This is a genomic window from Lignipirellula cremea, from assembly GCF_056501455.1.
Map to the genome: position 1 here is coordinate 522672 of NZ_CM151415.1, position 57671 is coordinate 580342.

The following is a 57671-nucleotide window of genomic DNA, read 5'->3' on the forward strand; positions in this document are numbered from 1 at the left end:
GGAGGGCGGCTTCCTCGAAGACTGTCTCGACCGCGTCAGCAAGTTCATCGAACAGCAGGAAGACCTGAAGGGCCGCACGATCGGCGCCCTGGCCTATCCGGTCGTGATCATGTCGATCGGCATCGTGGTCGTGACCGGCCTGCTGATATTCATGGTGCCCAACTTCGCGACGATCTTCGAACGGATGCGGGAGCGGGGCGAACTGCCGATGGCGACCGATCTGTTGCTGTCGTTCAGCGACGTGCTCCGCGCCTGGTTTCCGCTGATCCTGCTCGCGATCGCGGGCGCCGTCGCCGCGTTCTGGTTCTGGGCCCGGACGCCGGGCGGCAAGCGGACGATCGACTGGGCCAAGATCAAGATCCCGGTCTTCGGGCCCATCTTTCTGAGCCTCGCGGTGGCCCGGTTCTGCCGGGTGCTGGGAACGCTCCTGAAGAACGGCGTGCCGATCCTGCGTTCGCTGGAAATCTCCCGCGCCGCCTCGGGCAACTCGATCCTGTCCGACGCTATCGCCGAGGCGAGCGAAAACGTCACCGCCGGCGCTTCGCTGGCGAAGCCATTGGGGGCGAGCGGTCACTTTCCGCCGATGGTGGTGGAAATGATTTCCGTCGCGGAAGAGTCCAACGCCCTGGAGACGGTGCTGGTCGAGATTTCCGACAACCTCGAGCTCCGCACGTTCCGCAAGTTGGAACTCGCGATTCGCATGCTGGAGCCGCTGATGCTGCTCGGCCTGGCCTGCGTGGTGCTGGTGGTCGTGGTCGCCCTGCTCCTCCCGATCATGAAAATGGGCGAAGGTCTGTAGACTCGCGACGTAGAATCAAGAAAAGCGAATCGGACGCGAATCCAGGGGCGCCGGAAGGCGGTACGGCCTCGTCCGCACCTCCGACGGCCCATCCAGTCGACAGATTCCGCAGAACTGATTGCGACTAAACGAACGCGACTTTTTCACGTATCCTAGGTTGAATCTATCGCGGAGCGCCGGTTAGCCCGTGCGATGCGATCCCGCCGTCGGTCGCCCGTCGTCGAAACCGGGGCGCCGAATCCCTGCCCGCCCGAACTTTCAGAAGCAGTCGGACTTGCGACCGAGGTCGCGGTCCCGCGTCAGGAGTCGATGCCGATTATGCGAACCCTCGCCCCATCCCATGTCGCCCCGGCCCGTATGAAAAACGCCTCCACCCGCCGGTCCCGCCGCGCTGCGCTTCGCCGTCGTCGCGGCTTCACGCTGATCGAAGTGCTGCTCGTGCTGGCGATCCTCGTGATCCTGGCCGGCCTGTCGGTCGTGGCGATCGCCAACGTGCAGGGCAACGCCAACAACCGTCTGGCGAAGGGTCAGGTTTCGAGCCTGCAGAACACGATGGACATCTACAAGCTCGACGTCGGGACCTATCCGTCGACGGCGGTCGGGCTGAACGCGCTCGTCGCGCCTCCGTCGGATCTGAAGAATCCGAACAAGTGGAAGGGGCCCTACATCACCAACGGCACCCTGCCGACCGATCCCTGGGGCAACCCGTACCAGTACGAACTGCTCGGCCCGCGGCAGTACAAGATCTTCTCCGTCGGCGAAGACGGCGAACCGAACACTGCGGACGACGTCTCGAACATGTCGGAAGTCTAAAGCGTTTCGCGAGTTCCTGAGCGGGGGACGACAGTCCCCCGAGACTTCGACGTGACGATTCGTCGTTAATCACGACCTCGGGGGACTGTCGTCCCCCGCTCAGAATCGAATTATCGTCGAGTCAACTTTCTCGACTCCCCGCGGAGGATGCCGCGCTTCGCTCGCACGCCGTAACGCCATGTTCGCCGATCTCGACCATCGCTATGCGCCGCTCAGCGCGCCGGTCGTCAGGCGGAGTCTTTCGCGTTTTCGCGGCGCGGCGGTCCGTTCGGGCGTGACGCTGATCGAACTGCTGGTCGTGCTCGCCATTCTGGTCGTGCTCGCGGCCATGGTCTCGGTTCCGATCGCGAACGTGATGGAGAGCCAGGCGCTCACGCAGGGCGCCGATATCCTTCGCGCTCGCCTGGCCCAGACCCGGGTCGAGGCGATGCGGACCGGCAAGATTCACCTGCTGGAGTACGCGCCCGACACGAACCAGTTCGGCGTCGCCGTCTGGGAGGGCGAAGTGCTGGAGGGCGAATCGATGAGCGCCGACGGCGTAGTCACGGGCACTCCCCGCAAGATCTACCTGGGCGGCGGATCGCTCGACGGCGGCGAGCCCTCGTTCGGCGCCGCGACCGAGTTCCTTCCAGACGGCGTGCTCTTCGTCGGCGGGCAGACGGCGGCGGACGAGCGGACGCTCGGAACGGCGGAGGCATCGGGCTCAGGTTCCGGCGCGTCAGGCGGCGCGGCGCCGGTCTACTTCTATCCTGACGGCACGACGAGCAAGTCCTCGATCGTGCTGGGCAATGCGGCAGGGGCCGGCCTCGTCGTCACCATGCGCGGCCTGACCGGCTTCGCCACCGTCTCCGAACCGCAGTCGCTGCAGGGAGCGGGACGATGAGCGTCGATCGAAAGCTTCGTTCGCTCAGCCTGGCGAACGCATGGGCGCCATGCCCACGTCGCGCCAGCAGCGTGGGCATGTTATGCGGACTCGGAATTCGCCGTTGGTTCGCACGATCCTCGGCTTCGATCTCATGTCGAAAGTCGCGTGAAGTCCTGCCCGTCGGATGCCGTGATCCGCATGTCCACGCTGCTTCGCGACGTGGACATGGCCCACGGAGAAATCCGTTGCCTGTCCGTCCCGGCATGACGCTGATCGAGGTGCTGCTCGCGCTGGCGGTTCTGGCGATCGTGATGGGCGCCGTGGCACAGCTCGTCAGCATCGGCACCCGCGCGGCCGAGGCGGCGGAAGATACGGCGATGGCGCAGCTCGTCGCCGAATCGAAGATGAACGAACTCGCCTCCGGCGCCGCGCCGATGTCGGCCACGGGTCTCACTGACTATGAAGGCCGCGAAGGCTGGCAGTACTCGGTCGAGGTGACCTCGATCGAAGAGCCGGCGGGACTGGTTTCGGTCAAGGTCCTCGTCCAGCAGGTCGTCGAAGGCGAAAACGGCGTCTCTTACGAGCTCTATCGCTGGATGCCTGCGGAAGGCTTCCTCGATATCGCTCTGGTCGAAGACGCCAGCGCCACCGATTCCGGCTCGACCACGGAATCCGGGCTCTCGCTGCCTGGCGGCTCCACTCCGGCGAGCGGCTCCGTATCAGGAGACCTGCGATGAGCGTCCGCCGTACGCCCTCCGCTCGATTGCGTCTTGCGTCGGGCAGAGTTCCGTGTGCCATGGCTGGCTTGTCCAGCCGTGTCCCCTTCGGTCTCCATTCCGTTCGCGCTGAGAAGCTTTTGTTTTACGTCGGCTCGACAGACTCGGCGTCTCCACGAGGCGTCCGTCCGCATTCACGGCTGGACAAGCCAGCCATGGCACACAGGTCGGTCCGAGACGCGATCCGCGGCAGCATGGCGGACCCGGGATCGGTACGCCGAACCAGCCCGCTCCGGTCCGCCTTCACGTTGCTCGAGGTCATTCTCGCGCTCGCGCTGTCGGTCATCATCCTGGGCATCGTCGTCGGCACGATCCAGGTGAACCTGATCATGCTCTCGGAACGCCGCGCCCGCGTGGAGGAGGTGCAACTCGCCCACGCCGTGCTCGGTCGCATCGCGGGCGACCTGAAAGCCTGTCTGTCGCGACAGAAGACCGATACCTCGGGGCTGGAATCGCTTGCTGCCGGGATGGGCGACCTCGGTTCGCTCGCCGATCTCGGATCTCTCGGCGGAGGCGATCTGGGCGGCCTCGGCGAAGGCGACGGTGACGACGGCGGCGGGGATGATTCCGGAGGCGGCGACTCGGGAGGAGCAAGCGGCGGCGCCGGCTTCTCGATGGGCGACGATACGGAGGAGACGGAAGAGTCGGCGGCCGCGCCGCAGGGTCCTCCGCCGGGCATCTACGGTTTCGCGAACGAACTGCAGGTCGACGTCAGCCGTCTCCCGCGGCTGGACGAGTATCAGGGTTCCTACGACGCCGAGTCCGGCATCTATCAGCGTCCCAGCGACGTCAAGACAGTCACCTACTTCCTGATCGAGCCGCCCGCCGACGCGCAGGAAGAAGTCGGCGTCGCGCCGCGGTATGGCCTGATGCGGCGGGAAATCGGACGCGCTGCCGCGTCGTACGCGAAAGAGATGGGCGACGTCGCGAGCGATTCGGACGACGCCGAGAGCCTCTGCCCCGAGATCGAGTACCTGGAGTTTCGATACTTCGACGGCACGACCTGGCTGAGCGAATGGGACACGGATCTGAATAAGGGGCTCTGCCGCGCGGTCGAAGTCACGATTCGCATGCGGGCGGAACTCGACGAATCGGGCGCCGTGGCGTCTGCCGAGGACGAACTCGATCGAACGTACAAGCTGGTCGTGCAGGTCCCGCTGGCGGCGAACAACTCCGCTTACGAAGACGAAGAAGAGGCTGCCGACGAGGCGGCTCCCGACGCCGTCGATGACACGGGCGACGATGCGGGCGGCGATGATTCAGGCGGAGGCGACGACGGGGGCGGCGCCGGCGGCGGAGGAGCGGGCGGCGGCGCAGGCGGCGGGGGCGGCGGTACGCCTCCTCCTCCTCCCGAAGTCGGACCTCCGGGCGGTGGACCTCCCGGCGGTGGTGGAGGCGGAGGCGGCGGACGTGGCGGCGGCGGTCCCGGTGGGGGCGGCGGCGGAGGAGGCGGACGACGATGAACCGTAAAGCTTCCCCGCGCCGCGTGTCCTGCGCGCGCCAATCGAAGCGCCCCCGCAAGGCGATGATCCTGGTCATCGTCCTCGTGGCCGTCGTGCTGATCTCGCTGGCCGGATACGCCTTCAGCGAGATGATGCTCGCGCACTATGACGGCGCGCAGCGCATGAGCCGCCGGGCGCAGTCCGATTCGCTCGCGCACTCGGGCATGGAGTACGTCCGGGCCTTCCTGGAGCAGGACTGGGAACTCCGCAGCAGCCAGGGGGGAACCTACGACAATCCCGAGTACTTTCAGGCGAAGATGGTCGTCCCCGGCCTTGCGCCCGAGGAGATCGGGGCCTTCTCGGTCGTCGCTCCTGCGCTCGATCCGGAGGGCTACTTCGCGGGCGTGCGGTACGGCATGGAGGACGAATCGGCGCGGGTGAACCTCAACGTGTTCGCCGAGGCGGGCAAATTCGGTTTCGACGATCAGCAGATCAACGATGCGCTCGTCGCGGCGCTTCCCGGCATGACGCCCGACATCGCCGACGCGATTCTGGACTACATCGACTCCGACGAGGACGTCCGCCCGTTCGGCGGCGAGTCCGATTACTACCTCGGCCTGTCGCCTCCCTACCGGGCGAAGAACGGCCCCTTGGAGACGGTCGAGGAACTGCTTCTCGTGAAGGGCGTCACGCCGCAGCTTCTGTTCGGGCAGGACGTCAACCGCAACTACCAGATCGATCCGTTCGAAGAGAACCTTCCGACCGGCGAGGGCGCCGATCCGGGCGATCCCTCTTCGGCGTTCGGCTGGCTCCCCTACCTGACCCTCGACTCAGCGGAGAAGAACGGCGACGCCGTCGGCGATCCCAAGGTCGATCTGAATCAGGACGACCTGGCTAAGCTGACCGAGGAACTGGCCGAGCATTTCAAGCCGGACGAGATCACGTTCATCGTCGCTTTCCGGCAAAGCGGCGCGGTCGACGACGACGAACTGGAACCGCCGCCGTCGGGACGGCTCGATCTCGATCTCGACGTCGAACCGGAGGGGAAGATCACGTCGGTGCTCGACCTGATCGAGGCCAAGACCAAGGCCATCACCAAGGACGGCGAAGAGTACCTGCTCGAAACGCCTGCCGATCCGCGGTTTCTCGATAAGCTGATGGAGCATGCGACCAGCGTCCCCGCGAAGACGATCCCGGGCCGCATCAACATCAACCTGGCCAGTCGCCGGGTCCTGGCGGCGATCCCGGGCATGCCTCCCGAGGCGGTCGACGAAATTCTCGCTCTACGCGCGGAGACCGACTTCAAAGAGTTCAACACGCTCCATCCGTACGAGACCTGGATCTACACCGAGGGCCTCGTTTCGCTGGACGAGATGAAGATGCTCATGCCGCTCACCTGCGCGGGCGGAGACGTCATGCGGGCCCAGGTCGTGGGGTACTTCCTCGACGGCACGGCCAGTTCCCGCTGCGAGATCCTCGTCGACGCCAGCGGAGAACGCCCCGTCGTCCGGTTTTGGCGCGATCTGAGTCACCTCGGCCGGGGTTATTCCCTGGAGACGCTCGGCATCCCGACGGACGGCGCTGAGGTCGACGCGGGTCCGGCGCCGTGATGACGGTTTCGTAACTCCCAGGCGAGCGGAGGGTGTAAGCCCTCCGTGTTTGTTCGGGGCGCGCGTCCGCCTTGGCGCCAGTTTCGAGATCCGATCGACCATCGCAGGAATGACACGGCGGGCTTGCACCCACCGCTCGCCTGAAAAACGCCTTTCTCCCCCGAGAATCGTTTCGACCGGAGAGACTGGTCTGACCCGAACATTTCCGCGTCGCGGCGCAAGTCGCGACGTAGAATCGTCGTAGAAATTGCGCTGCGCCCCCGCCGACGCCGGGGCGCCCGCTCGCACGCTCGGAGTCTGCATCGCATGTCGCATTGGGTCGCGGTCGAAGGAGACGGCAGAACGCTTCGCGTGCTGTGCGTTCGCCAGACGACCGGCAAGCTGATCATCGACCACCGCTTCGCGCTCCCTCTGCCTGAGGTCGAGGGCGAATCGCATTCGGCGGCGTCGTTGCCGGCGACGTTCTTTCCGCGTCTGGCGGCGACGCTCGGCCCTGCGCTGGCGGAGCGCGGGATTCGCCGCGGCGAGCTCCTCGTCGCGATGGGCCGGGCCGGCGTCGAACTCAGGACGATCGACGTTCCGCTCGTGCCGGAGGACGAACTGCCCGAGCTCGTTCGGATGCAGGCGACGCAGGTCTTCAGCCCGACCGCCTCCCCTTCGCAGGTCGACTTCGTCCCGATCGACTTCGGCGATCAGCAGATCACCGTTCTCGCCGCATCGCTCACCTCCGACGTCTATGACGGCCTCAAGGGGCTCGCCGAGTCGCTGCGGCTGAAGCTCGGCACGGTGACGCTCCGCACGGTCAGCGCCGCGCGGCTGCTCGCCTATTGCGGACGTCACCCGGGCGAGTCGCTCGTGATCTGCCGGGCGCAGGAGCAGGTCGACCTCGTCGCCATGCTCGAGGGGCGGCCCGTCTTCGTCCGCAACACTCGCATCCCGGGCGAATCGATCGATGCGGGCCTCGCGCTGGAAGTCCGCCGAACGCTGCTCGCGATCGCGAGCCGTCATTCGGACGAGGCCGTCGATCGCCTGGTGCTGTGGGGGACCCAGCGCGAATCCGGGGAGATCGCACGCCATCTGCGCGAAACTCTGTCGATGGAGGTCGAGGTTCTCGACCCGTTCGACGCGCAGGACGTCGAGGCGCCTGGTCTGCCGCCGGTCGACGACTCGGGGGCCTACGCCGGCCTGGTCGGCATGATCTGCGAGCATCGCGCGCAGATCCACGCGATCGACTTCCAGAATCCCAAGCGCCGCGTCGAGCCGCCGAAGTTCTCGCAAAGGACGCTCGTCTACGGCGGCATCGCCGCAGCCGTCGCGCTGCTCTTCGTCGGCGGGTTCCTGTGGCGACTGACGTCGCTCAATTCCGAGATCGCCGCGCTGCGGGCCGACATCAAGGATCTGACGCAGCTCGAAGAGAAGGCCCGGGAGGTCATCGCCCGGACTGACGAGATTCAGGCCTGGGCCGACGACGACTACGTCTGGCTCGACGAACTGCGCGTCGTGAGCGAACGGATGCCGCCCGCGGAGAAGGCCCTCGTGCGCGAGTGGGGCAGCACGGTCGACAACGAAGGTCGCGCCACGATCAATATGGAACTCGTCGTCGACCAGGCGGAAACGATCAGCATGGCGGAGTATCGCCTCCGCGACGAGCAGCGTGCCGTCGGCGCCGGCATCGCCGCGCCGGACGACAACCTTCCCGGCTACGCCTATCGCACGAGCGCGACGATCAGCCTCGCCGATCCGGTTCCTCCCGGTCAGGACGGCGTGCCGGACGCTGCCGCCGACGGATCGGAGCCGCCGCCGAGCGCTCGACCGGTCGTCATCGCGGAAGGCGAACCGACCGAGGGAGACCTGGAAGAAGTGACGCTCGACCCGGAGATCGGCGGCTCGCCGACCGAGTTGATCGAAGGGGATGCGAACGATCCGGTCGACGCCGTCGAAGAGATGCTCGGCGACGGAGAGGCCGGCGAATCGAACGGCGCCGCTCCTGCCGAGAGTTCCCCCTCCCCCGCAGACCCTGACGAAGATTCGCCGCCCGCGGCATCGCCGCCCGCGGCCGGATCCTTGAAAAACTCGAACGCCCCTGCTTCGACTCCCTCCAGTGCAGGAGCCTCGCGATGACGCAACGCGAACGAATGCTCGGAGGCGCCGTCGGCCTGCTGGTCGGCGGCTTCGTCCTGTACTTCGTCGGCGGGTGGTTCCTCGGGATCTTCACCTGGCGCGCCGAAGAGATCGAGAAACTGACCGACCAGAAGGAACAGCTCGCGCGCAGCGTTCGGATGGGAACTGCCGCGCGGGACGATCTGGCCGGTTTCGAACAGCGCTCGCTGCCGGGCGATCTGGAAGTGGCCAAGACCCGCTACAAGGACTGGCTGCTCGGCCTCGCCGACGAGAAGGGACTGCAACGGGTCGTCGTGAATCCGGGCGCCGATCCGCTGCTCAAGGGAATCGGCAACGGCGTGACGTACACGGTGGTCGCCTTCGGCCGACTGCCCCAGGTCGTCGACTTTATGCACGAGATCTACCGCGTCAACTTGCTCCAACGTGTGAAGATGTTGCGGCTGCAGCCGACGACCGATCTGCGGTACCTCAAGATCACGATGACCATCGAGGGACTCTGGATCGACACCAACGAAGGGACCAGGATTCCGACCGAGACCGGCGAGCGCCTGGCCTTCGCCGAAGTCGACGCCTATCAGAGGGCGATCTCCGATCGCAACATCTTCGGCTTCGCGAATAAGGAGCTGACGCTCGACGCGCCGTCGTCGACGCGGGTCTTCCTGGGCGATCGTCTGAATCTGGAGGTCAAAGCGACCGACTACGACTACATGGACGAGATCGGTTTCGCCCTCGCGGAGGGAGCGCCGGAGGGAGCCGAAATCGTCCCGGGCGACGTTAGGCGAAGCTCCGAAACGAATTCAGTCAGCCGCACCGCACGCATCGGCTGGTCGCCGAAGCAGGTCGGCACGTTCGAGATCGGGGTGACCGCGTCCGACGACGGGCTTCCGTCGAAGCGGACGTCGAAAACGATCTCCGTCTCCGTGGTCGAGCGTCCGGCGGAGATCGCCGCCGAACCGCCGCCGCCCAAGCCGGAATTCGACGTCGCCAAACATACGCAGTTCAACGCCATTCTGACCGTCGACGGCGTGCCGGAGATCTGGCTGTTCGATCGGACCGCCGGGAAGATGCACGTCCTGCGAATCGGGGACGAGTTCGAGATCGGGTCGGTGACCGCGACGATCGAGGAGATCGGCGCCCGGACCGCCGTCCTGCGCACCGAACAGGGCCGCCTGCAGATCTCGCAGGGCCAGTTCCTCACGGAAGCCGAAGAGGCGGTCTCCTCGACCGAGCCCGAGGCGTTCTAGTTCCTCGCAAGATCGCGACCCCGCAACCTTCACGGCCTGTGCGATCCGCACGGGCCGTTTCGCGTTCATGGCGCGGTCAGCAGCCTGCTCTCGATCCAGGAGCGGGGGCGACAGGCGTTCATTCGGGCGAGACTCTTCGAGCGTATCAGTCGTTCGTGCCGGCGTTTGCGCTGCGACCAGCAATTTCCCGAGGAGACGACGGCGCTCCGATTGCGATGCGATGAACCCCAGGTCGGCGACGCCGCAGCACGCCGAGTTTATGTTCGCAACGCAACTTGGGAGATGATTCATGTTGAAGAGAGCATTCACAGCAGCAGCGCCGTTCGCTGTGGCGCTCGGCGCTGTCGCCGCGCTGCCCGTCACGACGTTCGCCCAGCCGGCCGGGACCAACCCCCCCATTTCGGCGGATGCCAACTCGGAGAGCGGCGCCTCGTACCGGGCGTCCGATCTGCTGAACCAGCAGGTGAAGAACGAGAACGGCGACGTCATCGCCGACATCGAGGACTTCGTCCTGGATGCCCAGACCAACCAGGTGCAGTACGTCGTCCTTTCGTACGGCGGAGCGCCGGAAGGTCAGTTCGTGGTCGTGCCGTTCAGCGCGGTCCACGTCCATTACGAGAACGAAGCGATCCTCGTCAGGACGCCCCTGACGGTCGACGTCCTGAAGGCGGCCCCCACCTTCGCGGCTAACGAGTGGGTGACGGTCATCCGCCAGCCGAACTGGTACACCGGCGTCAATCAGTACTGGACCGACGCGGGCATCAACGTCAACGTGGGACCGGGCGCGATTCGCGGACGCGGTCCTGGCGATCGCGGACCGGGCCGTGGACCGGGCCGTGGATCGAACGCCGGTAACCTGAACCCGGATCGCCCGCGAGGCTCGAATCCTGATCGTCCGGACGCGACCGATACTCCGGATCGTCCCGATGCGAACCCGACTCCGGATCGTCCGAACGCGGGCTCGAACCCTGACCGTCCGGCCGCCGGTTCCAACCCGGATCGTCCGGGCGCGCGCGCTAACCCGGATCGTCCGGGCGCGGGCGCTAATCCGGATCGTCCGGGCGCGGGCGCTAACCCGGATCGTCCGGGCGCCGGCAGCGCTCCTCGCACGCCCGGCGGCCCCGGACCGCAGAACCCGGGCGCCGGAACCCCGGATGCTCCGGCTCCTCCGAGCGCTCCCGGCGCCGGAGCCAACGCTCCGGGCGCGGGCCGGTAACCAGACGTCGCTCACGACGTCCGACGTTTCTGAACGTCGAAAACTCCAGGGCGAGTCGCCATCGGCGTCTCGCCTCGTTCGGTACGCGGAAGTATCGCGAGAGCGGAGGTCCCTTCGTCGTCCATGCGGGAGCGAGAGGCGCCTGCCAATGAAAGCAGCCCGCAGAAAGATCCGCGGGCTGCTTCTGTTTGCGGAGAGCGGCGAGGAGCGAAGGCTCCGGCCGCTCTCGAACGGCTAAGCCGGCGCGAGCTTACGGGAGTTGCAGCGACTCGCCGCCGCCCCGGGTGCCGGCCGCACGGTAGGCGAGGACGTCGACCGTCTCGGCGACGAATCGGACGCTGCCGTCGCCCATCACGAACTGGCTTCCGCCCGGGTGCTTGCTGCCGAAGCAGGCGTCGGCGGGCAGCGGCTGGTCGCCGGCGCCGGCGGTCGGGTTCGTGATCGCCGAGTTGATCGGATAGAACCGGTCGACGAACCGGAAGGTTCCGGCGCCGCCGTTCATGCCGCTGCAACCGGCTCCGTTATTGCCCGACGCCCAGATCGGGAACTGCCCGCTGTTGACCTGATTGGCGCGGTTGACGTTACCGTTCGTGACCTCGCCGATCATGATCGTGTTGCTCGTGCCGTCGAACATGTCGGCCAGACGGGTCGCCCAGTTGGTGTTGTTGTCGTTGGAGTAAGTGAAGGCGCCCTGTTGCGACGAACCCTTCCACGAGGCGCAGTTGAAGATGTTCGTCAACTGCGTGCTGCTCGTCGTCGGCAGATCGTCCGACGGCCCGATGCTGGCGCAGTAGTTCGACTTGCCGTAGCGGTTGTCGTCGAAGCGGGGAAGTCCGTCCGAGGGGCAGATCCACATCGGAATCACCGTCTGTGCGGCGGTTCGGATCGGCCCGGCGGAACCGCCGTCGATGTCGTGGCAGACCGGCGGCGGTCCGGTCGTGTTGTAGGTGTCGATGTTCTGATTCGCGGCGAGCGGCGGGGGAGCGATGTTCGGGCCGCTGCCGTTGTTGGCCGGGACGTACATGCCGTTGGTGACGAACAGGTCGTAGGTCGGCCCCTGCTCGACGAACGGCATCATGAACGTCCGCCAGTTGAAGTTCCGTCCGTCGTCGTCGTACATGCCGAGCGGCAGGTACTTGTACGTGTCGTAATGGTTGTGGGCCCCGATGCCGAGCTGCTTGAGATTGTTCGAGCAGGACGACCGGTTGGCTGCTTCGCGGGCCGCCTGGACGGCGGGCAGCAGCAGCGCGACCAGCACGCCGATGATCGCGATGACCACCAGCAATTCCACGAGCGTGAACGCCGTTCGATGGCGCGTGAGAGAAATGCGCACGAGCGTGCCTCCTGAGGGAGCGAGAGGGGAGGAGAAAAGAAGATAAGGGGAGAGGCGAAACGACGACGACGGTCGCGAAGCCTCGTTCGGCGCTAGATAAGAGCGTCCAGGACGCTAATTGCGATCGTACAGGGCATTGGGATCAAATCCAACTTGTTCGACCGTTTTTCCCGCAACTTTTTCTCGGAACTTTCGCGAACTTGATTTCGGTCGCCGCGGGGACCGGATTGACCGAATCCTGCAAAATTCCGCAAGGTTCGACTGGGGGGAGTTTGACGGCTGGACGATAGGGGCTGACGAGCGGTTCGTTCCGTCGCAGGCGCCGTCGCGCCGACGCCGATTTTCCGGCGGCGAACAGGAACCGCGTCAGGTTTTTCCTCGCGTCAGGCCACGCCATGCGAACTTCGCCTTTGCGAGCGGCGATCGTCGGTCTTCTTTCGCTAGCGCTAGCAGGACCGTTCCTCGAAGGAACGACGGCCTGGGCGCAAAGCGGCTCCGGTCCGATCATCCGTCCCTACTCGGTGCGAAATAAGTCGCCCCAGGAGGCGGCCGAACTGCTCCGCAAGCGGGCGGCCGGGCTTCCCGAGACGGTCGAAGTTTCGGTCGATCCCGCGACGGGGACGCTGCTCGTTCGCGGAAGCGCCGCGGCCCAGACGTTCCTGGCCGAGACGCTGAAGCAGTTCGATCAGCCGCCGGCGGGAGCCGATGCCGCCGCGACCGCGGAGGGCTCGAACACTCCCCCCGCCGGAGCAGCGCCCCCCGCGGCGAAGATCATTCCCTACGCCCTTTCGCAGCAGGATCTGCCGCGAGCGGTGGAGCTGGTCGAATCGCTCGTCGCGGGTCGTCAGGACGTTCGCTTCACGGTCGACGCCCGCACGAGCCAGCTTCTCGTCAGCGCGCCCGCGGAATTCCACCAGATGCTTGCGCAGCGGATCGCGACGCTGGCGCCGCCGGCGGACGCCACGCCCCCCGGCATGGACTTTCCGCCTGCGTACAACGTTCCCGCCGCGCACACGGCGCCGGATCAGGGCGAGTTCGTTCCTGCCGGCGCGATGCCGCAGGCGAGCGCGAATCCTCCCGCCAACGCCGTCGCACAGAACGTCCCGGCAGGGAACGCGGCAGCTATGCGTCCTCCGGTCGCCGGCCCCGCCGCTCCTTCGGCGGTAGCGGCTCCCGGAACGCAGATGGCAGGGAAGACCCTTCGGCTGCAACACATCACCATCGATGCGCTCGCGGGCCTGATCCGCGATCAGTGGGGCACGACGCTGCCGACCGCTCGCGACGAGCAAGGGGGCAAGACGGTCATCAAGATGGGCGGCGCGCAGGGGAGCGCGGGCTGGATCATCCTCGATCATGTCGGCGGAACCGTCTCGATCCAGGGGACGGCTCCCGCGGTCGCCGCCTGGGAGAAGGTCGTCCAGGGGCTCGACGTCGCCACCTCGAACCAGCAGGCCTCGACGGTGCTTCGCGTCGAGCGGGCTGACCCGGTCCAGGTCCGCCAGGCGGTCAACTTCCTCGGCTATGCCGGCGCCGGCGACGTCGCCGCGGCGCTTCCCACGGGGACCGCTCCGCAGACGCGCTTCGTCGCCCAGGCCCAGCCGGGAGAGAATCAGTCGGACGCCGTTCCCCCGCCGCAGCCGCAACCGGCGCCGGGCGGAGGCATCCCGCGCTTCGGCGCCGACGGTCCGATGACGCCGGGCGATGCGGCCCAGAACTTCGCCGAGGCGAGCGGCGATGCGGGCACGATCGGCCCCGTCCGGATCGAGTTCGTCGAAGGCCTCGACGTGATCATCATCCGTGGCAATCCGTCGGACGTCGCTCGCGTCACGAAGCTGATTCAGGAACTCGATCGTCTGAGCGAGGAGACGCAGCCGCGGGTCGAGGTCCATCTTCTGGAGAACGTCTCCAGCGAACCGCTCGCGACGCTGATCACCGAGGTTTACGACCAGATTCTGTCGCCCCGTCAGGGCCAGGTCGTCATCCGTCCGCTCGGCAAGCCGAACGCGATCCTGCTGATCGGTCGCGCCGAGAGCGTCGAAGTGGTGAAGCAACTGATCGACCAGCTCGACCAGCCGGTGATCCCCGCGGCGTCGTTCCGCGTCTTCCGTCTGAAACACATGTCCGCGGTCGATGCGTCGGGGCGCCTGACGACGTTCTACGAAGAGCGGGGCGGACTGGGCGTGACCGTGCGAATCGTCCCGGACTATCGCAGCAACAGCGTCATCGTCCAGGCGGGTCCGCGCGACATGCAGGAGATCGCACAGGTGCTCGACAGCATCGACGTGGTCGAGGCGGGATCGCTCGAAGAGGCCCGTACCTTCCGGTTGACTAACGCGATCGCGACGAACCTCGCGCCGATCCTCCAGAACGTGCTCAACGGGCAACTGAACGGCGCCGGCCAGTCGTTCGCGCCCGCTCAGGGGGGCCAGCAGACGATCACGCAGCAACCCCTCCAGGCCGCGACGGGCGGGGCGAACGACACCTCCGCGCTGCTGGCGACCCGCATGCTGAGCTTCCTGCAGGTCAGCCCGGACGGCACGCGGATGCTGCGTTCGGGATTGACGCTCAACGTCCGCGTCACCGCCGACGCGAACTCGAACACGCTCGTCGTCACCGGTCCTTCGGAAACGATGGACCTGATCGAAGCGCTCATCACGGCCCTCGATCAACTTCCGGACGTCGAGGCCCAGGTGAAGGTCTTCACGATCATCAACGGCGACGCCGAAAGCCTCGTCTCGACGCTCGATACGCTCTTCGGCACCGGCTCGACCGCCGGCGGCGGAGGCGGCGGCTTCGGACAGACCGGCCAGAGCGGACTGAACCAGTTCGGCGCCGCGGCGGCGATCGCCTCGGGTCAGCAGGAAGGGACCGTCGCCCCCCTGAGATTCGCGGTCGACGCGAGGTCGAACAGCATCATCGCGTCGGGTTCGCCCGGCAGCCTGGAGATCGTCGAGCGGGTCCTCATCCGCCTGGACGAATCGACCGACGAAGCCAGGACGACGACCGTCTATCGCCTGCGGAACGCGCCTGCCGAGGAAATCGCCGAGGCGATCAATACCTGGATCGAGCAGCGTTCGGAACTGCTTACGAACGATCCGCGACTGCTGTCGGTCATTCAGCAGGTCGAGCGGCAACTGATCGTGGTGCCCGAGCCGATTACCAACAGCCTGATCGTCAGCGCCACCGAGCGGTTCTACGACGACGTCGTGGCCCTGATCGAACAGCTTGACAGCCGTCCGCCGATGGTCGAGATCCAGGTCCTGATCGCGGAAGTGAACCTGAACGAGTTCGAGGAGTTCGGCATCGAGCTGGGTCTCCAGGATTCGCTGCTGCTGAACAATCCGCTGGGCGGCACGCTCTCCGGGCGGCAGTTCAACGATACCGAGCCGCTCCTCGGCAACGGCGTCAGCGGATTCGGGCTGGGGACCACCAGCGCGTCCGCCGGCTATCCGGGCCTGGTGCTCAGCGCCGGCAACGAGTCGATCAGCCTGCTTCTGCGGACGCTTCAGGATCAGCAACGCCTGCAGGTGCTCTCCAAGCCGCGCGTGATGACGCTCGATAATCAGGAAGCCTTCGTCCAGGTCGGTCAGCGCGTTCCCCGCGTCACGAACATCACCCAGAACACGGGCGGCGGCGTGACGAGCAGCACCGAACTCGACGAGATCGGCATCCTGCTGGGCGTCCGCCCCCGGACGAGCCCGGACGGACTGGTCGTGATGGAAGTCAACATCGAGAAGTCCGCGGTCGGTCCCGTTTCGCAGGGCATCCCGATCTTCGTCGGCGACGACGGCACGACCGTCAACAGCCCGATCTACAGCGTGACGAACGCGGAGACCGTCGTCAGCGCCCGGAGCGGTCAGACGATCGTCATCTCGGGACTCATCACGAAGAGCAACTCGATCGTCTCGCGGAAGATTCCCTACCTGTCCGACGTTCCCCTGCTGGGACGCCTGTTCCGGTACGACCAGGAAGACAACGACCGGACTGAACTCATGATCGTGCTGACGCCTTACATCGTGAGCCGTCAGGAAGAAGCCAACGCTATCCGCGACATGGAATCCGAGCGGATGAACTGGTGCATCGCCGACGTGGTCGAACTGATCGGAGAATCGGGTCTGCAGAGCCGCATGGGCTGGACCGGCGCCGAACCGATGGTCGTCTATCCCCAACGCGATCCGATGGGCGATCAGGCGCTCGATCCCGCCTTCGAGGCGGTCATTCGCCAGCGGCTCGATGCGGCTGCGTGCGAACCTGGCATGGAAGGTTATCAGCCCGGCATGGACGGCCTTCCGCCCGGGATGGAAGGTCTCCCCCCCGGTGCAGGCGGCTACCCGTCGGGAATGCAGGGCGGACCGCAAGGAATGCCAGGCGGACCGCAGGCGGGTATGGGTCCCGGCGGTCCTGGCATGCAGGCTCCCGGCGGCATTCCGAACGGTCTGCACGGACAGCGGATGTATCCCTACGAGGTTCCCGCGGTGGCGCCGAAGCCGACGCCGTTCGATCAGGTGAATCCGAACCTCTCCCGCATTCCGCAGTCCTACCGCGACGATCCGTTCTTCAAGCAGCAGACCATCACGCGGGGCGGGCCGAACGATAACTCGCAGGGTCCTGCCGCCTCGGGTCCTAACCCGCCGCCGGTCTACGTGACGCCGCCGGGGGGTGACTCGGTACTGCTGCCGCCGGGAACGTCGTCCGATGCTCCGCTGCTGTTGCAGCCTGGAGTGACGGGTCCGCAGGGAACGCTTCCGCCGCAGCAAAACCCGTTTCCCCCTGCTTCGGGACGTAACGTTCCGACGCCGGCTCCGGGGCGTCCGGGCTCTTCACTGCCCCCGACGGGCGGACCGTCCGACGAGGTCCTCGATCCGCCGCCGAAGCTCGACAGCCCGGAACCTTCCGACCCGCGGTCGATCTACGGTCCGATGACGAGCCGCCCGCGACAGATTCCCCCAATGCCTTCGCAGCCGTACGGTCAGATGCAGCGTCCGCCCTACGGACAACCCGTGCCCGGTCAGTATCCGCCGCAGCGACTTCCCAACGGGGTCGCGCCGGCCAGCTACGGCGCCGCGGGAAACCCCGGCCCGGGCGGTCCGAACGGCGGGCAGTACGTTCCCAACGGAATGGAACCGCCGCAGAAGCTTCCTCCGCAGTACGTCGGCTCGGCCTACGACCCGACGCTGCGAACGCCCTCGTCGAACGCCGAGATTCGCTAAGCGGCCCTGGCGAGAGCTCCCTAAGCGGAGGGCCAGAGCCCTCCGGGTTTGTTCTGCGCGTCGATCGCTGGGAGGGCTGACGCCCTCCGCTCAGAAATGATTCATCGGATCACGGATCGAGAGAAGGAATTCGCCATGCGAACGGCGTCGATTCTGTTGGCGACGGCAGCCTCCCTCCTGCCCTTCGTCGGTTGCACCGCGGTCCCCACGATCAGCGCGCCGGACCTCGAGTGGATGTCGAAGCTCTCGGGCAACGACGAAGGACCGCCCTCGCAACTCGTCGCGATGTGGACCGACGCCAGCCTCAAGAAGGCCGGCGTATCGGGGGCGACGCGGGGATTCGGCGGACGGATCTACTTCTACGACGCCAAGAAGCATTCCGTGAAAGCGGAGGGCGAACTGGTCGTCTACGCCTTCGTGGAGAAGGACCGTCAGGTCCCGTCGAAGCATCCAGATCGCAAGTTCGTCTTCTCGAAGGAGGAGCTCGAACAGAACTATCAGAAGACGGCGCTCGGCCATTGCTACGACATCTGGCTCCCCTGGAGCCAGGAGGGCGATCAGACCGTCTCCGTCTCGCTGCTTCCCACGCTGAAAGCGTCCGACGGAAAGGTCGTTATCGGCGCCCAGTCGCTCAACGTGCTCAAGGGGAAGGAGCCCGAAGCAGGCGTGGAGAAGGTCAATATCGGGGGCGGCGTCGCGCAGGTCAGCTACGATCAGGAGGCGGAGTCGACCGGCCAGGACGCCTCCTCGCGTCGCCGTCTGAGCATCTACGATCCGCAGACGAACGTCACGGTCGGTCCGACCCAGTTGCCGGCGAGTCTTTCCCGCTCGACGCCCGGCGCAACGCAGGTCGGCTTCGAAAGCGACCTGCCGCTGGCGACCGGCGTCTCCACGACGACGTTCGACCTGCCGAAGTCGATGGCGATGTCGATGAAGCAGTCGACGCCGAACGCCGCGGCCAACCGCAGCCTCTCCGACCGCTTCGAGGCGTTTCAGCAGGCCGAGATGAACGGGCAGCTCTCGCCCGGCGGAGCGGCAAACGGCGCGAAGTTCGACCTGGCCCAGGCGGCGGCGCTCGATCGCCGCGCGAATTCGAAGCAGGCGTCGAACGGCGGCGACGCTTCCGGCGAATCGCTCGCCCGCTTGATCGCCGCGAACGCGGGCGCCGTTCCGTCCGTCGGAACGAACTCCGCGAAGGGCGCCGACGAAGCTTCGGAGAAGAAGCCGCTTAGCCGGTTCAGTCAGTCGCAGCGGAGAACGCCCGCATGGACGAGGAATCACGCACGCTGGCGTCAAGGGGATTAGTCGGCGCGACGATCAACTGGTTGTCGACCGAAGAGATCCCCGGCTCCAGCATCAGCATGCCGGCCACCAGTTCCTTCTGACGCTCGGTCGCGACCGTCCCGGTCAGCACGGCCACGCGGTCGGCCACTACCATCTGAACGCCGGCGATCGAACCGACATGCGGATTCTGGCTGTAGCGGGGGAGGATCGCCGCCTGCCTGGCCGCCATCCGGACCGCATGCGGATTCGCTTCTCCGGCGCCGAAGTACTCGATCGAAGGCGTCAGGCGAACGCGAACGCCGCCGGACGGTTGATTCCGCTGGCGCTGCTGGCCGGCGCCCCCCGCTCCTCCACCGAAGAGCTGGTTGAAGAAGCCGCCCAGTCCTTGACCCGATCCGGCGCCGCCGGCGCCCGCTTCGCCGCCGCGGACGCTGAGGTTGTCTTCCGAATCGGCGCCGACGAAGTCGGAAGGGTCGCGACTCTCGCGACTGAACCCGCCGTCGGTTCCGATTCCGCTATCGCTTCCCGATCCTGAACCGGACCCCGAGCCGCCTCCTGATCCGGAGCCGATCCCGGATCCGCCGCCGCTGCCCCCGGATCCTCCTCCTCCGTCATCGCCGCCCGAACCGCCCCCCGATCCGCCGCCGTCATCGTCGCCGCCCCCGATCTGGGCGAAGACCGGCGCGGCCGACCAGGCAGCGGTAACAGCGAACAGCGCCGCGGCAGCGAAGAAGATCCGGGTTTTCATCGGTCGTATCCTGAACGTCGAAAGCGATTGCCCGGAGAACTCAACGCCGGCGAACCGGATAAGTTGCGAAAGGCAGGCTGCGGGAGAACTCGCTGCAGCCGACGAAACGGCGGAGTTCGTCCTGTCGGGAGCACGTCGCCCCCCGGTTATGATGCAGTCGGCGCGGACCCGCGGCAAGCGCAGCGTTCGCCTTCGCTCTTGATCGGCGTCGCGAATGTCGCCTCGGGAGGCGAGGCTTCGTTCGCGACGTGACCCGATTTTCCGTTCGATTTCGCCCTGCCGACAAAGTTCGCCGAAAGCGTGTTCTCGCAGGGTAATGGTCGAGCCTCCTTATGTAGGGCTGGCTACCTCGCCTGCCAGGGAAGCAGGTATCCGCTGCGAGGCAGGCGAGGGCGCCAGCCCTACATAACCTCCCTTCCGCTCTCCATGACCCCAGGTCGACTTGATCCGCGGCGCTTTCATCGCTTCCTGTACCAGGGGGCGAGGGCTTTCTATGCGCTCGATGGCGAAGGATCGTTCCTCTACGGCAACGACGCATTCGCGGAATGGATCGGCCAGGATCTCGCTGCCGCGGTCGGTCGACCCTGCCGATACGGCGTTTATCCGCTGGAACCCTCGGCAGCCTCGAACGAGGCCGCGGCTTCGCAGGAGAGTCCGCTCGACAAGACGCTTCGCGGGATCGCGATCTCTGCGGAGACCGCCGCGCGGATGCAGGCCGAAACGTTGGTCTGGTGCGAACATCCCGAGCAGGGCGAACGCCTCCGCACGGGCAGAACGCTGCGCCTGACGGACGACGCCGGAGCGAGCGTCACGGCGGTCTTTCTCGATGAGAGCGACCTCCCCTTCGACCAGGCGCTGGAAGCGCTCGTCGTCCGAACGGACGAGCCGGAAAGCGCCGCCCGCGGTCGGGCGCTCACGCTTCGCGCGTTTCGCAGCCGGCTCTCCGTGGGATGGAACCTGCCGCTGCTCGGTTCGCTGCCGGAGGTCGTCGCGCTGCGGATACGGTCGGAGGCGCTCACGCGGACGAATTCGCCGCTCTGCGCCGTGGGGCCCGAAGGCTCGTTCCGCGAACGACTCGTGCGCGGAATCGCGGCCGTGGAACTGGAAGGCGAACCGGCGACGGTCTATCCCCTCGCCTGCGCCTTGCTGGACGAGGAATCGCTGCTCGATTCGCTGCGCGAAGCGATGTCCATGCGGCCGTTGCCCGACGGTCTGGCCTTTCTGGAAATCGACAAGCTGGACCCCGCGTGCCAGTCGGCGCTGGAACAGACGCTTCCGGAATTGCAGCGCGAGGTGCGAATTCTTTCGACCGCTCAGGTCTCGCCGCTCGATCTCGCGCGGCAGGGAAGTTTCCGGTCGCTGCTTGCCGCTTACGTGGCGCCGACGGAGCTGAGGACCGTGCCGCTGGTCCGGCGGAAGCGCGACTTCGCCCTGCTTGCGCAGTACGTGATCGAACAGTGGAACGTGGAGACCGGCGCCGCGATCGGGCGGACCGACGACGCCACGCTCGAATGGCTCAGGTCCTATGCCTGGCCGGGCGACATGCAGGAGTGGTGGAACGCCCTGCGCGACGCCTGCAGCAGATGCGACGGGGCCACTCTGTCGCGAAAAGACTTCTCCCGCGATTCGCGAAGCTGGTTCGACGCGAAGGCCCGCGAGGCGCCTCCGGAGGAACCCATCGATCTCGACGCTTATCTCGAGCGGGTCGAACGCGAACTGATGCGCCGGGCGATGAAGAAGGCCCGCGGCAACAAGACCAAGGCAGCCGAGTCGCTCGGCATTCACCGCGCCCGCCTCATCCGCCGCTGGGCCGCGTTATCGGGAAGCGAAGCGACGGAGACCTGAAACGCCGAGGCTCAGAACTTCGCTCGGAACGAAGTCGCCGAGATCACCCCTGCTTCGGCATCGTCGCAGTGTAGAGCAGCATCACGATGCCGACGGAGAGCAGGCTCCACGGGGCCCATTCGGGGATCTCGATCACCTCGGGCCGCGAGACCGCGCCCTGCATGGCCGCGAGCGGCGAAGCGACGAAATCGCTCTCCGCCGGACGCTGGATGATGAGCTGCACTTTTTCGACGACCATGCACTGCGCGCCGGCCAGCGTCACCAGGATGCCGATCGCCATTGCCACGCTGCGCCACATGGTCATCGCCTCGTCCCTGAAACCGCGAACTGACCGAGCGGCGCCCGGTCGTCCCTGCGATACTTCGGCGTTCAGTTCCGCGTCCTCGACAGGTCCCTCCGCGATTCGCTCTGCTCCGGCCGCGCCGGTCGTGCCGAACAGCGGCGACTTGAACGATCGCACGTGCGGCGCGCTCATCCGGAACCCATGAATCCCGATTCGACGAAGCTTGTGGCGCTTTTCGGACCGAGCGTGCGCGCCTTCGCACGCTCGGCGGTCGCTGCCGGCTATCGCGTGATGGCGGTGGACGATTACTGCGACCTCGATCTGATGGAGGTCTGCGATCAGGCGCGCCGCTCGCCCGACGACGCGGACGGATTCGGACGCCTGCTCGCGGAGGCGAAACCGGCGGCCTGGTCGTACGGCGGCGGATGGGAGAACAAGCCGGCGCTCGTCCGCCGTCTCGCTCAGGTCGCGCCGCTCTGGGGAACCGGAGCCGACGCCCTCGCCTCTCTCCGCGATCCGTTCGTCTGGACCGCGGCTCTGCGCGACGCGGGGTTCGTCGTTCCCGAAACGCTCGCCGGCCCTGTCGACCTGACGCGAGGAGTTCGATGGCTCTCCAAATCCGCGATCGCCGCGGGCGGCGGACACGTCCGCTTCGCCGAGTCTATGGATGCGGAGCGTGTTGCGCCCGATAGCACGTCCGCCGAGCGGCGCTTCCTGCAGGAGTTCATCGAGGGGGAGGTCGAAAGCGCAGCCTTCGTCGCGTATGCCGATCGAGTCGAGTTCCTCGGCGCCTGCCGGCAGATCATCGGGGCGGAAGAACTCGGCGCCAGCGGTTTCCTGTTCGCCGGCGCGGTCGGGCCCCTGCCGATCGCCGACGAGGAGCGGGCGTTCTTCGCGAAGCTCGGACGAGCGGTCGCCGCGATCGCGCCCGTTCGCGGCCTGTTCGGCGTCGACGGCGTTCGCCGCGCGGACGGACGCTGGCTTCCGATCGAGATCAACCCGCGTTATACGGCGTCGATGGAGACGCTCGAACGGGCGAGCGGAAGCTCTTTCTTCGCCGACCATGCCGCGGCATGCGGGTACGCCCCGGCTCCGTCTCTTCGTGGGCCGGCGCCCTTGGCTGCCGCGAAACCTTCGCCCGATTCACCGCACGCTGACCGGCATACGCCTGCTGGTCCTGTCGTCATCGGCAAGGCCATCGTCTACGCGCAGAGCGAACTGCATCTCGCGTTCGATCTCCCGGCCTGGCGCGAGTTTCAGCAGCAGTTCCCCGGCGTGACGCTCGCCGACCTGCCGCAACCCGGAACGATCTCCCGCCCGGGCGAACCCGTCCTGACCCTGCTTCTCTCCTCGCGGTCCCCCGACGAAGCCCGCGCTGCCCTGCTCTCCGCCGGTCGCGAACTCCACGCGGCGCTGCTCCGCCGATTCGGCTCCACCTGACCTACAAGACGGGACCGCCGCTAGCGCTGCGTCGTCTGGAACGCGGCGAGGCCCTGGTCGACGTCGGCGTGGATCTCGAACGCGCGATCGAGATGGGTCATCGCGAAGATGCGTTGAAGTTCGCCGTCGAGGTGAACCAGCTTCAGGCTGCCGCCCTCGCTGACGAGGATCCGCTGCAACTTGACGAGCTTGTTCAGCACGGCGCTGCTGACGAATTCCACTCCGCGGAAATCGAGCAGCAGGTTCTTGCGGCCTCCCAACTCGACCAGCGCGATCAGCGCGTCGCCCATCAACTCGACTCCGGGCGAATCGATCAGCCGACGGTCGCGAAAGGTGACGACCGTCACCTCCCCTAAGATACGTTCCTCGAAGGGTTGATCGCCGGTCATGTCGCGTTCCTGAGTCGAGGTCTGCATCATCGCGGTTCGTGCGTGGCTTCATGGTAGCGCCCGCGAATCGCCGTTCAACGCGGCGACGACTGGGGTTAACGCTTCCGCCTCCTATACTGCCCGAATCTTTCGCCTCCTTGGGGAGCTTGCCGCATCGTGTCCGCCGAAACCGCGAAACCGCCGACGCTTCGTTCGATCGACCCGACGACCGGGCAGACGCTCCGCACGTACGAGCCGTTCGACGAGCGCCGCCTCGCCGAAACGCTGGATCAGGCCCAGTCGGCGGAAGCGGTCTGGCGCGAGACGAGCGTCGAGGATCGCTGCGCGGCGCTCGCCCGCGTCGCCGACCTGCTCGATCATCGCAGGGAACGGCTCGCCCAACTGGCGACGGCGGAAATGGGCAAGACCATCGTCGAGTCCCGGCAGGAGGTCGAAAAGTGCGCGCTCGTCTGTCGGCATTACGCCGAGCAGGCGGCGGAGTATCTGACGCCTGAACTCCCGAAGTCTCTGGCGCCCCAGGGGGCGACAACCGAGGCGGCGAAGTCGTTCGTCCGCTTCGATCCGCTGGGGACGGTTCTCGCGGTGATGCCCTGGAACTTTCCCTACTGGCAGGTCTTCCGCTGCGCGGCGCCGATCCTCGCGGGCGGGAATCCGCTGCTGCTCAAGCACGCGTCGAACGTGACCGGCGTCGCTCTGGCGATCGAAGAGGTCTTCCAGGCCGCGAACGTCCCGTTCGGAGTCTTCCGCACGCTGCTGATCGACACGAAACGCACGGCCGACGTGATCGCCTCGCCCGTCGTGAAAGCGGTCACGCTCACCGGCAGCGAGAAGGCGGGCGCCGCCGTGGCGTCGGAGGCGGGCAAGCATCTGAAGAAGTGCGTGCTGGAACTGGGCGGTTCGGATCCTTTCGTCGTTTTCGACGATGCCGACCTCGACCTCGCGATCCCCGGCGCCGTGAAGGGCCGCATGGTCAACGCGGGGCAAAGCTGCATCGCGTCGAAGCGCTTCCTCGTCCATCGCTCGCTGCATCGGGAATTCGTCGAGCGTTTCGCGGCCGCGCTGAAAGAGCTTCGCATCGGCGACCCGACCGACGAATCGAGACAGGTCGGACCGCTCGCCCGCGAAGACCTCCGCGACGATCTGCACGAGCAGGTGACGAAGTCGATCGCCGAAGGGGCGAAGTTAGTCGTCGGCGGGGAGAGGCTCGACCGGCCCGGGTGGTTCTATCGCCCCACGCTGCTCGACGAAGTTACTCCCGGCATGACCGCCTTCGACGAGGAGACGTTCGGCCCCGTCGCGGCGGTGACGGTTTTCGACAGCGACGAAGAGGCAGTCGGCCTCGCGAACGCGACGCCCTTCGGTCTGGGGGCGAGCCTCTGGACGCGAGATCTCGACCGGGCGGAGACGTTGGCGGGACGCATCGACGCCGGCGCGGTCTTCGTCAACGAGAACGTGAAGAGCGACCCCCGTCTTCCCTTCGGCGGCGTCAAGCGATCGGGCTACGGCCGCGAACTCTCCTACTTCGGACTGCGCGAATTCACGAACGCTAAGACGGTGTGGATAGGGAACGGATGAGCGACGATGACATTTACGTCCTGTGCGACGCGCGCTCGGTTCAACAGGTCGACGCATTCTTGTCGACGTTCGCTCCTGTCCGAGAGACTCTCACAGATGAGTATGCCTTTCCCTATCTCTCAGATGAGCCTCGGGAGATATTCCGGACGCCGGAGCCGTTGATCCAGCGACTGCTAGAGAACGCCGATGAACCCTATTCCCTGTACTGGTCCGTGAGAGTCGGCGAACGTCACCAGATCGCCATGCTGTTCTTCACGACAGACGGCGCGATGATCGCGGGGTTCAGCGGATGGCCGCTCGGCCCCGAGCAGACGATGGCGCGGCTTCGTCAGGTCGTGAGCGGACGCTTCGGATACGTGGGCGGCGCTGCGCCTCCGCCGGACAGCGCGGCCGAGTTCATCGCTTTGTGCCGAAGCGCCGACCCTCCGTGTCTGATCGAAGGCGAACTGCACCTTCCGCCCGACGCATCCCGCGACTGGCCCTGATCTGCGACGATACGCGTTCCATGGAACAGGAACGCGAACAGGAATCCGATCAGCGCCCCTTCGTCGTCATCTCCGGCGGGCAGACGGGCGTCGACCGGGCGGCGCTCGACGCGGCGATCGAGCTGGGCCTGCCGCATGACGGATGGTGCCCGCGGGGGCGGCGGGCCGAGGATGGACGCCTCGCCTCGCGTTACCTGCTGCGCGAGACCGAGTCGCCCCGTTACGACGTTCGCACCAGGCAAAACGTCCTCGATTCGGACGCCACGCTGGTCCTGTTTCGCGAAACCCTTTCGGGCGGGACCGAGCTGACCTATCGCCTGGCCCTGCGCGAGGGACGCCCCTGCCTCGCCGTCGACCTCGGTCCTTCGACGGGCGAGCTTCCCGACGCTGCGTCGACGCGCGACTGGCTCAGGCGGCTGAAGATTCGCCGCCTGAACGTCGCCGGCCCGCGCCAGAGCCAGCGCCCCGGCATCTACGTGCAGGCTAAAGAGTTTCTTCTGAGCCTGCTGGCCGACGCTCCTCGTTCGTAGCGGTCGAGCCGGTTTCATGGATCGGACCAACGAGTAGGCTGCCGCCCTCTACAGGAGTATCGCAGCCGCGGGCCGTGATGAACTCGCTCACCGGTCGCGACGGTCGCGCGTGGGGATTAAAGTCATGGGGAGCCCTCCTGCCGTACGACTTCTCGTCTCCCCCGCTCGCCGATGAAATTTCTCCTCGCTCTCTGCTTCGCCTGCTCGTTCCTCGCCCTTTCTGCGACCGCATCCGCGGCGGAGCGTCCGAACGTCGTCTTCATCCTGGCCGACGACCTGGGATATTCCGACCTGGGCTGTTACGGCAGCGAGATCGCGACGCCGCATCTCGATTCGCTGGCGGCGAACGGACTGCGGTTCACGCAGTTCTATAACACTGGTCGCTGCTGGCCGACGCGGGCGAGCCTGCTCTCGGGCTTCTACGCACAACAGGTCCGTCGCGACGTGCTGCCCGGCATCCCGGGCGGAACGAGACAGTCGCGTCCCTCCTGGGCCCGACTGCTTCCCGATTACCTCGCGCCGCACGGCTATCGCAGTTACCACAGCGGCAAGTGGCACATCGACGGCCCGGTCCTCGCCGCCGGGTTCGACCGTTCGATGAACGTCAACAATCACGGCAACTTCTTCTCGGCCAAGGGGAACGCGCTCGACGACCGTCCGATTCAACCGCCGGCTGACGAGTCGGGCTACTACGCCACGACGGCGATCGCCGATCACGCGATCGACTGTCTGCGGGAGCATGCCGAACAGCACGCGGACCGGCCCTTCTTCCACTACGTCGCCTTCATCGCGCCGCACTTTCCGCTGCACGCGCTGCCGGAGGATATCGAACGTTATCGCGACGCCTATCTCGCCGGGTGGGACGCGCTGCGAACGGCGCGGCACGCCCGGCTTCAGGAAATGGGCATCGTCGATACGCCGCTGTCGGCGCTGGAAGAGGAGGTCGGGCCGCCCTATCCCTTTCCCGATCAGGTCAGGAAGTTCGGCCCTGACGAGATCGACCGCCCGCTTCCCTGGGACGAGCTGACGCCCGCGCAACAGCGCTTTCAGGCGACGAAGATGGCCATTCACGCGGCCATGGTCGACCGTATGGATCAGGAGATCGGCAGGATTCTCGACCAGCTCAAGGCGATGGGTCAGTCCGAGAATACGCTCATCTTCTTCGCGTCCGACAACGGAGCGAGCGCCGAGATGATGGTTCGCGACGGCGGACACGATCCCGCCGCGGAGCCGGGCAGCGCCGCCACGTATCTCTGCCTGGGCCCCGGGTTCTCCAGCTCCTCGAACACGCCCTTCCGACGTCACAAAACCTGGACGCACGAAGGGGGCATCAGCACGCCGCTGGTCGTGCACTGGCCTGCCGGCATCGCCGCGAAGGGCGAGCTGCGGCATGCGCCTTCGCACGTGATCGACATCGTCCCCACGATCCTCGAAGTCGCCGGCATCGAGCGTCCGAACGACTGGCAGGGGACGCCGATTCCCGACGGGCCCGGCACGAGCCTCGTCCCCGCGCTGGCGAGCGACGCGGCGCTCGAACGCGAGCCGATCTGGTGGCTGCACGAAGGCAACCGCGCGCTTCGCCACGGCGATTGGAAGCTGGTTTCCGCGAAGGGCGACCCGTGGGCGCTCTACGACCTTCGGACCGATCGGGCGGAGCAGCACGATCTCGCTGCCGAGCAGCCGGAGAAAGCGAAGGAACTCGAAGCGCTCTGGACTTCGCGCCTCGAAGCGTTCCTCCGCGAGGCTCGAACGCAGGCCGTCCCCGCAGCGTCGCGGTGAGTCAGGGATCGCCGTCTGACGGTTCGCAAGAAGCGTCGTCGCGCTCCTCGCTTGTCTTAGACAGCGAAGCGACGACGTCCGGACGATCGAAGACCGTCAGGGCTCCCGAAGCGATGTGGGCGACGTGCGCCAGGGACAGGAAGCAAAGCGCGGCCCACCCTGCGGCAGCAGGACCGGAGAAGAGGCGATCGAGCGACCAGGTCGTCTCCGCCGGCCCGAAGGCGATGAACTGCCAGAACAGGCCGAAGCCTGCCAGCGATAGCGCGGCCATGCCGACCTGCCACGTGCGGAGCGCGTTTCCGGACTCGGCAGGGGGCTTCGCGGTACTTCGGGCGACGGTGCGGGAAGGCAGCGCTTCTTCGTCGACGTCGCTTGAAGGGGCGTCGGTCGATTCGAGCTCCGTCGAACTCGGGGGACTCACGTCCCCCGCTCGCCCGGGAGCAGCGGGGGCGTCGCCTGCTTCCGATCGCCAACGCAGCATCACGACGCAGTAGAAGATCGCGACCGCGGCGCCGACCGCGAGAGGCGCGGCGGTCCAGCGGACGAGCCCCGCCGAGACGCCGGTCGAAAGGATCCTTCCCGAATCGAGGGCCCAGAGATGCTGGCCGACGTCGATCAGCGATCCGAGCCAGAAGAGCGACGCGGCCGTCCCCGCGGCGGCGATCGTCATCGCCTGCCGATGAAGGGGCGGGCCGTTCAGCTTCGCGACCTGGAACCTCGCGGCCAGCAGGGCGAACCAGCCGGAGAGCCAGAGCGCCCACAACACGATGTGGACCGCGTTCCAGTTCCACGATCCGAGCGTGAGCGTGCCGGAGCGCGCGATCTTGTCGAGCAGCGCCGAAGCGACGTATCCGCCCTGCCAGAACCAGCCGAGCGCCGCGAGCGTCATGTTGATCGCGGCGCAGCCTGACAACAGGCAGACGCCTCCCCTGGACGCGCTGACGCTCAAGCTTCGGACCCTCTTCACGGATTCGGACGGATGATCGGCCCGCATTGTAGTCTCGGAACGACAGTCGGTTTCTGAGCGGAGGGCGTGAGCCCTCCGAGGCTTGGACCCCTACACGCTGCGGCACGCTCCGAGGGTTGACACCCTCCGCTCAGGAAGGTCGCTCCGGCGTTACGACCGTCACGAGCGGAACGATCGGTGTCGCGCGGTCCACGACTCGCTTCTCGGGCCGCGGCTAAAGCGGAAAACCGCGTCCTGCACGGCGGGACGAGCCAGCCGTGTCACGCATGCCGACGTAGATTCAGCGAAGAGGAAGATCCCTGCGCCCGAACCGACTGCCGTCGATCCATGCTCCGCGTCGAAACCGTCTGGTCGCCTGAGGAGCTGCGCGGCGACGCGCACGCGTGGAACGCGCTCCTCGCGGAGACGCCGGGCGCGACGTTCTTTCGGACGCTCGACTGGCTCGACGCCTACTGGCGCCACGCCGGAGACGACGAACGGATCTTCGTGCAGAAGATCTACGAAGGCCGCTCGCCCGTCGGATTTCTGCCGCTGACGATTCGACGGGAATCCTCGCGAGCCGGCACGCTTCGCACGCTGACTTATCCGCTGCACGACTGGGGGACGTTCTACGGCCCCATCGGTCCGCGGCCCGGGGTTTGTTTGCGATACGGCCTGGCTGCCGCGCGAGAACTGGCGTGGTCGGATTCCCGCTTCGCGTTCGACTTAGTCGAACTCCGGTGGATCGATCCGGAACGGGGCGACGACGACCGGGCCGCGCAGGCGATGGAACTGGCTGGCCTGCCGAGCGTCGCCGGAACGTGGAACGAGGCGTTCCTGCTCCGTTCGCCGAGCGTCGGCGCTGGCAGCGCGGGCGAAGCCTGGCATGCCGGCCTGCCTCGCAAGTTTCGCGCGCACCTGCGCCGCATGGAAAAGCGGGCGGACGAGTCGGGCGGCTTCCGACGCGTCACGTACCGCCCTCGCGGCAGCGCCTACGGCGAAGACGATCCGCGGCTGGATCTGTACGATGAATGCGTCGCCGTGGCCGAGCGTTCCTGGCAGGCCGATCCTGACCGGGGCGTGACGCTCTGCACCCCGGCGACCGCGCCCTTTCTTTGCGACGTTCATATCGCCGCCGCGCGGGCGGGAGCGGTGCAGATCGATCTCGTGTACCTCCGCGACCAGCCGATCGCGTTCGCGTACGGCTACACCTGGAACGGGTCGTACTTCGGCCTGCGGAACGGGTTCGATCCGGCCTTCTCGGAATACGCTCCCGGCGCCGTCGCGACGGTGCAGGCGATCGAACGGGCTCTCGACGCGGGCGACCGGACGATCGACCTCGGTCCCGGATCGGGCGGCTATAAGCGGACGCTCGGCGCCCTCCCCTGCCCCATCGGCTGCCGGACGCACTTCCCTCCCTACTCGCTGAAAGCCCAACTCCTTCGCGCCAAGCGCTGGCTCCAGCCCCGCGTGCTGGGACGGTTTGACGACGCGAGACCGAAGGGAGAGGCGGTCGCGCCCCCGGCCGACGACAACGCCGCGCCGAATGTCTCCGTCGACGCGGTCGAGCCGCCGAAGCTGGTCGACGCGTAGTTCGCGTCCGTGGCGTTCGCGGGCGTAGAATCGACGACTCCCCAAGTTGCTCGCTTCCGAACTGCACGCGGATGAACGTATCAGCCGACCAGTCCGAGTTCAGAAAGTCCGCACGGAAGGAGCCGCGATCATGGCGGCTGCTGCCGCGGTTCGGCCTGAGGACGTTGTTCGTCGCCGGCGTGATCTTCTCGCTGCTGTGCGGCTACGTCGGCAAGAATCTCTATCGCGAGCGCCAGCGCGACGCGGCTCTCAAGCGTTTGCGGGCCGCCGAGGCGTACCTAACAGTCGAGACCGACGCCGCAACCAGCTACGGACTCTTAGGCGAAACGGAATCGAAATTCGATTCTCAGGTCGAACGGCATGCATCGACCCTCCAGGGGCGATTTGCGATCGCCTTCGGATTGACGGAAGCCTTTTACGTTCGCAAAGTCGATCTCCGCGACCGCTGTGGAGCAAGCGTCGATGCGGACGCTGCCCTGCGAGCGGCGACTTCGTTTCCGGAAGCGGAGTCGCTCCATCTCGAAGGACCGCGTTATTCCGACGCCAGCATCGCGCTAATCAATCGCTTCTCGAACCTGCGCGAGCTCGCGCTCAGCCGGACGAGCATCTCCGGCGCCGGACTCGCCCGCATCGAGCGTCCTGAACGGCTCGAACGGCTCAATTGGTTCTCCCTCGGTCCGATCGAGGCGGGCAATGCGCGCGGCCTCGTCTCATCGATGGGACGAATGACAGGGCTGCGCGAGCTCTACCTCTACTCGGTACCGGTCAGCGCCGAAGAGATGGAGATTCTTGCGAGTCTCAAGTCGCTCGAAGACGTCTGTCTGATCGGCGTCGAGACTCGCGACGACGGCGGAGTGGGCGCTCTCGCGACGCTGCCGCGGTTGAGAAAGCTGCAGATCATCTCGGGCGATTTCACCGACGAAGACGCGGCCTGTTTCGCGGAGGCCGCCTGCCTTCACGAGCTCCGGTCGATCCACACGCAGATGACGGACGCGGGCGTCGCCGCTCTTCTGCAGTCTGCGTCGCTGCGTCGTCTCGCGGTCAGCGAGCCCGTCACGTTCGAAGCCGCTCGCCGATTCTCCGAGACTCGACCGGAATGCATCGTCGTTCATCGACCTCGCGGCGGCGGCGACGTGAAAATGAAAGCCGGCAAGCAAATTCCTTTGTGATGGCTTCCGCGCGAATAGGTGTCGACGCCTCGGGAACGTAGCGATGGACGACTCAGCCGAGGAATCCCACGACAGCAGGTCTGCACGCAAGTCGCCGCGGTCCTGGATATTGCTGCCGCGGTTCGGACTGAGGACGCTGCTGATCGTCGGCGTCGTCGGATCGATACCGCTCGCGCTCGCGGGGCGGGAGCTTTATCGCCTGCGACAGGAAGCGGCGGCGACGGAGACGCTGCTCAGCGCGGGCGCTGGCATTGCGTTCGAGCACCAGCGCAACGAAGACGGGGCATGGAGCTCTCAGCCGCCTCCACCGCCGGATCCGTACGAACTGAACTGGCTCCTGGGAGAGCGGTTCTTCGCCCGTCCGGTGAGGGTCACCCTCTCATCGGACGACGGCGCCGACGATCGACACATCTCGTTACTGACGCGACTGTCGAAGCTGGAAAAGGTCGGTTTGTACGGGGCGAACTTCACCGACGCCGCCATCGAGCCGCTGGGTCGTTGCCGGACGCTCAAGGAACTGTCGCTGCACGATACGAGGATCGGCAGCGAAGGATTTTCGCGGCTCGCGAATCGCAAGCAGATCGAGATTCTCACATTCTCGGGCAGTCCCGACGACGAGGCCCTGGATGCGATTCTCGGCGTCGGATCCTTGGGGAACCTGGAGCAGCTCGCGCTCCACGAACCTTACCTGACGCGGAAGCGGTTGCGGGCAATCTCCGAACTAGAGCATTTGCAGGTCCTGTTCTTCGCCGAGCCCACCGGAGTCGAAGCGGGCGTCTTCGGGGAATTGTCCGATCTGGATTCGCTGACGACGCTGACGTTCGCCTATCCCGAGAAGGCGCCGATGGACGACGCGGATCTCGCTGCGCTCGCGGAGATGGAGTCGCTGGCGTGGCTCGACTTCAACGGAAAGCACGTGACGGACGCGGGCCTTGAATCGCTGGCGAAGAGGACGACGCTGGAGCGATTACGCTTCCAGTCTCCGAACGTCACCGATGCTGGGCTCGCTTCGCTGGCGAAGTCGAGCAAGTTGGAGCAGTTGTATCTTCAGGCGCCGAAGGTGACGGACGCAGGAATCGCGGCGCTGGCCGACATGGAAACTCTGGAGGAGTTCGGCATCGAAGAGGCGCAGATCACGGACGCGGCCTTGGAGTCGCTGGGTCGTCTTCCGAATCTGAAGCGCCTGATACTGGACGAGGGAGTGTCCGAAGCGGCGGCTGCAAGGTTCGCCGCCGCACATCCGAAGTGCGACGTTCGACTGAACGTCAATGGCGACTACAAGTGGATAGCGCCCGCCGCCTCGACGGGGGATTCGGAAGCTTCGGCGGAAGCCGAGAAGGCGCCCTGATCGATCGGCTCCTGCGAAACGGCTTCCTTGTGCCGGCAGGCTCCTCCGCGTCGTCAGGCGAGGCCTGACCTACGGAAGCGCGGGCTCTTCCTCCGCCGCTTCGAGCGCGAACAGCGCGGCGCGGCGGACGATGCCGTGCGAGGAGGTGCAGAGCCGTTCGAGCAGGTCGCGATGTTCGCGGGCGACGGAGGGATTCCGCTGCAGGATGAAGATCAGGCTCGCCTGGCGAACGGGAGGAGCTTTCTCGAGTTCGGCAAGGAACGCGGCCTCGTCCGATTGCAGGCGGGCGAAGGCGGCGTCGAGTTCCTCCTCCGTAAGCGGACGGTTGTGGTCGTCGACCGCGTACGATTCCTCCACGATCGGCGGCGGCAGCGAACGAGCCTGCGGATCGGCAGGCGTTCGGCTGCAGCCGAGGACGACGGCGAACAGCAGCGCAGTCAGCGTCGTTGCAGTCGCGAGAACCGTTCGAGGCGTCATTGTCCGAAGAGTCGGCGAAACCTGACGCGGGTTCGGCTGGTACCCCCCTCGCCGGCCCTTGCGGGCGTTCCCGACGGTACGGGACCGTCGTTCGAAAGCGTCTCCCTGCATCTGTCCCCTCCTTTCGCTACGCCCGGTCTGACGCGATTCGTCGGCGCCGCCGCGTTTTGGAGGCGAAGCGGCCGGCGAAAGTTCCCCCGGTTGCACGAAATCGCTCGACCGGTCGTAACGGCGTTGAATAATTGGGCGACCGTGGCGATTGGGCCGCGTGGCGAAGAGGTACGGTGCGAAAACGCCGCAACCTGTACGCTGACCTAGAGTTTAAGGCCTGCGGCCCGGCCGCAGAGGGCGACGGGCGCTCCGCGGCGTCCTAATCCGCGTATCGATCGTGTTCCGGCAGCGCTTGTAAAGGTTACCGATGGCAGGGTTTCCGAAGATCCGAAGATTCGCGGCCACGGCGGCGCTCGCGGCCCTGTTGCCGGCGATTGCGCTGCAGATCGCGTACGCGGCCGACCCGGACCTGCTCGGTTACGCCGCGCTTCTGGACGAGGCGCAGGTCAAAGAGCGCCTGAATCTGAGCGACGAACAGGAAGAGCAGGCGATCAACCTGCTGCGGGAACGGGAGAACGAAGCGGTCAAGACCGCGCTGCAATTGCGCGACCTGCCCGAGGCGGAACAATACGCCAAGCTCGCCCCTGTCATCGCCGAATCGGAACGGCTCGCGCGGGAAATGCTGGACGAAACGCAACGGAAAGAATTCGATCGCATCCGCGTCAGTCGGAAGGGGCCGAGCGCCCTCGCCGAAGCGGAAACGTCGGTGCAGTTCGCGTTGACCGAAGAGCAGCGCCAGCAGGTCGAAATGCTGGTGGCGGAGCGGACCACGGCCGTCGCCGAGGCGGCAGCGGCAGAACGCGATGCGGTCGGCGCTACGTTCGATACGCAACTGCTCGCCGCGCTGACGCCCGAACAGCGTCAGGACTGGGAAGCTTTCGTCGGAGCGCCCGCCGTCGCGGCGGATGCTCCCGCGACCGGAAACCCGGCATCGGGTTCGGCTCGGCTGCCGCGGATCCCGACGCCGGACGAACGGATGGCCGACGATGCGGACCGAAGCGGCCCCGCGACCGACGTCGCCGAGCGGCTGGAGAACGTCCAGTTGAAGCTCTCCTTTCGCGATACGCCCTGGGCGAGCGTCATCGAGTGGCTGGCCGACCGGGCGGGCCTCTCGCTGAACATGGGCGCGCCGCCCGCGGGAACGGTGAACTACGTCGACCCCCAGCCCTACTCGCTGGGGCAGACGCTCGATCTCCTGAACGGTCTGCTGCAGACCGAAGGACATCGGCTGATCCTCAAGGGTCGAATGCTGATTCTGGTGAACCTGCAGGATCCGATCCCGCCGACGCTGATCGATACGGTCGCGCCGGAAGACCTGGACGATCGCGGGCGATACGAACTGCTCCGCACCACGTTCAAGGTCCGATCGCTTCCGATCGAGCAGGCGGTCGAAGTCGTCGCCGCGCTCGTCGGACAGGAAGGGACCTACATCGGCCTCCCCTCGTCGGGTCAGATCATCGTGACCGCGACGGGGCTCAAGCTGCTCGACATTCGCGAGTTCCTCGCCGAAGCGGAAGGTGCTCGCGCGGGAGGCGGTTTCTCCGCAGTCGATCTGGAACACCGCATCGCCGATGAACTGATGATGACGATTCGCCCTCTGCTGGGCATCGCGGAAGGCGCTTCGGCGACGCCGGATGATTCGCTGCGCATCGCCGTCGATCCCTCGGGCACGAAGTTCCTGGTTTCGGGAACGCCGCAGGCGGTCGACCGCTTCACGAGCATCGTCGAGGCGCTCGACGTGCCGGACGTCGCCGGCGCCGGCGCGGGAACTTCCGAAGCGCCTTACTTCGATTCGTATCCCGTCGGCGCGGGCGACCCGCAGTTGACGCTGAAGGTGTTGCAGACGCTTCTCGCCGGCATCCCGGACGTACGTCTGGCGCTGAACGAGGGGAACGGTTCGATCGTCCTGCTCGCTCGCCCCGCCCAGCATGAAACGGTGAAGTCGGCGCTCGGCCTGATGGATCGCGACCCGCGCGAAGTGGAGGTGATCAACCTTCGCATCGTCGAACCGACGCGGGCGATGGACGCCATCAACCTGCTCTTCGGCGGTCGGCCTACGTCGGCGCCGGCGGCTCCAGCGGCGAACGGTCAGCCGGCGGCCGCTCCGGCCATGGCGTCGAACGCGCCGGTGGTCGTAGCCGACACGCTCAACGCGATGCTGTTCGTGCGCGGCAACGCGGCGCAGATCGCACAGATCAAGCAACTGCTTCAGAAGATGGGCGAAGTCGAATCGGACGGAGAGTACGCCAGCGATCGCGGCAACATGCGCATCATCTCCGGGCTGACGGATCGCCAGGCGCATCGAGCCCTCTCGGACCTGCAGGCCGTCTGGCCGAACGTTCGCGAGAACCGCATCCGCGTCGTGACGCCCTCGGAACTCTCGAGCGAACGCCTTCCGGGCGGCTCGATCGAAGAGCGTCGCTCCTATGCTCCCGCGTCCTCGCCTGCTGCCGGAGCCTCGGGCGCCGGCAACGGTTCGCCCGCGATGAACGGCACGACCGGAGAACCGAACGGCCGAGCGCCGGCCGGTTTCGATCCGGCGGCGTCGGGTCCTCGCCCGGGCAACTCGAACGAAGCCGGTCCTGAACGGGCCAGCGCCCTGACGATTCCGCGCGAACTGGCGGAGCAACTGACGCCGGAGCAGATTCAGCAACTTCAGAACCTGGGCGTCGATCGAAGCGTGTTCGAAGAGTTGGGCGTCCCTCTGCCGCGGATTCCCGCTCCGGGCGCCGGCGGCTTCCCGCCGAACCTTCCCCCCCCGCCGGCCGTACGCCCGGCGCCCCTTCCCGGCGGTCCGGCCGCCTCGGAACCGGAAGCCTCGCTGGGAACCCCCTCGTTCGATCGCTCGGCTGACAACCGTTCGCCGCGTGGCGTGCCGGTTCAGTTCGTGAGCCTGCAGGAGACGCAGCCTTCGCCTGAGTCCGACGCCGACCTTCCTCCGCTGGGCGAGAACTTCGAAGAGCCCGCTTCGGAAGAGGCGATCCCCGCCGACGACTCGATCGACGCCGATGATCCCGCGATGGATGAACCCACCGGCGATGAACCCAGCGGCGACGAGCCTGCGGCGAATGACGCAGCCTCCGAAGCGCCCGCGGAACAGGGCCCTCCTGCCGAGGTAATCGTCAGCGTGACGCCGAGCGGCATCGTCGTGGCGTCGAAAGATCAGCGGGTCCTGGACGAAATCGAACAGTTCCTCAATCAGTTCGCCCAGAACAGCGCTCTCGGTCCGCATACGACGGTCTTTTACCTGAAGCACGAAACGGCGAGCGCGGCCAAGCAGATTCTCGAGCAGGCGCTGACCGGTGAAACCGATACGGGCGGCGACATGGCGGGCGGACTGCTGGGCGACATCGCTTCGCAGGCGATGGCGGACGTCGGAGGGGGCCTTCTCGGAGGTCTGCTCGGCGACAGCGGTACGTCGACCGCTTCGGGCGAGTTCGTGATCGTCGCGAACGACCGACTGAACGCGCTGCTCGTGCAGGCGAACCCGATGGACCTCGAACTGATCGAGGACCTGCTTACGGTCATCGATCGGGAGCGAAGCCCGGAGGAGATTCTCACCGCCGGCTCTTCGCGCGTGATCAAGCTCGAGAACCTCCAGGCGCCCGCCGTGGCTGAGCAGGTCAAGGCGGTCTTCGCCGATCGCATGGAACAGGGCGGACAAGGCGGCCCGGGAGGTCGCGGAGGCGGCGGAGCGCCGTCGCCTGAGGACTTCATCCGCGCGATCGCCGGCGGCGGCGGACGCGGAGGTCGCGGGGGCGCTGGCGGCGGAGGCGGAGGGGCCGCGCCGGCTCCGCCGAAGATGACGGTCGGCATCCTCGAAGCGAGCAATTCGCTCATCATCCGAGCGCCGGAACCGTTGCTTTCGGAGGTCGAACGACTGGTCAAGGATCTCGATTCCGGGGCCCAGGCGGAGACCAGCGAAACGATGCAGGTCGTCCACATGCGGCACGCCGCCGTCTCGTCGATCCAGGCTTCGCTCGAGTCGATCCTGGGCGAGCAGGCGACCATCACCAGTTCGGGTCCGACCACGGATACGAATAGCGCGGGCGGTTCCTCCGGCGGATCGTCGCGCCCGTCGTCATCCTCCGGCGGCGACTCGAACCGCGGTTCGAGCAACGACGACGACGCCCGGCGTCGCGCCTTCTTCGACGCCATTCGCCAGCAGAGCCAGCGCGGCGGCGGCGGAGGTCCTCCCGGCGGCGGCGGCGGCGGACCGCCGGGCTTTCCCGGCGGTGGACGGGGGCGGTAACGACTCGCATCGGCGAACGCTACGAGCGGGTCTTTGCTGAGCGGGGGGTGTGAACCCCCCGAGTCCGAATCAGTCGTTGCGCCTAAAGCTCGGGGGGCACACCCCCCGCTCAGCACGCGCGAGTTTCACGCCTGCTCCGGCGTCGCGATCTCGGGTTCCGTTTCCTTGCGATGGAACGCCGTCGAGGCGCTGTCGGTCCGAGCGCCGCAGGCGAGGATCGCCGCATCGTCGACGATCGACAGCGGCGTGTACTGCGGATGGTGGTGCTCGCGAAACGGGTCGTTCGACGCCCGGTTCCAGCAGTAGATCAGCCCCCATCGCGGACGATCGCTCAGGTTCTGATCCGACGCGTGCAGCGTGTTGCCGTGGAAGAAGAAGGCGTCTCCCGGATCCATCTCGCAATAGATCCGCTCCAGCCGATCGAGGGCCAGCTTTACTCGCTCGGGGTCGGCGCCGGTCTGGTTGCCGATCCGGACATGATCGATGCGGCCTAGTTTGTGCGAGCCGCGGATCGCCTGCAGGCAGCCGTTCTCCCGGTCGCATCGGTCGACCGCCACGAAGACGCTGAGCATGTCCGGGAACAGGCAGTTGGCGTACCAGTAGCCGTAGTCCTGGTGCCACTCCCACGCGCCCCCTTCGCGAGGCTGCTTGGCGCTCAGCTTGGAGTGGTAGTGATAGACCTCGCCCCCCAGCAGGGTTTCGACCGCGGACACCATCCGCCGGGAGCGGGCGATCATGCCGTACAGGTCGTCGCCCGGATGATTCCAGAGCGCGAGATCGGTCCGCTTGCCCGAGGCGTCGCGAATGTCCATCGCGTTCGCCAGTCGCTGGTCGTCGGCGCGGACCGTCTTCTGCAACAACTCCGTCTCTTCCGGCGTCAGGAATCCGCGGGCGAGGTAGTAGCCGTCGCGGTCGAACGCCGCTTCGATCTCGGCAGTCACGCGAAAGGTCATCGAACGGGCTCGCGGGTAGAGAGGTGAGATCGCGACCGGCTTCCCGGCAAGCTTAGGAGAAAAATCGCCGTTCTTCGATGCGATCGGGCGGGCGACGTCTATGCTGATCGTCGTCGATCCTCTCCAGCGCCTCAAGCCTTGGACGAACGTCCGGGACATGCCGTATGGTCAACGCCGCGAAGAACCGTCGTCTCCTTCTGAACTCCGCGCTCTGGATTCTGGCGATGGCGTTGCCGGCGTTCTTCTACATCGCGCTGGCGACGGCCAAGTTCCCCTGGCCGATCGTCATGCCTCTGCTGCTGATCGGCCCGATGCTGATCTCGAACAAGTTCGTCGCGGAGGCGGGCGAACGGATGGACGATCGGTCCGACAGTTAACGACGCCGCCGAGTCCGAACGAAGTCGGTCGCTTCGCGCGACTCGGGTCGCGACGAACTACGAGTTGGCGGACCCGATGACGACGAGCAGGTTGAGGAGGCCGTAGACCACCATCGACCCGACGCCCAGCACGATCGCCACGATCGCGTGGACCTTCCCCTCGCCGTTGATCTTGCCGGCCTGGATCAGGCCGATGACGCCCAGGATGATCGCGGGGATCGCGAACGCGCACCCGCACAGCGGGATCAGCGCGGCGAAGCCGAGGTAGTACCCGATGAGGGCGGGCTTGTTGTTGACCGGGATCATCGACATGGCTGCGGTCTCGGCGAAAAAGGGGGCGAAGAGGAAACGATAAGTCGCGACGGATCGAACTTCCGCCTAGCTTATCGACTCTCCGCGGCTGCCGAGCGACGGCGCCGTGAGAAAATCACCGCGGTCCAGGCGGAGGCAGGGGCGGAAGCGGAGGAGGAACCGGCACTCGCGGAACCAGCGGCGGAGGAACAGGCCCGGGCGGAAGCGGCGCCGGAACGCCAGGCAGCGGCGCCTGCCGGATCCTCTCGATCCGCGGCGAGGCGATCACGACCCGCACGGCCCGCTCCGGCCTCGTTCCGTCCCGCAACCGCTGCTCGGGTCGCGGCGAGAGTTCGATCGAGATAAGCGGCCCGCGGATCCGCAGCATGTCCCCCCGTCGCAGCGACCGGGCGAATTCCAGCGGCAGCGTCGGTGGTCCGACGACCAGCGCGGGCGAGAGTCGCGTTCCGCCGAGGTAGGCGCCGTCCGGCTTGTCGAGAAATTCGACCAGCGGCCCCTGAATCTCGCCCAGGTCCTGAAAGAAGCGGACATGCACCCGCTGGTCGTCGACTCGCACGACGCGGGCGAAGATTTCGACGGGACGTCCGACCTGACGGCCGGCCTGCTCGATCGCTGAGCCGAGATGCTGTTCAAGCAGGATCGCGTTGTCCCAGTATTCCCGCTGGATCGCCTCGACCTTTCGCTCGATCGCGAGCAGGCGCTGCTCCGTTAGCGGCTCGGCGTTCGGCGGCGCGATCGGAGGCGGAGGCGGGGCGATGCCGGGCGGGGGAGCCACGGGAGGCGCCGGTTGGAGGAGAACGATCGCGAGCGCCAGGTTCAGCAGGCCGTGCATAACTCCGTCTCCGGTCAGTTCCGCAGGTCGATCGTCCGCATCAGACGATCGGTGGCGTCGTAGGCTTCGCGAACCCACTCGACGATCTTGTCCGGCTCGGGCGAGTATTCCAGTTCGATCGAAATCGCGCCGTCGATATTAAGGGCCTTGATCTCCTGAAGGTAAGGCTCGAACGGAACGACGCCCCGTCCGGGCGGCAGATCGCCGTGCACCTTTCCGTCGCAGTCGGAGATGTGGACGTGGATCGCCCTGCCCTGCAGCCGCCGCAGTTCCTCCGGCCCGACGCCAGCCAGAACCAGGTGCGAAACGTCGATATTCGCGCTCACCTGCTCGTGATCCGCGTCGTCGAGGAAGCGGACCATCGCATCGACGGAGTTCAGCAGCGACAGCGGAAAGGGTTCCAGTTCGAGCGCGATCGCGACGCCCAGCCTTCCGGCGTAATCGCCCAACGCGCAGCACTCTTCGACCGCCCAGCGCCACTGCTCCGCCGGCGGGATGACCTCCTGGTTCCAGATATACTCGCCCAACACCAGGAGGACGTTTTGCGCGTCGTACTCGTAGGCCAGGTCGAGGTACTTCTCGACCCGCTCGCGATGAAAGCGCCGGACGCTCCGGTTGAGGTCGATCAGGCCCGTCGCCACGCAGCAGATCGAAACGATCGGCAGCCCCTGCGCGTCGCACTCGCGCTTGATCGTCTTACGTTCGATCGGATCGAGGTCGAGCGGATCGGCGAAGAGGTCGATCGAGTCGAAGCCGATCTCGCGCGTCTGCCGAATGCCGAACGCGACCGGCTTGCCCGCCTGCACCCACGCGGAGTTAATGAGCCCGAGTTTCAAGAGATACCTCTTCATAGAAGAGAAGTTTGACTGCCGTATCAGATTGCCGCATCTCGTAGGGTGGGCCTTGGCCCACCTTTCGCTCATCGCGTAAGGTGCCTTGAATCATGGATCTGAAGTTGCAGGCCGTGGCGGAACTGCCGCAGCAGGCGCTTCGTTCAATTCGACATTCTTCGCGCTTCGAAGCGCAGCGTTCAGCACTTCGCAGCTCAATAAGAAATAGGCCTCGGTCCAAGATATCGCATGACGTTTGCCGTATAGCTCGATCTGACGCGGCCAGCCGCCTGCCTCGTATTTGATCCGGTACTTCTTGACGATGTGCCTGGCAAGCATGTGAAGGAACGTGCACTGTCCCTCGGATCCGCTCACATATCCTTGGAGGTAGGCGACTATCGCATTCTTCTCAACTCCGAAAATGTACATGTTCGGCCGAGTGTTGAAGTGAATCAGGTGCCTGACGACTTCGGCTCGCATGGGCGCGACTTCTTTATTCACTTCGTCGGGCGTCATGCGAGTCCTCCTCGTCGAGTTCTCGGATCGAGCATTGCGTTCGGTTTTTATCGCGATTTGCCGCGAGCGACTCCCCATTGAAACTCGTGAGCACGACAGGTGGGTAAACACCCGCCATACGAACAGGGCGCCGACGTCGTAGCACGTTCGCTAGAATAGCCGCCGCGACGTAGGCGAGCGAGCAGCGCAGCTCTTCAGGAGGCCGGGGTGAGCGACGATCCGATCGAACTGCTGACGCAACTGGTGCGCATCCCCAGCGTCAATCCGATGGGCCGCGCCGTCGATGGCTCAGGGAGTCGCGACTACGGAAACATCTGGCTCGAAGGGCGCCTGACCGCGTTCCTGCTCGATCGCCTGAACGGCGGCGCCTTCAAGATCGACGTGCAGGAGGTCGAGCCCGAGCGGTCGAACCTGCTCGTGACGCTTCCGGCTGCGACGCCGCCGGGCAAGGGAGGTCGCTGGCTGCTGTGGGACGTTCATCAGGACACCGTGCCGATCGACGGCATGGTCGTTCCTCCCTTCCAAGCCCTGCGCGAGAACGGGCGCCTCTACGGGCGCGGCGCCTGCGACGTGAAGGGCTCCATGGCCGCGATGCTGGTCGCGCTCGAACGCCTGCGCGAGGTTCCCGCCGGCAAGCGACCGACCGTGACGCTCGTGCTGTCGGTCAACGAGGAGTTCGGCTTCAGCGGCGCGTCCGACGCGGCCAGGAAGCTGACCGGCGGCGAGATCTATCCGGCCCGGCCTGACGCCGCGATCATCGCCGAGCCGACGGAGTTTCAGGTCGTCGTCACGCACAAGGGAGTCGTCCGCTGGCGGATCGAGACGCGGGGCAAGGCCTGCCATTCCAGTTCGCCTGACCAGGGCGACAACGCCATCTATCGCATGGGCCGCGTCCTCGCTGGCCTCGACGAATACGCGAAGACCGTGGTCGGCACGCTCGGTCACGAGCCGCTGCTCGGCAGTCCGACGCTTTCGGTCGGAACGATCGCGGGCGGCGTGAGCGTCAACACGGTGCCCGACTTCTGCACGATCGACGTCGACCGTCGCATGGCGCCCGACGAAGACGGCGCCGCGGCGATCGCCCACGTCGCCGAGTGGCTGAAGGCTCGGGGGCTGGCGGAAGGCGTCACGCACAGCGAGCCGGTCATGTCGAGTCGCGGCCTGAAAGCGGCGGGAGGAGAGCTCCTCGCCGATACGGTCCTCGCCGCGACGAACTCCGCGGGCATCGCCAGCGCGAAGGTCGGCGTCCCCTTCGGCACCGACGCGCCGGCCTATTCCTGCCTCGGCATCCCCGCCGTCGTCTGGGGCCCCGGCTCGATCGCCCAGGCTCACACCAAGGACGAGTGGATCGAGGAATCCGCGGTGCATGCCTACGTCGACCTGCTGGTCGAGCACGCGATGCGGTTCGCGGAGGCATAGCGCTTATCGCTTCGACGGACCGGCCTGACTTGTCATCTGCTCCTTCGGGTGGCACTGGCTTTGCCAGTGTAGAATCCTCGTTCGAGTCGACCATCGGAGTCGACACGGTCCCCGCTGCACACTGGCGGAGCCAGTGCCACCCGAGAAGAGCCAGACCCGACGGTTGCGGCTTCGCCCGCACTGCAAAGGATGAGGTCCCGCACGATGCGTTGCTCCGTCTTCATCGGGACGAGCCTGGACGGGTTCATCGCGCGGTGCGACGGATCGATCGACTGGCTCGATTACCGCAGCGGACCGGCGTCGCCCGGCGAGGACTTCGGCTACAAGGCGTTCTTCGAGACGGTAGACGTCCTGATCATGGGACGTAAGACGCTGGAAGTCGTGCTCGCGTTCGACCTTCCTCAGTGGCACTACGGCGACAAACCGATCGTCGTTCTCAGCCGGACGTGGAAGGAAATTCCGGAACGCTGCCCTGCCTCGGTCATGCTCAGCGATCTGTCGCCTGCGGAGCTTGTCGCGAAACTCGCTGCCGAGGGCAAGCGTCGCGCGTACATCGACGGTGGCGAGACGATTCAGAGCTTCTTCGCCGCGGGCCTGATCGACGACCTGACGATCACGCGGGTTCCGATCCTGCTCGGCGACGGCATTCCGCTGTTCGGGTCGATGATCAGCGAAACGCCGCTCGTGCATGAGAGCACGCGGGCATACGACTGCGGTCTGGTGCAGTCGAAGTATCGGGTGAAGCTAGCGGAGGGAGCGGGCTTGCCGTCGCAGTCTCAAGTGGAGCGACTAGGGCTGAGTAGCTGAGTTAGAAGGAAAAGGCGCTCCTTCGACGGCACGGACGCTCGTTACTTCTGTCCTCCGCGACGTAGGGCGCGTCCACAGAAAGTCGACTGTGGGCTGAACGTATGCAGCGAGGACCGCAATGAGGATGACCATCGCGACGAGCGGCAGTCTTCTCGCGAACCAGAAACCGCAGATCGCGCCCAGAATAGTCGCGACGAAGATGGCCAGTTGCGCCAGCGCCGGAATCGAACTGTCGATTCCTGTCGCCATCGCGACCCACATCGAAAGCAGGAAGCCTGCCGGCGCTCCCACGAAAAGTGAGGTCAGGAACGCGACCAGTATCCGATCGTTCTGTCTCCAGAGTTCTTCGTTCAGGAGCGGAGCGAGCCTTCGGATCTCTTCGTCGGAAACGGACATCGGCGAACTCCAGGTCATAGGAGCCAAGTCCCTCACTTTAAGCGAAGCGAGAGCGTGCTGCGACTGAGCCTTCGTCGGCAGATCGAAGAGCTACGCGTCGACCTTCAGTTTCGTAGGGTGGGTCTTGACCCACCTGTCGTTCACACAAGATTCGATGCCGAGTCATCGGCAGGCGCTGCGTTGCACGTCGATAGCGCAGGATCGAGCGCAGATCTTCGTCGAGGACAGTGAGAAGGTCAGGTGGGTCAAGACCCACCCTACGAAGAAGGCATGAGCAGAACGAAGCCTCGGAGGGCTGACGCCCTCCGCTCGCCTGAAAGAGCGACGTCGATCGCCTCGCTACGCCTTCAGCAATCCGTTGTGCCGCAGCAACGCCTCCGTCGACGGATCCCGGCCGCGGAAGGCGCGGTAGACGACCTGGGGGTCTTCGGAGCCGCCGAGGGCGAAGAGCGTGTCGCGGATCTTGCGGCCCCACGACTGCACCGCGGCCTCGTTATCGAGCCCCGCTTCTTCGAAGGCGGAGAAGGCGTCGGCGCTGAGCACCTCCGACCACTTGTAGCTGTAATATCCGGCGGAGTAGCCCCCCGCGAAGATGTGCGTGAACGCACAGAGGAACCGATCGTCCGGCAGCGAGGGGAGCGGGCTCAGGCTGTCGTTGATGCCGCGGAAGACCTCGAACGGCGTGCCGTCGGTCTTGGGATCGTAGTCGCCGTGCAGCTTCATATCGGTCTGGCCGAAGATCAGTTGCCGGGCGAACATGCTGCCCGCGCGGAAGGTCTTCGCCGCCTTGAGCTTGGCGAACAGCTCGTGCGGCAGGGTCTCGCCCGTCTCGACGTGCTTCGTCATGCCGCGGAGCGTCGGCTCGTGCAGGCACCAGTTCTCCATGAACTGGCTGGCGATCTCGACGGCGTCCCACTCGATGCCGGAGAGGCCCGAGACGTCCGCTTCGTCCACGACGGTCAGCATCCCCTGCAGGCCGTGGCCGAATTCGTGGAACAGGGTTTCGACTTCGCCGAAGCTCATCAGCGAGGGCGTGCTGCCCACCGGCGGCGTACCGTTGCAGACCAGATGGACCACCGGCAGCGTCGGCTTGCCTTCGAGGATGCGGCGGTTGACGCACTCGTTCATCCACGCCCCGCCCCGCTTGTCGGCAGGACGCGAGTAGGGATCGAGGTAGAAGCCGGCGATCTCCTCGCCCGATTCGTTCCGTACGCGGAAGTATTGGACGTCGTCGTGCCACCGCGGCGCCGCGGCGTCGTCACGCTCGATCGCGATGCCGAAGAGCCGCTCCGACAGCGTGAAGAGTCCCTCCAGCACGCGCGGCAGCGGAAAGTAGGGGCGGAGCTGCTCGTCGGTGAACTCGAACCGCGACTCGCGCAGCCGTTCCGACCAGAAGCCGATATCCCACTGGGCCAGCGGATTCGTTTCGTCGTTCTTCGCGGCCAGATCGTTCAGTTCGGCCAGATCCTTCGCCGCGGCGGGCTTCGCGGCCTGGCTGAGTTCGTCGAACATCTTCTGGACCGCATCCGGCGACTTCGCCATCTTCGACGAGAGCGAGTACTCCGCGTACGACTTGTATCCCAGCAGCGCGGCCTGCTCCTTGCGAAGCGAGAGGATCCGGTCGATCAGAGGCGTGTTGTCGAGCTCGCCCGATGACGCGCGGGTCATGAACGCGCGGTAGAGGGCCTCGCGATCCGCTCGGTCGCGGTGATGCTGCATAAAGGGGGTGAAGCTCGGCCCGTCGAGCGTCACCCGCCAGGGACCGGCCTCGGGCGTGGCTTTCTCTTTCTTCGCCTGCTCGTACGACTGCGCGGCGAGCGCCTTGAAGCTGGCGGGCCAACCCTCCGTCTTGGCCGGATCGGTGATGATCAGCTCGTACGCCTTGGTCGCGTCGAGGACGTGGTTCGAGAAATCCGACGAGATCTTCGACAGTTCCTGGCTGATCTCGTTGAAGCGGGCACGTTCGGCGTCGGGCAGTCCCACGCCGGCCTGCTCGGCGGCGATCAGGCGCCAGCGAATGGCCCGCCGCTTGGCGACGTTCAGGCTCTCCCACTCCGCCCCTTCGCGGAACGCCTTGAGCCCTTCGTAGACGGGCTTGCTCTGCGAGACCTTCAGGCCGAACGCGACGACCTCGGGCAGGACCTCTTCGTGGGCCTTGCGCAGCTCGGGCGAGTTCTTCACCCCCATGAGGTGCCCGACCGGCTGCCAGGTCCGCTCGTAGGGGAGGCTCATTTCCTCCAGCGACGTCATCAGGCCGGCCCAGGTCGGCACGACGTTCGATTCGATCGCCTGGAAGCGTCGTTCGAGGTCGGCGAGCATCTCCCGCACCGCCGGCACGACGTGCTGGGGCTCGACGAGGTCGTAACGCGGCAGGCCGGTCTGGATGAGCAGCGGGTTTTCGGCGGATTCGATGGCGGACATTGCGGTTCCGTCGGTCGATGATTCGGTAAAAGCGGCGCGACAGACGCCCCTCGCGAGTCTATAGAACGGCGAGCGGCAGGCGTAAGCCCCCTGATGCCGGCGCTGTGCGTGCGAACGCCGACACGGAGGGCTGACGCCCTCCGCTCGCATGGGAGCGTGTCAGACGCTGCGAAACGGGACCAAGTCCCTTCTCCTTTTCGAGATACGCACGATCCGGTATGCTGGCAGGTTCAACCTGTCCGGCTTTCGCTCGAACCGAGTCGCAGCCGCTGGGCGTCTCTGACGCTCGCCTCGCCGGACGATCTTGGCGAACCTGAAACCTACCTGATGAAACCTCCCCGTCACCGCTCGCAGTGGTCCGATCTGGCCCAGCACCTGGGTCTGGAAGGCATGAACGACGAGGCCCTGGCCGAGGCGGCCCGCCAGTCGCTCGCGCCTCCGGCTCCCGCCGCGTCCGACCCGCCGGCCCCCGCGCCGGAAGAATCCGAAGACGTCGACGTGCGAGGATCGGGCGAAGTCGTCCGCGACGTGCAGTCGGCGGCGAACGGACCCGAGCCCGAACTGGTTCTGCCGGAGCCTCCCAAGTCGAGCCGCTGGAGTTCCCTGGCGAGCGCCTTGGGGCTTCGCTGGCGCGAGACGCCTCAAACGGCGCCGCAGCCTGAATCGCGTGCTCCGGAACGTCGCGAAGCTCCGCCGCGGGAAGAAGCTCCCCGACGGATGGCGCCGAAGGCAGACGAACCGGCGAAGGCCGTCGAAGCTCCGAAGCCGGTCGAGCCGGAGGAAGATCCGCTGGCCAGTTGGTCGCGTCCCCGTCGCGGGCGTCCGACCGAAGACCGCGAAGCTCCTCCCCGGGAAGAGCGTCCCCGCGAAGAACGCAGCGAAGGTCGTCGCGGCGGCGCCGCTCGAACGGAAGAGCGCCCGGCACGCGAAGAACGTCCTCGCCGAGAGGAGCGTCCGCGTCGGGACGAAGGTCGTCCCGTGGCCGAGGCGGAGGCAGGCGAACTGCCGCCGCGCGGCGAACCGGCAGGCGGCTTCGGCTCCGGATTGCTCGCTTTCGAAGACGCTGCTCCCGCGACGAGCGCCGAGCGGGAAACGACCGGGCGTCATGCGTTCCGCCCTGGCGACGCCGCCGATTCCGACGAATTCGCTGATCGCAGCCCTGCCGCCGCACGCGGCGAGGAAGGCGATCGCCCGCGTCGTCGTCGCCGACGTCGTGGCGGCGGCAGCGGCGGTAGCGAACAGGGCGCATCCGATGCTCCGGCTCCGGCCCGTGCGCCGCGGAGCGAACCGACGTTCCGCGAAGGCCCGCTGGACGACGTCGCCGACTCGTTCGAAGAGGAAGAAATCGCCGAACTGGACGCCGACGGAGAAGGCGAAGGCGATGTCGAAGAGACGGGCGAACTCTCCGAAACCCGTCGCCGTCGCCGCCGTCGCCGTCGCGGCGGATCGTCTTCCCGGGAAGGTGCGGAAGCGCCCGCTCGCGCGCCGGCTCCTGCCTCCGATCGGTCGGCGCCCGTCTCGCGTCGCGATCTGGACGACGAGGATCTGGACGAAGAGGAAGAAGACGAAGTCGTCGCCAAGTCGGACGATGCGGAGGAAGAGGAATCGCCTTCCGATCGCCCCCGCCGGGGTCGCCGTCGCCGCGGACGCTCGTCATCCGATCGCAGCGGGGCGGATCGACCTGCCGCGGAACGTCCCGCGGTCGAAGGCTCGCCGGCTGCAGGAGCCGCCGTTTCCGAAGAAGGCGCCGCTCGACCGTCGCGAACTCGACGGGGCGAAGGGCGTTCGACCGAACCCCGTCGATCGGAGGGCCGGGATCGCGAACGTCCCGCGGCACGCGATCGCGACGACCGGGAAGAGGACCGCGACGACGATCTCGAACCGCTGGACGTGACGTCCGACGTCGACGAAGACATGGTCGAATCGACCGGCGTCGACCCGCGATTCGCGAAGATTCCGACGTGGAATTACTGCGTCGCGACCGTGATCGACGGCAACCTGGGTCGCCGCACGAACTCGGAACCGGATCGCCAGCGCCGCGGTCGACGTCCTCCGCGTCGCCCGACCAACGGCGCCTGACGCAGTCGTTCGTAGTCTTCGACAGGAATGCAGGGCAGACGCATCGTCTGCCTGACGACGTCTGTCGTGCCGACCCAACGTGAACGGGCGAGCGAGACCGGGCCATGGCCAAACCGCTGATTATCGATTGCGACCCGGGCATCGACGACGCGGTCGCGCTGGCCTGCGCCCTGTTCGATCCGCAGGTCGAACTGATCGGAGCCACCGCAGTCGAAGGCTGCGTCACGGCGGAGCAGTCCTCGCGGAATCTCCACGCGGTGATCGAGCGGCTCGATCCGCCCCGGCTGCCGCGGCTCGGCGTGGCTTCGCCCCATAACGTGTCGCTCGCGACCGAAGGAATCGGGGCGATGCTGTACGGCCCCGACGGGCTGGGCGGCGAATGCACGTCCAGGACCGCGCCGATGCAGCAGCGTCCGTCGGAAAAGGTGCTGACCGATCTGGTGCGTGCCCAGCCTGAGCAGGTGACGATTCTCTGCCTGGGGCCGCTGACGAACGTGGCGAACATGCTCCAGCGCGATCCCGATCTCGCGCTGCAGGTTCACCGGCTGGTCATCGCCGGAGGAACGCTTTCTGCGCGCGGCGACGCCACGCGGGTCGCGGAGCGGAACATCTTTCACGATCCCGACGCGGCGCGGTACGTCTTCAAGTCGAACGTCACGATGACGATCGTGCCGCTGGAAGTGATGAGCGCCTACCGGATGAGCCTGAACCGGTTCGACGCCCTGCCCGGGCCGGTCTCCACCGTGGCGCAGTTCCTGCGGTGCGTCCTGCCGGCGGCGTTCCGCGCGCATCGCGAACGGCTGGGCGAGGAGAGCGTGCTGCTCAAGGGGCTGATCGCGTACGCCACGGTCGTCGCGCCCGATCTGTTTCGCGTGCAGGAAGCGACCGGCGACGTCGAAACCCGCGGCGACCTGACGACCGGGATGACGCTCTTCGACCGCTCCGACAGCATGGGCGAGCGCTCGTCGATGGAGATCGCCGTGGAAGCCGACGCCGACGGCCTGGCCCGCTGGGTCGAGAAGGCGCTGCAAAACGCCTGCTACGCGGCGTAACGACGCGCGGCCGTTCGATCGGGTTTTCCAGATCGGCATTGTCGCGAGAACGCGGCTCCCAGTATCCTCCGCAGCCGTCGTCGGTCGGTCGGGCTCGCGGAAGGGACTCTCGTGAACGTGCTTCGAATCGTGCGATCCGCGTTCCGGTCGAAGTCCGGCGACTCCGCGGCGCAGTCGCTCTACGACGAGTGCCTGTCGAAATCGGAGTCGTACGACGCCCTGAGCGGCCAGATCATGCGGCAGCGACTAGCCGCCACGGCGGTCTGCATCGACGTCGGGTGCTGCCTGGGCGACGAACTGGCGAAGATGATGGCCGCCGCGCCGCAGGGGACGTTCTTCGCGTTCGAGCCGCTGCCGAACCTGTTCGACCGTCTGCGGACGCGGTTCAAGCGCTCGAACGTTCGGTTGTCGAACGTCGCGCTCAGCGACCAGGAAGGGACGATCGACTTCAACTTCGTCGAGACGAACCCGGCCTACTCGGGCATCCGCCGGCGCCGCTACGATCGACCGCATGAACGCGATCGCACGATCCAGGTGACGACCGATCGGCTGGACAACGTGCTGGCAGCCGCGGGCTCGCCGAAGGTCGACCTGATCAAGATCGACGTCGAAGGCGCCGAACTGCTCGTCATGCGCGGCGCCGAGGCGACGCTGAAACGCGATCGTCCGATCGTCATCTTCGAGCACGGCCTGGGCGGGACCGACTGCTACGACGTCCGACCCGAGCATGTCCATGACTTTCTCGCCGGCTGCGGTCTTTCCATCTCGCTGATGGAAGAGTTCCTCGCCGATCGCCCTCCCCTCTCCCGCGACGCGTTCATCGACCAGTTCGACGCCGGGAAGAACTTCTACTTCGTCGCGCACCCGTAACGGGCGGAACGCTTCGCTTGCCAACGGTCGCGCTGCTCTCCGACCGCGGAACTCCGCCCGCCGCGAAATCTTGGCCGCGGAGCGTATCCATCGCGTTTCGAATCGGCCATGCTGGCGCTATTCGAACTCGCCGACAGCTTTTCTGGCGATTGAATCCAGCGGGTAGCGCGCATCATGTTCGCCGCGCCTGCGCGAACCGCGATTCAGAGCCCGCGTGCGAGGGCTCTTCAGCATGCATCGAGACCAGGCATCCCATCGCGGCTCTGCCGCAGGTTCAGGGTTCTATGTTTCTTAACTACTTCGCCTTGATCCTGATCCTGTTGATGCTGGTCATCATTTTCTATGTCTTCATCTATATCCATGAGCTGCCCTACGAGGCGGCGAAACACCGCAACCACCCGCAGCAGGACGCGATCTACGTCGCCTGCTGGCTGAGCCTGTTCACGCTGCACGCGATCTGGCCGATCATTTTCATCTGGGCTCTCTCGCATAAAGACGAATCCCATGCGGACGAGTCCGGCGGCGAGATCGCGGATTCGCATGCCCATCCGCAAACTGTCGACCTGAACGCCAGGCTGGCTCAGTTGGAAAATCGCCTGCGTCGGCTGGAAGAGCGCCCGACTCACTCCTCGAATGGACCCGGCGTCGTATGATCGAACTCATTCTCGGCACGTACGGCGTCGGCTGCTGGCTGATCTTCGCGAAGTTCAAGCTGGTCCCGGTCACCACCTACACCGTCTGCACGGCGGTTCTGGGCGGGATCGGGATCTTCTTCGGACTGATGATGATCCTGACGGTCTGTCACCCGGTCAGCCATGACGGGCGTCTCTACGCCACCGTCACGCAGATCGTGCCGCAAGTTCGCGGCAAGGTGACGGAAGTTCCCGTCACGCCGAACTCGCCGCTCCGTACGGGCGACGTGCTGTTCCGCATCGATCCGAAGCCCTACCAACTCGAAGTCGAACGCCTGGAAGCCATGCTCGCGGGCATGAACGCGAAGGTCGCGCAGCTCGACGCCCGGCTCGCTTCGGCCCAGGCGGCGACGGCCGCGGCCAACTCGAATCTGCTCGTCTCCGAATCGGATTACGATCGTCAGGCGCGCATCTCGCTCGAAACGGCCCAGGCGCAGATCGAACAGGTCCAGAGTCGTCTGTCGCTGGCCGAAGCCAATCTCGAACGTTTGCGTCCGCTCGTCCCGACGCGGACCGTCACCAAGTCCGAGTTCGACGAGGCCGCCGCGAAGGTCGAGGCGCTTCAGGCCGAACTGACGCAGGCGAAGAACGCGGAACGGGGGGCGAAGGAAACCGTCGACTCGAGCGGCAGCCGTGTGAAGGCCGCCCGCGACGCCGTCGCGCAGGCCGAAGCCGCCGAACGCGAAGCGAGGATCGCGCTCGAAGCCGAAAGCGACGGGGAGAATCCCGACGTCCGCCAGACGATCGCTGAACTCGATCGCAAGCGCTGGGAACTGGAGCAGACGACGGTGACGGCGCCCTCCGACGGATACGCCACGTACGTCGCGCTCCGACCGGGCCAGATGGCGACGCCCTTCACCGCCATGTCGGTCATGACGTTCGTGCCCGACGAAAAGCCGATTCTGGTCGCCACGTTTCCGCAGAACTGCGCTGCCGGAATCGAGCCCGGTCTGGAGGCCGAACTGGCGTTCAAGGCCTATCCGGGCCAGATCTTCCCGGCGAAGGTCGTCCGCGTCGTCCCGATTCTTCCCGAGGGACAGTTCTCCGCCAGCGGTCGACTGCAATCGACGACGGAGGCGAGCGCCGCGGCACAGGTTCCCGTGGTCTTCGAATACGGCGAGGACGTCGCGGCGCTGAATCTGCCGCCCGGCGCCCAGGTCAGCGTCGCGGTCTACACGCACCACTTCCACGCCATGTCGATCGTGCGGAAGATCATCCTCCGCATCAAGAGCTGGGAGAACTACGCCTTCTTCCTGCAGGGTTTAGACGCGGTGCATTGAGGAGCGATCAAGCACGCGACGGCGTCCTCGCGAATCTTCTGGCGGGCGGGCGTCTACGCGGTCAGCGGCGAGAAGTCGCGGCATGCGACGCTGCACCATCTACGGAAGAGGTGACGCCGTTGACCCTCGACAAAGGTCTTTCATCTGAGGGGTCGCCTGGAGCGTCCTCGTTCGAAAGCCGCCGCCGGTACTTGCCGCGATTCAGCCTGCGTTCGCTGTTCATCTGCGGGCTGGTCTCGTGCTTGCTCTTCGGATGGCTCGGCAGGAACGCCTATCGCATGCGCCAGGAGCAGGCGGCGCTCGACGCCCTGTTTCGCGTCATGCCGATGGTTTCCGTGAGGCGTTCCGAGGGAGGGTTCGGCGGTCCTTCGTCTGAGCTTTCGCCCTACGACGACTGGCCCCGTCGTCTTCTCGGATGGACGGCTCCTGCCGACGTTTCCCACGTCGATCTGCACCGTTTCGCCGATGTCCGGAAAGCGATGTTCGTCGATGACGCCATGATGTCGAAGGCGATTTCAGCCATCGCCGCGTTCGAAACCGTGGAGGGCGTCGATTTGAACGGATCGGGAGTAACGGACGACTCGCTCGCCAGCCTCGGGCGTCTTCCGAAGCTTTCCAAATTATCGTTGCACGAGACGCAGGTGACCGGCGAGGGTATCGCCCATCTGACGAAGTTGCGCTCTCTCGACGTTAGCGATTCGACCCTGACTCGTGCGGACGTCGAGGCGATCGCGTCGCTGCCGGCGTTGGAGAAGCTCCGTCTCGCCGACGTCGATACGACCAGCGGCGCGTACGCCGCTCTGGCGGAGGCGCCCGGCCTGAAATCGCTGCTGATTCCCGACTCCGGCCTGCACGAAGAGGACCTGGCGTCGTTGGGGAAACTTGCGTCGCTCGAGTATTTGTCGCTGATCGGCATCGACGACGCAGGGCTCGCCGGCCTGACGCCGCCTGCGAAGTTGCGGGGACTCGAACTGGATGCCGCCTTGACCCCTTCGGCGGCGATGGAGTTCTCCGCCGACCATCCCCGCTGCGTCGTCCGCCACCTCAATCAGCCCGGCATCCTGTTCTATCGCGCCGGCAAGATCGTCGACCCACGGGATTTCACGGTCGAAGAGCAATGGCCGTAGTAGGGCCTGAAGGGGCTGACCGCCGACAAAGCCGCTTCAAGGATGGGGGCGAAGGTCTTCGAGAAAGCCGGCGTCCAGGCGACGAACGGCGAGCGCTCGAAGCGGGCGACGCTTCCTGATCTGCGTCTGTCGTTCGCGCTACGCATGAAGCAAATCGCTCGATCTGCAGCGCCTAATGCGGCACGAGGACATCAACACGACGAAGGACTACTACGTCGGGGACGACGACGATCATCTGCATGAGGTGCTATGGGCGGCTACCGCTCTGAGTCAAACCGCCGACGATCCTCCGAGTACACTGACGGGCGAAACCACGACTTCGCAACCGTGAGGCACGAGCATGTCGAAGAAGCCGGCTACGACGGACGCAGGAACTCAAAGCCCTGAGCAGAAGAGATGCTTCGTAATCACGCCGATTGGCGACGATGTATCTGAAATTCGCGAGGAGACGGACGGACTCTTCGATGCCGTGATTTGCCCAGTCCTAGAGGAGCTGAATTTCCAACCTCCAAAAGTCTCGCACCGAATCGCGAAGCCTGGATCCATCAATGATCAAGTCATTGAGATGCTTCTGGATTACGAGCTTGTGATCGCCAATCTGACCAACCTGAACCCCAACGTGATGTACGAACTGGCGGTACGTCATGCCGTTCGTAAACCAGTGGTGACGATCAAAAAGTTCGGCACGGACTTGCCGTTCGATATTTATGGCGAACGGACCATTAGCTTCAGAAACAGTTTCCGAGGTGCACTGGACCTACGTCCTCGCCTAAAGGCAGCGATCGAAGAGGCCCTAGCAGTCCGTTGATTTCCCTGTTCGCGAGAGCCTGAGCGTTCAAAAGGTCGCTGAGCGTCGAGGCATCAGGAGCGGGAGCCGGACGGCGACCGAGATGCTTAAGATCGCTCGATGCGATCCGACGGCGAAATCAGCGAAGCTGGAGAGCCCAAACGCGGCGGAAAGCGCTGCTCCCAGTTCTCCGAACTGTTTCGGCTTACCGGCGCCGAGGAGTTGGCGCAGGATCCGTCCCAAGTTGTAAGCGACGGCGGCGACGAGGTAGCGCTTGCGGATCTTGGCCAGCCCGCGAAGCCAGGTTCTCCTGCCGCCGCCCGTTTCGAGCACGTGCGCGAACGTCCGCTCGACCTTCTCGCTTCGTAGACGCTGCAGCCTGCGACCGCGACGTCCGCGCGCGTTCCGGCGATTGCGACGATAGGCCGCCTGACGACTCGGCGGCTTGCGTTTTCGCTTCCGAGACTTCGCTCGCTTCGGCTGCGGAATATACGTCCGCACGTGCGTCTCGTGCTGCAGCCGGTCGAGCGACTCTTCGCTGTGATAGCCCTTGTCCGCCGCGACCTCTTCCACGTCGCAGCCCGTGCCCGCCTCGCGCAGGTTCGTTCGCGCGGCGTTCACGGTATCTTCGATCGTCCGGCAGTCGCCGGCGGTCCCTTCGTAGACTTCCGCCGCGACGATCACGTCCGTCTCCAGATCGACGGCGTGTTCGACCTTGTACTTGAGATGCGTGCGACCGTCCTTCATCTTCCCGATCCGAGCGTCGGGATCGTGCGGATTGACCCACTCGTCGTTGGAGACCTTCTTGTCCTTCCGCTTCCTGTCGAAGCGGCGCAGCTCCTCGTCGTCCGGGTCGCTTACGCCCGTTTCGGCTTCGTAGAGCTTGCGAACGTACTCCTGCCAGTCGTCGCCGTTCTCCCGGCGGACGATCGACTTCATCGAAGCGTTCGCTTCGAGATCGCTGGCGTCGACGCCGAGCGTTTTGCCCTTGAGCAGACCCTTCTCGTGGCAGAGGCCGAGAACCAGGTCGAACGCGAGCTGATGGATCTCCAGCGGCAGCCGGTTTCGCGTCAGCGTGAGCGTCGAATGGTCCGGCGTCTCCTCGCCGGGACCGAAGCCCAGGAAACGGGCCAGCGAGCGACTGTCGTCGCAGCGCCAGGCGATGCCGCGCTGGCTGTCGATCCCCTCGAAGTAACCGATGAACAGCATCCGGAAGTAGACGCCCGGCGCCAGGCTCTTTCGCCCCGTCGTTTCGTAGTACGGAGCGGCCGCCTCTTCGAGCCGTCCGTCGAATTCGATCTCGGCCAGCAGCCCGTTCAGACGGTCGTAGAAGACGTTTCGCGGACCGCTCCCCAGCTTGTCCGTCGGAACCCAGAACGTCCCCTGCGTCTCCCGCTTCCGCTTGCCCAAGCCCATCGCGATTCCTCCCCCGCGTCGAGATCACGCGAGGATAGCGCAGGCAGGGCGAAAATCAACGGGCTGCTAGCAGAAGAAAGGCCTGATAATCCGATCTATCGAGTTGCGACGCGTGCGATCATTCAAGGATCGCCTGAGAAGGTCACGGAGGCTGAAGCGATCGTGGCCGCAATACGCGAGTCGGAAAGTCGCCTTCTGTCGCGTCTAAACCCTACGATCACGGGCCGCTCCGTCAGAACTCATACCGGCGGAGGACCGGTCATGATCTCAATCAGTGCATCAAGCACGGAGGCGATCGGTCGGTTCTGTTCACGCTTGGCGGAGTTGGGCCTCAAGCTGACGACGACGGAGGGACCACTCTTCAGCGACGGCATGGAAGTCATTATCGTTGCCCTGCACCCTGAAGGTCGATTCTCCAGGAAGCAAGTCTACGAACTCTTAGACGAGGAATCTGCTGCATTCCATGACGTCAAGGTCAGGTGGTAGCCGCCTCGACCTGGTCTCAGCAGAAGCTCCTTTCCGCGATGTTTTCTTCTCGAAGTTGTGCTACGCCTTTGTGACGCCGGTTGTGACGATGAGCAAGTGCGAGAGGGGGGACTTGAACCCCCACGTCCGAAGACACCAGATCCTAAGTTAACAGGATCGGTCGGATAAGCTGCTCGAAAAGCGACGTGTACGGCACGCTGCCGATGTCGCTCGAATCGCGAACGCTCTTCGCGATGATGCTTTGCGCCCGTTCGGTGACGAGGCAGGTTACGGCCTTTTAGCTGACCTGCGTACTAGTCATCGAGCAGACCTGCGTAATAGCCAATCCGAACAGTTTTTCCGTGGACGACTTGGCTGCATCTCTATGAATCCGTGCGAGTTACGGCGTTGGCGTCGTAAGCACTAGCGTTATCGCTAGTAGAGCAAGCCTGGGCGTTCGTCGATGAGGGAACGGTCTTTAGGGCCTTCGGAGAAGCGACCATGGCGCGGAACAGTACGGGCGAAATGAAGTTGTCGACGATCGTTCGGTATATCGATTCGACCCCTGCGGGCGAGGTCATTCGTGAAGTGTACGTCTACGGGGATCAGACGCACGCTGAGGCGGTCCGGTGTATCAACGATGCGCGAAGGAAGGCTGGGCTGCCTGATTTGATCGAAACTCGAAGTGTCCGCCGCAAGGCGGGATGAACCTGGGTCCGGTGCCTGCCTTGGAACTTTGAGCGTGCGGCTTCGTGACTGCGCCGGTGCAAGCTGGCGTAGCGTCTCTCGGGACGCCGGTCGCACGTTGAGGAGTACCGGGCCGAGGTCGGCGAACCGCCCGGCGGCGAGCGCACGCAGCCGCCGGGCGGCAGCCGGACTGGCAACGAAGAGGATGAGGGCCGCGACCCGCCCCAGCGAGGTCGAAGGCCCGTCGAGCGAAGACGAAGCCTGGCTGCCGCCAATGACCGTTAGGGCATGCGGCTGCGTGGCGAGAGTCGAAGCGGGCCACCCGTTTCGACGTGAGTAGCTGAAACGAAAAAACCGCGACTCCCCTGCGTTTGGCGACGGCGGGGAGATCGCGGCTATCCCATGTCAGGACGGACCCGAGCATGTGCGAGGAATCGTATCACGCGTCAGCGTGCGCGGAAAGCGGAATCGAGTCGGGAAGCGAAGTCCGCCGCGAAGCGGCTCCTTCTCTTGAATCCCAATCGAATCCTTGTGGAGCGGTGCCGATCGCCGAGGTCCGGGCGAAGCGGTGCCGTTCGTGGTACTGCCAGACGTGCTGTAAGGGAAAGGGGCTCGCCGTGAGGCGAAAACTGATCAAGGCTCTTGGGCAGTTTCAGGCGGTTCAGATGTG

The 57671-nt window shown here is 65.9% G+C and carries 45 protein-coding genes (2 of these 45 cut by a window edge); 32 read left to right on the forward strand and 13 right to left on the reverse strand.

Translation table 11 applies throughout. The annotated features are described in order from the left end of the window. The 9 genes from SH602x_RS02115 to SH602x_RS02155 form a co-directional block, all read left to right on the forward strand. Positions 1–799 carry the 3' portion of a type II secretion system F family protein gene (locus SH602x_RS02115; protein ID WP_479475232.1) on the forward strand. The gene continues 416 nt to the left of window position 1, outside the view, so 799 of the gene's 1215 nt are visible here — the last part of the coding sequence; its start codon lies off the left edge, out of view; it ends in the stop codon at positions 797–799. A 357-nt stretch (positions 800–1156) separates the two neighbouring features. Beyond that, positions 1157–1612, forward strand: a complete 456-nt coding sequence (gene gspG / locus SH602x_RS02120) for a type II secretion system major pseudopilin GspG (protein ID WP_479475233.1) — start codon at positions 1157–1159, stop codon at positions 1610–1612. A gap of 178 nt (positions 1613–1790) precedes the next feature. Next, positions 1791–2495, forward strand: a complete 705-nt coding sequence (locus SH602x_RS02125) for a prepilin-type N-terminal cleavage/methylation domain-containing protein (RefSeq protein WP_479475234.1) — start codon at positions 1791–1793, stop codon at positions 2493–2495. Positions 2496–2722: 227 nt separating this feature from the next. Next, positions 2723–3214: a type II secretion system minor pseudopilin GspI gene (gene gspI / locus SH602x_RS02130; RefSeq protein WP_479475235.1), complete on the forward strand. Its 492-nt coding sequence runs from the start codon at positions 2723–2725 to the stop codon at positions 3212–3214. A gap of 287 nt (positions 3215–3501) precedes the next feature. Continuing rightward, positions 3502–4716 carry a hypothetical protein gene (locus SH602x_RS02135; protein WP_479475236.1) on the forward strand — a complete coding sequence of 405 codons (1215 nt, stop codon included), beginning with the start codon at positions 3502–3504 and terminating at the stop codon, positions 4714–4716. A 23-nt stretch (positions 4717–4739) separates the two neighbouring features. Beyond that, entirely contained in the window at positions 4740–6305 is a 1566-nt protein-coding gene (locus SH602x_RS02140; RefSeq protein WP_479475237.1) for a hypothetical protein, read from the forward strand. A gap of 306 nt (positions 6306–6611) precedes the next feature. Next, a complete protein-coding gene (locus SH602x_RS02145; protein ID WP_479475238.1) occupies positions 6612–8426 on the forward strand; it encodes a hypothetical protein in 1815 nt (604 codons plus the stop codon). Continuing rightward, the gene (locus SH602x_RS02150) at positions 8423–9670 is read left to right on the forward strand and encodes a hypothetical protein (RefSeq protein WP_479475239.1); all 1248 of its coding nucleotides are present in this window, start codon (positions 8423–8425) and stop codon (positions 9668–9670) included. Before SH602x_RS02145 ends, SH602x_RS02150 begins: the two co-directional genes overlap by 4 nt. Before the next feature lie 289 nt (positions 9671–9959). Continuing rightward, positions 9960–10886 carry a PRC-barrel domain-containing protein gene (locus SH602x_RS02155; RefSeq protein WP_479475240.1) on the forward strand — a complete coding sequence of 309 codons (927 nt, stop codon included), beginning with the start codon at positions 9960–9962 and terminating at the stop codon, positions 10884–10886. 250 nt (positions 10887–11136) lie between these two features. Here the strand turns inward: SH602x_RS02155 and SH602x_RS02160 are convergent, their stop codons facing one another. Then, positions 11137–12219: a DUF1559 family PulG-like putative transporter gene (locus tag SH602x_RS02160; RefSeq protein WP_479475241.1), complete on the reverse strand. Its 1083-nt coding sequence runs from the start codon at positions 12217–12219 to the stop codon at positions 11137–11139. A 395-nt stretch (positions 12220–12614) separates the two neighbouring features. Here SH602x_RS02160 and SH602x_RS02165 point away from each other — a divergent pair, with 395 nt between their 5' ends. Then, positions 12615–17429, forward strand: a complete 4815-nt coding sequence (locus SH602x_RS02165) for a secretin N-terminal domain-containing protein (RefSeq protein WP_479475242.1) — start codon at positions 12615–12617, stop codon at positions 17427–17429. 135 nt (positions 17430–17564) lie between these two features. Next, the gene (locus SH602x_RS02170) at positions 17565–18734 is read left to right on the forward strand and encodes a hypothetical protein (RefSeq protein ID WP_479475243.1); all 1170 of its coding nucleotides are present in this window, start codon (positions 17565–17567) and stop codon (positions 18732–18734) included. Here SH602x_RS02170 and SH602x_RS02175 read toward each other — a convergent pair. Next, on the reverse strand, positions 18667–19461 hold the full coding sequence (locus SH602x_RS02175) for a BON domain-containing protein (protein ID WP_479475244.1): 795 nt from the start codon (positions 19459–19461) through the stop codon (positions 18667–18669). The two genes, SH602x_RS02170 and SH602x_RS02175, sit on opposite strands and share 68 nt — an antisense overlap. Positions 19462–19887: 426 nt before the next feature. On the opposite strand from SH602x_RS02175, the gene SH602x_RS02180 reads away from it, so the two are divergent. Further along, positions 19888–21306, forward strand: coding sequence for a helix-turn-helix domain-containing protein (locus tag SH602x_RS02180; protein ID WP_479475245.1), 1419 nt, complete (start codon positions 19888–19890; stop codon positions 21304–21306). A 43-nt stretch (positions 21307–21349) separates the two neighbouring features. Here the strand turns inward: SH602x_RS02180 and SH602x_RS02185 are convergent, their stop codons facing one another. Beyond that, the gene (locus SH602x_RS02185) at positions 21350–21781 is read right to left on the reverse strand and encodes a hypothetical protein (RefSeq protein WP_479475246.1); all 432 of its coding nucleotides are present in this window, start codon (positions 21779–21781) and stop codon (positions 21350–21352) included. Between the two features lie 9 nt (positions 21782–21790). Here SH602x_RS02185 and SH602x_RS02190 point away from each other — a divergent pair, with 9 nt between their 5' ends. Further along, positions 21791–23029: an ATP-grasp domain-containing protein gene (locus SH602x_RS02190; protein WP_479475247.1), complete on the forward strand. Its 1239-nt coding sequence runs from the start codon at positions 21791–21793 to the stop codon at positions 23027–23029. 20 nt (positions 23030–23049) lie between these two features. Here SH602x_RS02190 and SH602x_RS02195 read toward each other — a convergent pair whose 3' ends face one another. Further along, entirely contained in the window at positions 23050–23445 is a 396-nt protein-coding gene (locus SH602x_RS02195) for an STAS domain-containing protein (RefSeq protein WP_479475248.1), read from the reverse strand. A 129-nt stretch (positions 23446–23574) separates the two neighbouring features. On the opposite strand from SH602x_RS02195, the gene SH602x_RS02200 reads away from it, so the two are divergent. The 4 genes from SH602x_RS02200 (at position 23575) to SH602x_RS02215 (ending at position 27787) form a co-directional block, all read left to right on the forward strand. Continuing rightward, on the forward strand, positions 23575–24993 hold the full coding sequence (locus tag SH602x_RS02200; protein WP_479475249.1) for an NAD-dependent succinate-semialdehyde dehydrogenase: 1419 nt from the start codon (positions 23575–23577) through the stop codon (positions 24991–24993). 158 nt (positions 24994–25151) lie between these two features. Then, positions 25152–25478 carry a hypothetical protein gene (locus tag SH602x_RS02205; RefSeq protein ID WP_479475250.1) on the forward strand — a complete coding sequence of 109 codons (327 nt, stop codon included), beginning with the start codon at positions 25152–25154 and terminating at the stop codon, positions 25476–25478. A gap of 20 nt (positions 25479–25498) precedes the next feature. Continuing rightward, on the forward strand, positions 25499–26008 hold the full coding sequence (locus SH602x_RS02210) for a putative molybdenum carrier protein (RefSeq protein WP_479475251.1): 510 nt from the start codon (positions 25499–25501) through the stop codon (positions 26006–26008). Positions 26009–26179: 171 nt separating this feature from the next. Further along, positions 26180–27787: an arylsulfatase gene (locus SH602x_RS02215; RefSeq protein ID WP_479475252.1), complete on the forward strand. Its 1608-nt coding sequence runs from the start codon at positions 26180–26182 to the stop codon at positions 27785–27787. Between the two features lies 1 nt (position 27788). On the opposite strand, the gene SH602x_RS02220 is transcribed toward SH602x_RS02215, so the two are convergent. Further along, complete coding sequence (locus SH602x_RS02220) at positions 27789–28736, reverse strand: hypothetical protein (RefSeq protein ID WP_479475253.1); 948 nt, start codon at positions 28734–28736, stop codon at positions 27789–27791. 345 nt (positions 28737–29081) lie between these two features. Here SH602x_RS02220 and SH602x_RS02225 point away from each other — a divergent pair, with 345 nt between their 5' ends. The 3 genes from SH602x_RS02225 (at position 29082) to SH602x_RS02235 (ending at position 32843) form a co-directional block, all read left to right on the forward strand. Then, positions 29082–30326: a GNAT family N-acetyltransferase gene (locus tag SH602x_RS02225; RefSeq protein WP_479475254.1), complete on the forward strand. Its 1245-nt coding sequence runs from the start codon at positions 29082–29084 to the stop codon at positions 30324–30326. Between the two features lie 71 nt (positions 30327–30397). After that, positions 30398–31495, forward strand: coding sequence for a leucine-rich repeat domain-containing protein (locus tag SH602x_RS02230; RefSeq protein WP_479475255.1), 1098 nt, complete (start codon positions 30398–30400; stop codon positions 31493–31495). A 43-nt stretch (positions 31496–31538) separates the two neighbouring features. After that, entirely contained in the window at positions 31539–32843 is a 1305-nt protein-coding gene (locus tag SH602x_RS02235; RefSeq protein ID WP_479475256.1) for a leucine-rich repeat domain-containing protein, read from the forward strand. Between the two features lie 69 nt (positions 32844–32912). Here the strand turns inward: SH602x_RS02235 and SH602x_RS02240 are convergent, their stop codons facing one another. Further along, positions 32913–33320: a hypothetical protein gene (locus SH602x_RS02240; RefSeq protein WP_479475257.1), complete on the reverse strand. Its 408-nt coding sequence runs from the start codon at positions 33318–33320 to the stop codon at positions 32913–32915. Between the two features lie 418 nt (positions 33321–33738). On the opposite strand from SH602x_RS02240, the gene SH602x_RS02245 reads away from it, so the two are divergent. Further along, positions 33739–37683 carry a secretin N-terminal domain-containing protein gene (locus tag SH602x_RS02245; protein ID WP_479475258.1) on the forward strand — a complete coding sequence of 1315 codons (3945 nt, stop codon included), beginning with the start codon at positions 33739–33741 and terminating at the stop codon, positions 37681–37683. A 125-nt stretch (positions 37684–37808) separates the two neighbouring features. Here SH602x_RS02245 and SH602x_RS02250 read toward each other — a convergent pair whose 3' ends face one another. After that, positions 37809–38636: a phytanoyl-CoA dioxygenase family protein gene (locus SH602x_RS02250; protein WP_479475259.1), complete on the reverse strand. Its 828-nt coding sequence runs from the start codon at positions 38634–38636 to the stop codon at positions 37809–37811. Between the two features lie 164 nt (positions 38637–38800). Here SH602x_RS02250 and SH602x_RS02255 point away from each other — a divergent pair, with 164 nt between their 5' ends. Continuing rightward, positions 38801–39013: a hypothetical protein gene (locus SH602x_RS02255; protein ID WP_479475260.1), complete on the forward strand. Its 213-nt coding sequence runs from the start codon at positions 38801–38803 to the stop codon at positions 39011–39013. 57 nt (positions 39014–39070) lie between these two features. Here SH602x_RS02255 and SH602x_RS02260 read toward each other — a convergent pair whose 3' ends face one another. The 4 genes from SH602x_RS02260 to SH602x_RS02275 all read right to left on the reverse strand — a co-directional run bounded on the left by SH602x_RS02260 (position 39071) and on the right by SH602x_RS02275 (position 41503). After that, positions 39071–39325, reverse strand: a complete 255-nt coding sequence (locus tag SH602x_RS02260) for a hypothetical protein (protein ID WP_479470086.1) — start codon at positions 39323–39325, stop codon at positions 39071–39073. 115 nt (positions 39326–39440) lie between these two features. Further along, positions 39441–40157: a hypothetical protein gene (locus tag SH602x_RS02265; protein WP_479475261.1), complete on the reverse strand. Its 717-nt coding sequence runs from the start codon at positions 40155–40157 to the stop codon at positions 39441–39443. Positions 40158–40171: 14 nt separating this feature from the next. Then, entirely contained in the window at positions 40172–41008 is an 837-nt protein-coding gene (locus SH602x_RS02270) for a sugar phosphate isomerase/epimerase family protein (RefSeq protein WP_479475262.1), read from the reverse strand. A gap of 90 nt (positions 41009–41098) precedes the next feature. Beyond that, the gene (locus SH602x_RS02275) at positions 41099–41503 is read right to left on the reverse strand and encodes a hypothetical protein (RefSeq protein WP_479475263.1); all 405 of its coding nucleotides are present in this window, start codon (positions 41501–41503) and stop codon (positions 41099–41101) included. A 207-nt stretch (positions 41504–41710) separates the two neighbouring features. On the opposite strand from SH602x_RS02275, the gene SH602x_RS02280 reads away from it, so the two are divergent. Together SH602x_RS02280 and SH602x_RS02285 are read left to right on the forward strand one after the other, a co-directional pair. Further along, positions 41711–42922, forward strand: coding sequence for a M20 family metallopeptidase (locus SH602x_RS02280; protein WP_479475264.1), 1212 nt, complete (start codon positions 41711–41713; stop codon positions 42920–42922). 204 nt (positions 42923–43126) lie between these two features. Further along, a complete protein-coding gene (locus SH602x_RS02285) occupies positions 43127–43729 on the forward strand; it encodes a dihydrofolate reductase family protein (RefSeq protein ID WP_479475265.1) in 603 nt (200 codons plus the stop codon). A 735-nt stretch (positions 43730–44464) separates the two neighbouring features. Here SH602x_RS02285 and SH602x_RS02290 read toward each other — a convergent pair. Then, complete coding sequence (locus SH602x_RS02290; protein ID WP_479475266.1) at positions 44465–46546, reverse strand: M3 family metallopeptidase; 2082 nt, start codon at positions 46544–46546, stop codon at positions 44465–44467. A 327-nt stretch (positions 46547–46873) separates the two neighbouring features. Here SH602x_RS02290 and SH602x_RS02295 point away from each other — a divergent pair, with 327 nt between their 5' ends. The 7 genes from SH602x_RS02295 to SH602x_RS02325 all read left to right on the forward strand — a co-directional run bounded on the left by SH602x_RS02295 (position 46874) and on the right by SH602x_RS02325 (position 54454). Continuing rightward, positions 46874–48625 carry a hypothetical protein gene (locus SH602x_RS02295; RefSeq protein ID WP_479475267.1) on the forward strand — a complete coding sequence of 584 codons (1752 nt, stop codon included), beginning with the start codon at positions 46874–46876 and terminating at the stop codon, positions 48623–48625. Between the two features lie 104 nt (positions 48626–48729). Next, on the forward strand, positions 48730–49677 hold the full coding sequence (locus SH602x_RS02300; protein ID WP_479475268.1) for a nucleoside hydrolase: 948 nt from the start codon (positions 48730–48732) through the stop codon (positions 49675–49677). Positions 49678–49788: 111 nt separating this feature from the next. Next, complete coding sequence (locus tag SH602x_RS02305) at positions 49789–50547, forward strand: FkbM family methyltransferase (RefSeq protein ID WP_479475269.1); 759 nt, start codon at positions 49789–49791, stop codon at positions 50545–50547. Between the two features lie 284 nt (positions 50548–50831). Then, on the forward strand, positions 50832–51200 hold the full coding sequence (locus SH602x_RS02310) for a DUF3302 domain-containing protein (protein ID WP_479477088.1): 369 nt from the start codon (positions 50832–50834) through the stop codon (positions 51198–51200). Next, the gene (locus tag SH602x_RS02315) at positions 51197–52519 is read left to right on the forward strand and encodes an HlyD family secretion protein (RefSeq protein WP_479475270.1); all 1323 of its coding nucleotides are present in this window, start codon (positions 51197–51199) and stop codon (positions 52517–52519) included. The genes SH602x_RS02310 and SH602x_RS02315 overlap by 4 nt, the downstream gene beginning before the upstream one ends. Before the next feature lie 191 nt (positions 52520–52710). Continuing rightward, complete coding sequence (locus SH602x_RS02320; protein WP_479475271.1) at positions 52711–53646, forward strand: leucine-rich repeat domain-containing protein; 936 nt, start codon at positions 52711–52713, stop codon at positions 53644–53646. A 340-nt stretch (positions 53647–53986) separates the two neighbouring features. Continuing rightward, positions 53987–54454, forward strand: a complete 468-nt coding sequence (locus SH602x_RS02325; protein ID WP_479475272.1) for a hypothetical protein — start codon at positions 53987–53989, stop codon at positions 54452–54454. 27 nt (positions 54455–54481) lie between these two features. On the opposite strand, the gene SH602x_RS02330 is transcribed toward SH602x_RS02325, so the two are convergent. After that, entirely contained in the window at positions 54482–55849 is a 1368-nt protein-coding gene (locus SH602x_RS02330; protein WP_479472661.1) for a transposase, read from the reverse strand. Positions 55850–57618: 1769 nt separating this feature from the next. On the opposite strand from SH602x_RS02330, the gene SH602x_RS02335 reads away from it, so the two are divergent. Continuing rightward, a protein-coding gene (locus SH602x_RS02335; RefSeq protein WP_479475273.1) for a rolling circle replication-associated protein crosses the window boundary here: on the forward strand, positions 57619–57671 show its 5' end (the start). It continues 1093 nt past the right edge of the window; 53 of the gene's 1146 nt are visible here — the first part of the coding sequence; its start codon is at positions 57619–57621; its stop codon lies off the right edge, out of view.

Coding starts and splice junctions, on each gene's coding strand:
- SH602x_RS02155 (WP_479475240.1), top strand. CDS start 9,960: ATGTTGAAGAGAGCATTCACAGCAGCAGCGCCGTTCGCTGTGGCGCTC.
- SH602x_RS02180 (WP_479475245.1), top strand. CDS start 19,888: ATGACCCCAGGTCGACTTGATCCGCGGCGCTTTCATCGCTTCCTGTAC.
- SH602x_RS02195 (WP_479475248.1), bottom strand. CDS start 23,445: ATGCAGACCTCGACTCAGGAACGCGACATGACCGGCGATCAACCCTTC.
- SH602x_RS02175 (WP_479475244.1), bottom strand. CDS start 19,461: ATGAAAACCCGGATCTTCTTCGCTGCCGCGGCGCTGTTCGCTGTTACC.
- SH602x_RS02190 (WP_479475247.1), top strand. CDS start 21,791: ATGAATCCCGATTCGACGAAGCTTGTGGCGCTTTTCGGACCGAGCGTG.
- SH602x_RS02215 (WP_479475252.1), top strand. CDS start 26,180: ATGAAATTTCTCCTCGCTCTCTGCTTCGCCTGCTCGTTCCTCGCCCTT.
- SH602x_RS02330 (WP_479472661.1), bottom strand. CDS start 55,849: ATGGGCTTGGGCAAGCGGAAGCGGGAGACGCAGGGGACGTTCTGGGTT.
- SH602x_RS02265 (WP_479475261.1), bottom strand. CDS start 40,157: ATGCACGGCCTGCTGAACCTGGCGCTCGCGATCGTTCTCCTCCAACCG.
- SH602x_RS02165 (WP_479475242.1), top strand. CDS start 12,615: ATGCGAACTTCGCCTTTGCGAGCGGCGATCGTCGGTCTTCTTTCGCTA.
- SH602x_RS02210 (WP_479475251.1), top strand. CDS start 25,499: ATGGAACAGGAACGCGAACAGGAATCCGATCAGCGCCCCTTCGTCGTC.
- SH602x_RS02125 (WP_479475234.1), top strand. CDS start 1,791: ATGTTCGCCGATCTCGACCATCGCTATGCGCCGCTCAGCGCGCCGGTC.
- SH602x_RS02255 (WP_479475260.1), top strand. CDS start 38,801: ATGGTCAACGCCGCGAAGAACCGTCGTCTCCTTCTGAACTCCGCGCTC.
- SH602x_RS02145 (WP_479475238.1), top strand. CDS start 6,612: ATGTCGCATTGGGTCGCGGTCGAAGGAGACGGCAGAACGCTTCGCGTG.
- SH602x_RS02150 (WP_479475239.1), top strand. CDS start 8,423: ATGACGCAACGCGAACGAATGCTCGGAGGCGCCGTCGGCCTGCTGGTC.
- SH602x_RS02250 (WP_479475259.1), bottom strand. CDS start 38,636: ATGACCTTTCGCGTGACTGCCGAGATCGAAGCGGCGTTCGACCGCGAC.
- SH602x_RS02315 (WP_479475270.1), top strand. CDS start 51,197: ATGATCGAACTCATTCTCGGCACGTACGGCGTCGGCTGCTGGCTGATC.
- SH602x_RS02275 (WP_479475263.1), bottom strand. CDS start 41,503: ATGACGCCCGACGAAGTGAATAAAGAAGTCGCGCCCATGCGAGCCGAA.
- SH602x_RS02270 (WP_479475262.1), bottom strand. CDS start 41,008: ATGAAGAGGTATCTCTTGAAACTCGGGCTCATTAACTCCGCGTGGGTG.
- SH602x_RS02295 (WP_479475267.1), top strand. CDS start 46,874: ATGAAACCTCCCCGTCACCGCTCGCAGTGGTCCGATCTGGCCCAGCAC.
- gspG (WP_479475233.1), top strand. CDS start 1,157: ATGAAAAACGCCTCCACCCGCCGGTCCCGCCGCGCTGCGCTTCGCCGT.
- SH602x_RS02310 (WP_479477088.1), top strand. CDS start 50,832: ATGTTTCTTAACTACTTCGCCTTGATCCTGATCCTGTTGATGCTGGTC.
- SH602x_RS02170 (WP_479475243.1), top strand. CDS start 17,565: ATGCGAACGGCGTCGATTCTGTTGGCGACGGCAGCCTCCCTCCTGCCC.
- SH602x_RS02185 (WP_479475246.1), bottom strand. CDS start 21,781: ATGAGCGCGCCGCACGTGCGATCGTTCAAGTCGCCGCTGTTCGGCACG.
- SH602x_RS02225 (WP_479475254.1), top strand. CDS start 29,082: ATGCTCCGCGTCGAAACCGTCTGGTCGCCTGAGGAGCTGCGCGGCGAC.
- SH602x_RS02235 (WP_479475256.1), top strand. CDS start 31,539: ATGGACGACTCAGCCGAGGAATCCCACGACAGCAGGTCTGCACGCAAG.
- SH602x_RS02285 (WP_479475265.1), top strand. CDS start 43,127: ATGCGTTGCTCCGTCTTCATCGGGACGAGCCTGGACGGGTTCATCGCG.
- SH602x_RS02260 (WP_479470086.1), bottom strand. CDS start 39,325: ATGTCGATGATCCCGGTCAACAACAAGCCCGCCCTCATCGGGTACTAC.
- SH602x_RS02290 (WP_479475266.1), bottom strand. CDS start 46,546: ATGTCCGCCATCGAATCCGCCGAAAACCCGCTGCTCATCCAGACCGGC.
- SH602x_RS02240 (WP_479475257.1), bottom strand. CDS start 33,320: ATGACGCCTCGAACGGTTCTCGCGACTGCAACGACGCTGACTGCGCTG.
- SH602x_RS02245 (WP_479475258.1), top strand. CDS start 33,739: ATGGCAGGGTTTCCGAAGATCCGAAGATTCGCGGCCACGGCGGCGCTC.
- SH602x_RS02325 (WP_479475272.1), top strand. CDS start 53,987: ATGTCGAAGAAGCCGGCTACGACGGACGCAGGAACTCAAAGCCCTGAG.
- SH602x_RS02230 (WP_479475255.1), top strand. CDS start 30,398: ATGAACGTATCAGCCGACCAGTCCGAGTTCAGAAAGTCCGCACGGAAG.
- SH602x_RS02300 (WP_479475268.1), top strand. CDS start 48,730: ATGGCCAAACCGCTGATTATCGATTGCGACCCGGGCATCGACGACGCG.